General features: G+C 60.6%; 42 protein-coding genes and 2 pseudogenes (2 of these 44 running past the window's edge). 27 read left to right on the top strand and 17 right to left on the bottom strand.

Features of this window, described 5'->3' with window-relative positions:
• Positions 1 to 263 carry the 3' end of a sulfide/dihydroorotate dehydrogenase-like FAD/NAD-binding protein gene (locus ONB25_02220; GenBank protein MDZ7391702.1) on the top strand. 583 nt of this gene lie to the left of the window's left edge, so only the last 263 of its 846 coding nucleotides appear in the window; the start codon falls outside the window, past its left edge; it ends in the stop codon at positions 261 to 263.
• 7 nt (positions 264 to 270) lie between these two features.
• Positions 271 to 1701 carry an NADPH-dependent glutamate synthase gene (gltA, locus tag ONB25_02225; GenBank protein ID MDZ7391703.1) on the top strand — a complete coding sequence of 477 codons (1431 nt, stop codon included), beginning with the start codon at positions 271 to 273 and terminating at the stop codon, positions 1699 to 1701.
• Positions 1702 to 1715: 14 nt separating this feature from the next.
• Here gltA and ONB25_02230 read toward each other — a convergent pair whose 3' ends face one another.
• From ONB25_02230 to ONB25_02295, 14 genes are all read right to left on the bottom strand, one after another.
• Positions 1716 to 2129 (bottom strand): RNA-binding S4 domain-containing protein, encoded by a 414-nt coding sequence (locus ONB25_02230; GenBank protein ID MDZ7391704.1) that lies wholly within the window; start codon positions 2127 to 2129, stop codon positions 1716 to 1718.
• A 66-nt stretch (positions 2130 to 2195) separates the two neighbouring features.
• Positions 2196 to 5924, bottom strand: a complete 3729-nt coding sequence (locus ONB25_02235) for a tetratricopeptide repeat protein (protein MDZ7391705.1) — start codon at positions 5922 to 5924, stop codon at positions 2196 to 2198.
• 82 nt (positions 5925 to 6006) lie between these two features.
• Positions 6007 to 6615 carry a TIGR00730 family Rossman fold protein gene (locus tag ONB25_02240; protein ID MDZ7391706.1) on the bottom strand — a complete coding sequence of 203 codons (609 nt, stop codon included), beginning with the start codon at positions 6613 to 6615 and terminating at the stop codon, positions 6007 to 6009.
• A gap of 86 nt (positions 6616 to 6701) precedes the next feature.
• Positions 6702 to 8090 (bottom strand): aminopeptidase P family protein, encoded by a 1389-nt coding sequence (locus ONB25_02245; protein ID MDZ7391707.1) that lies wholly within the window; start codon positions 8088 to 8090, stop codon positions 6702 to 6704.
• A gap of 51 nt (positions 8091 to 8141) precedes the next feature.
• Entirely contained in the window at positions 8142 to 10505 is a 2364-nt protein-coding gene (locus ONB25_02250) for a glycyl radical protein (protein ID MDZ7391708.1), read from the bottom strand.
• 87 nt (positions 10506 to 10592) lie between these two features.
• Complete coding sequence (locus ONB25_02255) at positions 10593 to 11702, bottom strand: alanine racemase (protein MDZ7391709.1); 1110 nt, start codon at positions 11700 to 11702, stop codon at positions 10593 to 10595.
• 53 nt (positions 11703 to 11755) lie between these two features.
• Complete coding sequence (locus ONB25_02260; protein ID MDZ7391710.1) at positions 11756 to 12487, bottom strand: MBL fold metallo-hydrolase; 732 nt, start codon at positions 12485 to 12487, stop codon at positions 11756 to 11758.
• A 162-nt stretch (positions 12488 to 12649) separates the two neighbouring features.
• Positions 12650 to 13996, bottom strand: coding sequence for an MFS transporter (locus tag ONB25_02265; GenBank protein ID MDZ7391711.1), 1347 nt, complete (start codon positions 13994 to 13996; stop codon positions 12650 to 12652).
• On the bottom strand, positions 13993 to 15258 hold the full coding sequence (locus ONB25_02270) for an MFS transporter (protein ID MDZ7391712.1): 1266 nt from the start codon (positions 15256 to 15258) through the stop codon (positions 13993 to 13995). The genes ONB25_02265 and ONB25_02270 overlap by 4 nt, the downstream gene beginning before the upstream one ends.
• 179 nt (positions 15259 to 15437) lie before the next feature.
• Positions 15438 to 16310, bottom strand: coding sequence for a PhzF family phenazine biosynthesis protein (locus ONB25_02275; GenBank protein ID MDZ7391713.1), 873 nt, complete (start codon positions 16308 to 16310; stop codon positions 15438 to 15440).
• Positions 16311 to 16330: 20 nt separating this feature from the next.
• Positions 16331 to 17104 carry an ABC transporter permease gene (locus tag ONB25_02280; GenBank protein ID MDZ7391714.1) on the bottom strand — a complete coding sequence of 258 codons (774 nt, stop codon included), beginning with the start codon at positions 17102 to 17104 and terminating at the stop codon, positions 16331 to 16333.
• A gap of 35 nt (positions 17105 to 17139) precedes the next feature.
• On the bottom strand, positions 17140 to 18108 hold the full coding sequence (locus ONB25_02285) for an ATP-binding cassette domain-containing protein (GenBank protein ID MDZ7391715.1): 969 nt from the start codon (positions 18106 to 18108) through the stop codon (positions 17140 to 17142).
• Positions 18109 to 18157: 49 nt separating this feature from the next.
• Positions 18158 to 19000: a hypothetical protein gene (locus ONB25_02290; protein MDZ7391716.1), complete on the bottom strand. Its 843-nt coding sequence runs from the start codon at positions 18998 to 19000 to the stop codon at positions 18158 to 18160.
• Positions 19001 to 19030: 30 nt separating this feature from the next.
• Positions 19031 to 21244, bottom strand: coding sequence for a S9 family peptidase (locus tag ONB25_02295; GenBank protein MDZ7391717.1), 2214 nt, complete (start codon positions 21242 to 21244; stop codon positions 19031 to 19033).
• Between the two features lie 347 nt (positions 21245 to 21591).
• Here ONB25_02295 and ONB25_02300 point away from each other — a divergent pair, with 347 nt between their 5' ends.
• The 24 genes and pseudogenes from ONB25_02300 to ONB25_02415 all read left to right on the top strand — a co-directional run bounded on the left by ONB25_02300 (position 21592) and on the right by ONB25_02415 (position 50953).
• A complete protein-coding gene (locus ONB25_02300; protein ID MDZ7391718.1) occupies positions 21592 to 22077 on the top strand; it encodes a hypothetical protein in 486 nt (161 codons plus the stop codon).
• Positions 22078 to 22422: 345 nt separating this feature from the next.
• Complete coding sequence (locus ONB25_02305; protein MDZ7391719.1) at positions 22423 to 23694, top strand: T9SS type A sorting domain-containing protein; 1272 nt, start codon at positions 22423 to 22425, stop codon at positions 23692 to 23694.
• 404 nt (positions 23695 to 24098) lie between these two features.
• The gene (locus ONB25_02310; protein ID MDZ7391720.1) at positions 24099 to 25370 is read left to right on the top strand and encodes a hypothetical protein; all 1272 of its coding nucleotides are present in this window, start codon (positions 24099 to 24101) and stop codon (positions 25368 to 25370) included.
• 24 nt (positions 25371 to 25394) lie between these two features.
• The gene (locus tag ONB25_02315; GenBank protein ID MDZ7391721.1) at positions 25395 to 27863 is read left to right on the top strand and encodes a PP2C family protein-serine/threonine phosphatase; all 2469 of its coding nucleotides are present in this window, start codon (positions 25395 to 25397) and stop codon (positions 27861 to 27863) included.
• A 90-nt stretch (positions 27864 to 27953) separates the two neighbouring features.
• The gene (locus tag ONB25_02320; GenBank protein ID MDZ7391722.1) at positions 27954 to 28307 is read left to right on the top strand and encodes an STAS domain-containing protein; all 354 of its coding nucleotides are present in this window, start codon (positions 27954 to 27956) and stop codon (positions 28305 to 28307) included.
• A 48-nt stretch (positions 28308 to 28355) separates the two neighbouring features.
• Complete coding sequence (locus tag ONB25_02325) at positions 28356 to 28844, top strand: ATP-binding protein (GenBank protein ID MDZ7391723.1); 489 nt, start codon at positions 28356 to 28358, stop codon at positions 28842 to 28844.
• A complete protein-coding gene (locus tag ONB25_02330) occupies positions 28834 to 30606 on the top strand; it encodes a SpoIIE family protein phosphatase (GenBank protein ID MDZ7391724.1) in 1773 nt (590 codons plus the stop codon). Before ONB25_02325 ends, ONB25_02330 begins: the two co-directional genes overlap by 11 nt.
• Before the next feature lie 17 nt (positions 30607 to 30623).
• A complete protein-coding gene (locus ONB25_02335) occupies positions 30624 to 32315 on the top strand; it encodes a D-aminoacylase (protein MDZ7391725.1) in 1692 nt (563 codons plus the stop codon).
• A gap of 33 nt (positions 32316 to 32348) precedes the next feature.
• Positions 32349 to 33002, top strand: coding sequence for a SatD family protein (locus ONB25_02340; GenBank protein MDZ7391726.1), 654 nt, complete (start codon positions 32349 to 32351; stop codon positions 33000 to 33002).
• A 22-nt stretch (positions 33003 to 33024) separates the two neighbouring features.
• Entirely contained in the window at positions 33025 to 33408 is a 384-nt protein-coding gene (locus tag ONB25_02345) for a hypothetical protein (GenBank protein MDZ7391727.1), read from the top strand.
• A 176-nt stretch (positions 33409 to 33584) separates the two neighbouring features.
• The gene (hgcA, locus tag ONB25_02350) at positions 33585 to 34583 is read left to right on the top strand and encodes a mercury methylation corrinoid protein HgcA (GenBank protein MDZ7391728.1); all 999 of its coding nucleotides are present in this window, start codon (positions 33585 to 33587) and stop codon (positions 34581 to 34583) included.
• A gap of 40 nt (positions 34584 to 34623) precedes the next feature.
• Positions 34624 to 34926 (top strand): ferredoxin family protein, encoded by a 303-nt coding sequence (locus ONB25_02355; GenBank protein MDZ7391729.1) that lies wholly within the window; start codon positions 34624 to 34626, stop codon positions 34924 to 34926.
• A 34-nt stretch (positions 34927 to 34960) separates the two neighbouring features.
• Positions 34961 to 36313, top strand: a complete 1353-nt coding sequence (locus tag ONB25_02360; protein ID MDZ7391730.1) for an MFS transporter — start codon at positions 34961 to 34963, stop codon at positions 36311 to 36313.
• 144 nt (positions 36314 to 36457) lie between these two features.
• Positions 36458 to 37393, top strand: coding sequence for a radical SAM protein (locus tag ONB25_02365; protein ID MDZ7391731.1), 936 nt, complete (start codon positions 36458 to 36460; stop codon positions 37391 to 37393).
• 81 nt (positions 37394 to 37474) lie between these two features.
• The gene (locus tag ONB25_02370; protein MDZ7391732.1) at positions 37475 to 38455 is read left to right on the top strand and encodes a thiamine pyrophosphate-dependent dehydrogenase E1 component subunit alpha; all 981 of its coding nucleotides are present in this window, start codon (positions 37475 to 37477) and stop codon (positions 38453 to 38455) included.
• A 4-nt stretch (positions 38456 to 38459) separates the two neighbouring features.
• A complete protein-coding gene (locus tag ONB25_02375) occupies positions 38460 to 39485 on the top strand; it encodes a pyruvate dehydrogenase (protein MDZ7391733.1) in 1026 nt (341 codons plus the stop codon).
• A 340-nt stretch (positions 39486 to 39825) separates the two neighbouring features.
• Positions 39826 to 40113: pseudogene (locus ONB25_02380) on the top strand (MGMT family protein).
• 43 nt (positions 40114 to 40156) lie between these two features.
• Complete coding sequence (locus ONB25_02385) at positions 40157 to 41032, top strand: MBL fold metallo-hydrolase (protein ID MDZ7391734.1); 876 nt, start codon at positions 40157 to 40159, stop codon at positions 41030 to 41032.
• 466 nt (positions 41033 to 41498) lie between these two features.
• Positions 41499 to 42329: a carboxymuconolactone decarboxylase family protein gene (locus tag ONB25_02390; GenBank protein MDZ7391735.1), complete on the top strand. Its 831-nt coding sequence runs from the start codon at positions 41499 to 41501 to the stop codon at positions 42327 to 42329.
• A gap of 45 nt (positions 42330 to 42374) precedes the next feature.
• On the top strand, positions 42375 to 44048 hold the full coding sequence (locus ONB25_02395; protein MDZ7391736.1) for a Type 1 glutamine amidotransferase-like domain-containing protein: 1674 nt from the start codon (positions 42375 to 42377) through the stop codon (positions 44046 to 44048).
• A 63-nt stretch (positions 44049 to 44111) separates the two neighbouring features.
• The gene (locus ONB25_02400; protein ID MDZ7391737.1) at positions 44112 to 45641 is read left to right on the top strand and encodes a radical SAM protein; all 1530 of its coding nucleotides are present in this window, start codon (positions 44112 to 44114) and stop codon (positions 45639 to 45641) included.
• A gap of 45 nt (positions 45642 to 45686) precedes the next feature.
• Positions 45687 to 46088: a RidA family protein gene (locus ONB25_02405; GenBank protein ID MDZ7391738.1), complete on the top strand. Its 402-nt coding sequence runs from the start codon at positions 45687 to 45689 to the stop codon at positions 46086 to 46088.
• A 2-nt stretch (positions 46089 to 46090) separates the two neighbouring features.
• Positions 46091 to 48070 carry a SpoIIE family protein phosphatase gene (locus ONB25_02410; GenBank protein MDZ7391739.1) on the top strand — a complete coding sequence of 660 codons (1980 nt, stop codon included), beginning with the start codon at positions 46091 to 46093 and terminating at the stop codon, positions 48068 to 48070.
• Between the two features lie 366 nt (positions 48071 to 48436).
• Positions 48437 to 50953, top strand: coding sequence for a tetratricopeptide repeat protein (locus tag ONB25_02415; protein MDZ7391740.1), 2517 nt, complete (start codon positions 48437 to 48439; stop codon positions 50951 to 50953).
• Between the two features lie 15 nt (positions 50954 to 50968).
• Here ONB25_02415 and ONB25_02420 read toward each other — a convergent pair whose 3' ends face one another.
• From ONB25_02420 to ONB25_02430, 3 genes and pseudogenes are all read right to left on the bottom strand, one after another.
• Positions 50969 to 52792, bottom strand: a complete 1824-nt coding sequence (locus ONB25_02420) for a HEAT repeat domain-containing protein (protein MDZ7391741.1) — start codon at positions 52790 to 52792, stop codon at positions 50969 to 50971.
• Between the two features lie 34 nt (positions 52793 to 52826).
• Entirely contained in the window at positions 52827 to 53324 is a 498-nt protein-coding gene (locus ONB25_02425; GenBank protein MDZ7391742.1) for a hypothetical protein, read from the bottom strand.
• A gap of 257 nt (positions 53325 to 53581) precedes the next feature.
• A pseudogene (locus ONB25_02430) lies at positions 53582 to 54766 on the bottom strand (acetate kinase).
• A 1297-nt stretch (positions 54767 to 56063) separates the two neighbouring features.
• Between ONB25_02430 and ONB25_02435 the strand changes: the two are divergent.
• Positions 56064 to 57671, top strand: partial view of a PAS domain-containing protein gene (locus ONB25_02435; protein MDZ7391743.1) — the 5' portion only. It continues 684 nt past the right edge of the window; the window shows 1608 of its 2292 coding nt (coding positions 1-1608); it begins with the start codon at positions 56064 to 56066; its stop codon lies off the right edge, out of view.

Below are 57671 nucleotides of genomic sequence, written 5' to 3' on the forward strand. Positions count from 1 at the left end.
TGAAGATGGTCAGTAAGCTCACTGCAACTCATGGCATTCCCACCGTTGCCAGTCTTAACACCATCATGATCGACGGCACGGGCATGTGTGGCGGATGCCGGGTGACGGTAGGAGGGAAGACCAAATTCGTCTGTGTGGACGGCCCAGAGTTCGACGCTCACCAAGTCGATTGGGACGAGATGGAGAAACGATTGGGGATGTATAAAGAGCTGGAGTGCAAGGCGCTGGAGAGGTACTGGGCGGCGAAAAAGACCAAGGCATGAGGACGGTATGGAACAGAAACTGACGCCCAAAGAACGACTGCAGATTCCGCCACAGCGCATGCCGGAGCAGGATCCCAAGGAACGGATCAAGAATCAGAGGGAAGTACCGTTAGGCTTTACACCAGAACAGGCGGTTCGCGAGGCGCAGCGATGTCTGCAGTGCAAGACGAGACCCTGTGTGGCAGGGTGTCCGGTGGAGATCGACATCCCGGCGTTCATCCACCTGGTGGAGCAAGGCGAGTTTGTTGCGGCAGCGCGCAAGATCAAGGAGAGGAACGTGCTGCCGGCAGTGTGCGGGCGGGTTTGTCCCCAGGAGGAGCAGTGCCAGAAGGTCTGCACGCTCACCAAGACCTACAAGGACGTGAAGATGTCGGTCGGCATCGGCAAGTTGGAGCGGTTTGTGGCCGACTGGGAGCGAGAGCACGGACAGGTGGAAGTGCCGACGTTGCCGCCCCCCACGGGTAAGCGCGTCGCCGTGGTGGGAAGCGGACCGGCGGGGTTGACCGTTTCCGGTGACTTGGCACTGCGCGGGCACGAAGTGACCATCTTTGAGGCGCTGCACAAGCCCGGCGGGGTTCTCATCTACGGGATACCCGAGTTCCGTCTACCCAAAGCCATCGTGGAAGCAGAAGTCAACTACCTTAGGCGCTTAGGCGTGACGCTCCGCACCAACTTTGTAGTCGGAAAGACGAGGAGCCTGGACGAACTCTTGCAGGAGTTTCATGCGGTGTTTGTGGGTACCGGGGCCGGCCTCCCAAACTTTATGCGCATCCCTGGAGAGAACCTTCTCGGGGTCTACTCAGCCAACGAGTACCTGACTCGTGCCAACCTAATGCAGGCTTACGACTTCCCCGACTCGGATACGCCCATTTTCCCTTTTAAGAGAGTAGCCACTATCGGCGGAGGCAATGTGGCCATGGATGCGGCGCGCACCGCGCTGCGCTTGGGAGCGGAGCGCTCCATCATCGTTTACCGCCGTTCAGAAAAGGAGATGCCGGCCCGGCTGGAGGAGATCGAACACGCCAAAGAGGAGGGCGTGGAGTTCAACCTTCTGATGGCCCCGGTGCGAGTGATTGGTGACGAGCGCGGATGGGTAAAAGGTTTGGAAATAATCAAAATGCAACTGGGCGAGCCGGACGAGTCCGGAAGACGACGGCCGGTTCCCATCCCCGGGTCGGAGTTTGTCATGGAGGTGGACGCCGTGATTGTGGCCATTGGCAATAGCCCGAATCCGCTGATCCCCCAGACCACACCGGACATCGCGGTTACCAAGTGGGGCGGCATCATCATCGATGAAAAGACAGGGAAAACCTCCAAGCGGGGGGTATTTGCTGGTGGGGACATCGTGCTGGGGGCAGCGACGGTTATCTTGGCCATGGGGCAGGGCAGAAAAGCTGCCAACGCCATGCACGAGTTTCTGCTGACCGGCATTTGGTAGAGGAGCGGGCCTTCCTACCGGCCCCGTAAGCGCTCTAGCAGTCGACGCTCCTTCTTGGTCGGGCGACCCTTGAACCGAGGGCGCCCGCTTTTGTTTTGGCCAAGCAGTTGGAGGAGCTCCTGTGCCTCGGGGGAGAGCTCCGGGCGATGCTCGCGATAGAGTTCCTTGGCCTTTTCCGCGGAGAGGCTCTTAGTGGTGACCTGCAGCACGTCGAACGTGCGATAGAGGTGCCTCTGCTTCACCGTGACTGTGTCGCCTGCCCGGATGACCTTCGACGGTTTTGCCGGCTGGCCGTTTACCTTGACCTTGCCCTCCTCGCAGCTCTTTGCTGCCTGGGACCTGGTCTTGAAGATGCGTGCCACCTTCAGCCATTTGTCCAGGCGCAGAGTTGCCTCCTGCTGAGGCGGGAGTTCATGCGTGTCGCTCATGAGCCCTCTGACCAGGTTGACTTACTCACCGTGCGCTGATGGTCCCACCGCGTCTCGCTTGGCTACTTAGGACGAAGGGCGCTCCTGGGTGGTACTTTCCTTCAGACGCTGGTCAATTTCCTTGATGCGCTCGCGTGCGACCCGGCCAAACGTGCTGCCGCTTCCCTGTTCACGCTCGATGCGTTCGAACAAGCGTCGGGCGCTATCCAGCTGGCCGAGACGCATGTAGGCGAGCCCTGACTCGTACATGGCCGTCACATCCCAGGGAAGCTTGGACGGGGGAGAAAGGTACTTCACTTTCATGAGTTCGACGATGGCGTCCTGGTAGCGGCCCATCTCCAGGTAGCACTTGCCGATCCAGTACTGCACTTCCGGCTCGGCCTCTCGACTGGCTAGGCGCTTGAGCTTGCGCAAGTGATCAATTGCCCGTTCATAGTCCTTCAGATTCCTCAGGAAGGTGCCGATCTGCAGCTTTCTGGTGAAGGCGTCGCTGGCGGTGGGGAATTCCTCCAAGTACTGTCGGGCATAGCTTATGGCCCGGTCCCACATTCCCAAGCGATCCGCTGCGTCGATGAGGTAACCCATTACCAAGGCCCGCACCGGCGTCTCGAGGCGCGGCACGGCGCCTGCTTTCTGAAACGCCAGGAAGGCGTTTTCAAACTGCCCGTTCTTGAAGTAAAAGTCACCCAGGTTCAAGTAGGCGGTGGCAACCAGTGGACTGTTGGGATACCTGTTGGGCACATCGGCCAGGACCTTGAGAGCTTCGTCGGGTTGGTTCATTAGCAGGTAGATCTTGCCCAGGCCAATGTCTCCCCATGGTGCGGTCTCAGCATTCTTAACCTCCCGCGCGGCGCGGAACGATTTCTCTGCCTGCTTAAAGTCCTTCTGCCGGACAAAGAACTCTCCCTCCTCGTACGCAAAAAGGGCGCGGCTTGCTGCATCATCGCGGTACGACTTGAAATACTTTTCGGCTTCGCTGGAGGCACGAGCGCGATCGTCCAGGCGATAAAGGCAGATGACCAGCTTGGACCACGCTTCTCTCTGCACGGAGTCCGGAGGGGACATTTTGAGGAGCTCTTGGAATTCTGTCGCGGCAGGGCGATAGTCGCCTTGATGAAAGAGAAGCTGGCCACGGCGCAAGCGCGCAAGGACTGCGCTGTTTTTCGCAACATTTGGCAGCGTGAGGATCTGACCTAGGAAAGCAAGGGCGCGTTCAGTATCGCCCCGATCTCTATTCAGGTCGGCCAGGAGAAAGAGCGCAGAGGGCGTGTGTGGGTGGTCGGGCGCCTGGCGTGCAAACTCTGCGAGCAGGACCTCGGCCTCACGGGTGCGGCCCTGTTTGTGGTAGGCAAGGGCCAGATGCAGTTTCAGCTCCGCCGGCTCGTCGGTGGAAGTGGGGGAGAGGGAGAGGTCGCCAGCCTTTTCGGCGCGCATGCCTTGCAACAGCTCGGCGGCTTGCTGATACCGCCCCTGCCGGATCAGGATATCGGCGTATTTCGCTGCTGCGGTATCTGCCAGCGGTGCGTAGTAGCATTCCCGGAGCACACGTGCGTAGCAGCTTTCGGCGGCCTTGAGGTCGCCCTGCCTTTCTGCAAGTGCGCCGGCCATCATGAGGGCTTGTGGGGTCTGGCGACTGTGGGGAAGCCGGTCGACTATGGTGCGGAGGGCGTGTGCTGTCGCGGCAGTGTCACCCACCGCTAGCGAAAGCTTTGCCAGTAGCCAGTAGGCGCGAGCACGAAGCTGATCATCCGAAGCCAAACGGGCCGCCTCCGCTGCCCATGACGGTGCGAGGAGTGCAAGACTGTCGCTTCGCACCCCACCAGAGGCCAGAATTGTTGCTTTTTCCGCCAAGATTTCAGCCTTGAGCGAGCTGGAGGCGGATACGCCTGCTAACACTTGGTCCAGTCCGGCTAACCGGCGCGACGATTCGGATGCTCCCGTCCCCAGAAAAGCCCCGAGCGAAAGGAGCCCACGCGCGGCACTCTCTTTCTCCGAAAGGGAGGATGAACGACTGAAGACCTGCCTGTAGAGGCCTGCGGCCGTATCAGCCAATGCTCCCACCGACGAGCTGTTGCCCGAAAGGAACGCCTCGGCAGCAAGACCGTGGTAACACGTTGCCAGATTCAGCAGCAAGCCGGTGGCCCTGCTGGTGGTATCTTGTTCGCACAGAAAGCGGTACAGCGCCCGTGCCGTTCGGTAGTCCTTAAGGGATACCAAGTAGAGCGAAGCCACTTCCTGTGGGACAAGGGCTGTTTCCTGTCCGCTTGCAAGCCTGACCACTTGCAGGGCCAAGGAAGAAGCGGCCTTCCGGTAGTCTGTGACAAAGAAGGAGCGCAGCAGAGTAGACAAGAAGGACGCTTCTTCAGCTGGGGGGGCAGCAGGAAACTGGCGGGCGTACTCGTCATAGGCTTCCGCGGCAGCCTGGTACTCACCCAGAGCCTGGTAGCAGCGGGCAACGGCCAGCGCAGCATCGTCGGCATAGTGGCTCTGGGGGTATTGAGTGAGAAAGCCCAGGTAGCTCCGGATTTTGTGGTATGAGCATCCCTCGCCTGTGGTGTAGTGCGCGTCAAGGAAGGCGATGTCGTCCCTAAAAGGGCTGCTGGGAAAACGCGCGAGGAACTGCGTGGCGCGCTCGTGGGCCATGGTGGGTCTTCCCAAGGCGACCAGGGCGCGCATGGCCCCCACTGTGGCCGTGGCAATGGTGCGCTCACTCGCGCCTTGCTCTGCTGCCGGAAGTGTTCGCGCCGCGTCGAAATGTTGCAGGGCTGTTTCGAACTGGGCTGCCTCGAGCGCAGCGTTTCCCGCCTCGCACCACGCCTCGGCGCGCAATGAATCGTTCGGGGCCGAAGAGGCGGCGCTCCGCAGGGCGGCCAATGCCTCGGTGGCAGCCCCGGCGCGCAAGAGATTCCGGCCCTTCAGCAGCATGCACACTGCCTTCACTTTGCGATCCTGAGAGAATTGGGCGGCTCGGTCAAGGAGGCGGGTCGACTGCTCATATTGACCGCGGAGGTGCAAGATCGAGCCCAGCCGGAAGGCCGCCGCGGAGGTGGCGGCCGAATCGGCCGTTGACTCTGCAACCGTGGCCAGAAGGCGTTCCGCTTCGGTGAATTGACCGCCCCTTTCAAGGATCTCTGCTTTCAAAACAAGCGCCCGCGCACCCGTGCTGCTCTTTGGGGTGGCAGTGGCCACCTTGTTCGCCTCCGCCAGCGCTTCCGCATGCTGGCCCTGGGCAAAGAGCACGGAGGCCAGCAACAGCCTCGCCTCGTCGTATAGAGGATTAGTGGGGTACCGGTCCAAAAGCAAGAGAACGGCGCGCTGCGCCGCCTCAAGGTCGCCCGTTTGCTGGTAAAGACGTCCGGCCCGCATGAGGCTCTCAGGCGCCAGGGGGCTGGTTGGTACAAACACTGCCACTCTCTCGAAAGTGATTGCTGCCTCCCGTTTGTGCTCAAGAGCCACATGCGCCTTGCCTTGTTCAAAGAGCAGTTGGTCCAAGAGTGCGGTGTCCGGGTAGCGTAAGAGGGCCTCGCGCACAACCCGCTCGGCCGCCTCGTGCTGGCCAGAGCCCGAGAAGGCGCGGCAGGCTTGCAACAGGGCCAACGGGGCCTTTGGACTGGTGGGGTAGCGCTCCGCGTATCGCTGGTATTGAAGCGCAGCAAGGTCAAAGAGTCTCTCCTGATAGAGCCTGTCTGCGTAAGAGAGCTCTTCGGCCTCGCCTGTCACCTGTCCTGCAACATCGGCCGTGAGCAGTAGGCATAGCCCTAGTGTCACACTGCATGAAAGGTTGTTAACTCTCATGTCTCATCTGTCCTCTCTGCTGGCTCTGCGCAGCTTCCGCTGTGCACTCGACGACTGTGCCTGGAGGTCACCTGCGGTAGGTTCAGAGCGCTGCGAACTGCACTGCGCAAGTTTGCCAGGGCGGCGAGTTACGAATGGCATCGAGCACTTCCTCCGGTTCCTTCACCACAGCCCACATCTGTCGGTGACGAGGGTCCATAAAGCGCTCGGCGATGCACCGCTCCAGCAGTTGAAGCAAATGGTCGAAAAAGCCCTGTGTGTTGAGGAGCACGATGGGGCCGAGGTACATGCCGAGCCGCTTGAGCGAGATGGCCTCGAGTAACTCTTCTAGAGTGCCTGACCCGCCAGGTAGAGCAACTAGTGCCTGGGCAAGGGCGCGCATCCGCTCCTTGCGTTCGTTCATAGTGTGCACCACGATGAGCTCCTGCACGCCTTTGTGAGCCCATTCCCGCTCCACCATGAAGTGCGGGATGACCCCTACGACGCGTCCGCCGCGCGACAATGCCCCATCGGCTACTGCGCCCATCAGGCCCACAGCACCTCCGCCGTAGATGAGGGTGATGCCTTCGCGGGCAAAAATCTGGCCCAGGGCAAAGGCCGGCCGGAGGTAGCACTCATCTATCTTGCTGCTTGAGGCGCAGAAGACACAGACTCGCTGAATCATGGCCTTCACAGGTTGAAAATGGTCCATAACTCCAATCTCATGTGCGCCGCGATCTCTCACGGGCGGTCTATCTTCTGGGGATTGGCCGCCGAGAAACCCGTGCCCATGGTGGGTCAGCGGTGCATGCAGGCCTCGATCTCATTGACCGTCTTGGGGATTGGCTTGCCCAGCACCCGGTGCCCGGTGCGCGTGATAAGGACATCGTCCTCGATGCGGATTCCGCCAAAATTGAGATGGCGTTCCACGCGATCGTAGTTGATAAAGGGCCGGTGCTTGCCGTTGGCCTTCCACTGGGCAACCAGCTCCGGGATGAAATAGATGCCCGGCTCCACCGTGACTACAAAGCCCGGCTGGAGTCGCTTGGCCAGGCGCAGGTAGGCCAGACCGAACTGTTCGCTGCGGGTAAACTCCTCATCATATCCGACGAAGTCTTCGCCCAGGTTTTCCATATCATGCACGTCCAGACCCAGCATGTGGCCGAGGCCATGGGGGAAGAACAAGGCGTGGGCTCCCGCCTCTACGGCCGCCTGCGGGTCACCCTTCATGAAGCCTAATTGGCGCATCCCATCGGCGATGACGCGGGCTGCTGCCAAGTGGGCCTCGCGGTTGGGTACGCCGGGAGCCATCATTGCGATTGCCTTCTGCTGCGCCGCGAGCACTACCTCGTAAATGTCCTTTTGCAACGGGGTGAAGGTCCCGCTCACGGGGTACGTGCGGGTGATATCGCTGGCGTAGTGACACGGGGATTCGGCGCCAGAGTCAAAGACCACTAACTGCCCCTCTTGCATCAGGTTTTCGTGGGAGTGGCCATGGAGTATTTCGCCGTGCACGGTAAAGATGGTGGGAAACGCGGGCGCAGAGCCGCGCGCCCACACCAGCCCATCTATCGTTCCCGCGACCTCTCGTTCGTACAGGCCTGGTGCGATGGTGCGCACGGCGTGTTGGTACATCTCGTAGCTGATGTCAAGGGCTTTTTCGATCTCTGCGACCTCCTGCGCCGACTTGACCGAGCGCTGGGCCACGACCGCGCGCACAAACTCGCGCGAGAAAGAGGTGTTGACCCACGAGGCCCGCACGCCGGTCAGTTGCTCCAGCTTAAGCTGGTTCTCACTCCGGTACTGCGGCAGAAAATGGATCCTCTGCCCCTGCTGGATGGCACGGTGGGTCCACTTTTCTACCTCGCCCAGCGGTCGCACCGTGTCCACACCCACTTGCGCTGCCCGTTCCGCCATGCTGGGTTGGGGGCCCATCCACACAATATCGTCCACCCCATAGTCGTCGCCGAACAGTACTTCTTGGTCCGCGTCTACATCGATTAGCGCTGCCAGACCGGGGAAGTCCAAGCCCCAATAGTAAAGGAACGTGCTATCTTGGCGAAACTGGTAGGTGTTGGCCCGATAGTTCATCGGAGACTCATCGTTTCCGAGGAAGAGAAGTAGACCGGATCCCATTCGCTTCTTGAGTGCTTTCCTACGGTGCACATAGACGTTTGGTTCGAACATCGGCTGCTCCTCTCGACTGAGCGCGCAGTCCTCAGACTGACGAACGCTTGTTCAAAACGCGGTATGCTCTGTGCGACGGATGATCTCGTTTTGGAGTTCGGTACTGAGGTCAACGAAATAGTCGCTGTAGCCAGCCACACGGACGATAAGGTCGCGGTACTTGTGTGGCTCCTTCTGCGCCCGGCGCAAAGTGTCGGCGGTGACCACGTTGAACTGCACGTGGTGACCATCCATGGCAAAGTAGGAGCGAATCAGTGCGGCCAGGGCATCGATGCCACGCTGGTCGGCCAGGAGCTGCGGGGTGAACTTTTGGTTCAAGAGGGTGCCACCGGTGCGGAGATGGTCAATCTTGCCCGCAGAACGGAGCACCGCAGTCGGGCCACGACGGTCGGCCCCCTGCACAGGAGAGATTCCTTCCGACAAGGGCTCGCCCGCCATCCGTCCGTCGGGTGTAGCGCCCACTACGCTGCCGAAGTAGACGTGCACGGTAGTAGGCAGGAGATTGATGCGGTAGTGGCCCCCTTTGGTGTTCGGCCGCCCATCTACGGCCGCAAAAAAGATGTTGAACACTCTCACGGCTAAATCGTCCACATAGTCGTCGTCATTGCCGTATTTGGGCGTATGGTTGAGCAGGCGCTGGCGCAACGTTTCGTGGCCGGCGAAGTTGTCCGTCAGCGCGGCCTGCATCGTACGCATGTCGCAAGTCCGATGGTCAAAAACGTGGTATTTCAGCGCAGCAAGGCAATCGGCAATGGAGCCCAGGCCCACGCCTTGGATGTACGAGCTGTTGTAACGCGCGCCTCCGTCTTGGTAGTCCCGACCTTTGCGAATGCAGTCGTCAATGAGCAAAGAGAGAAACGGGGCCGGCAGATACTGGGCATAGAGTCGCTCGATGACTTGATTGCCCTTGATCTTTACGTCCACAAAGTAGCGCACCTGTTGCTCATAGGCAGCCAGGAGCTGGTCGAATTCGGCGAAGTCCTGTGCCTCGCCGGTGCGCAGGCCGATGACTTTGCCAGTGCGTGGGTCGCGGCCGTTGTGCAAGGTCAGCTCCAAGACCTTCACCAGATTGAAATAGCCGGTGAGGATGTAGCTCTCCTTGCCGAATGCCCCTGCTTCCACGCAGCCGCTGGCGCCACCGTTGCGTGCGTCAACCAGGCTCTTGCCCTGGCGCACCAGCTCCTGCACGATGGCGTCGGTGTTGAAAATGGACGGCTGGCCGAAGCCGGTCTTGACGATCTGTAGGGCTCGCTTGAGAAACTGGTCCGGCGTCTTCTTGCTGATTTGCACCATTGAGCTGGGTTGCAGCAGGCGCATCTCTTCGATGACGTCCAAGAGAAGGTAGGAGAGCTCGTTCACTGCATCGGCGCCATCCTCGTCCACGCCACCAAGATTGATGAGGCAAAAGTCGGTGTAGGTGCTGCTCTCCATCGCGGTGACCCCTACTTTCGGCGGGGCCGGCTGGTTGTTGAACTTGATCCAGAAGGCCTGGAGCAGCTCCCTAGCTTGTTCCTTGGTCAGAAGGCCGGACTCGAGGTCCCGCTTGTAGAATGGGTAGAGGTGCCGGTCGAGGCGCCCCGGATTGAACGAGTCCCAGGTGTTCATCTCGGTGATGACGCCCAGGTGGACGAACCAGTAGTACTGGAGTGCTTCCCACATGGTGCGAGGGGCATGGGCTGGCACGTGTGTGCAGATGGCGGCGATCTGCTCCAATTCCTTGCGGCGAATTGGATCGCTCTCGGCCGCGGCCAATTGTCGCGCCAGCGCCGCATGGCGGCGGGCAAAGGCGATCAAAGCGTCGGCAGCAATGGCCATGGCGCGCAATTCCTCGCGTTTGGCCAGGGCATCCGGGTCGCGGTAGAAATCGAGGGCAGCCATCTGCTGGCGAATGAAGCGCTTGAAGTCCAACATGCCAAGGCGGTAGATCTTGTCGTCAAGCACGGTGTGCCCGGGCGCGCGCTGCTCCATGAACTCGGTGAATACACCCGCCTGGTAGGCGTCATGCCACTCCTGATCCATTTCGGCAAAGAGCCGCTCCCGAAGCGATCGACCTCGCCAGAAGGGGATGATAACCTCTTGGTAGGCCTGGCGAGTCGTCTCATCCACCAGGAATGGGATCTTGGGGCGTGTGTGTAGGACCTCAAGGTCTGCCATGCTGTGAGTGCAGATCTCCGGGTAGGTGGGTGTGGCCTTTGGTGCCGGCCCGCGTTCACCCACGATGAGCTCGCCGTCGTTGATGCAAATGGTCTTATGCCGAAGGATGTAGGCAAAGGCCAGAGCTCTGGCGACGGGGACTGACACGCCCCTCGCAGCCTCAGATTTGTAGAACTCGGTCAAAAGGAGCGCACGCTCGGGTGAAATGCGTGGCACAGCCGCTAAGCTTTGTTCGCGCAACTTGGCGATGCGTTCGGTCATCTGGGCTACCCCAATCTCCCTTCATCACCGCCGCGGGCGGTCATCGATCGATACCTCATCCTCGCTCAAAGATAGGAAAACCGCGCGTCAAATGCCACACGTTTTTATCCTCTTGCCACGAGTGGTGAGGTACTCGCGCAGCTGAGCGACCGTCAGGCAGGCGTGCACAGGGATAACCATCAGGACGTCGCCCGGTTGCACTTTGCGTGCGAAGTGAGCCTCGGCCCTGACGATCCCGTGCTCCTGGGAGATGCGGGCCACATAGGCGTTTGGCACCAAGGGGCCCCATCCGTTGTCCGCAGGCAACGCCACCAAACCGTACACCGTGCGCCCGCCATCGTTCAGCGCATCTTTGGAAAGGTGAACCGCCCCCCCGTAGAGGACCAGTTCATTCCTTTCCTCATGCCGCGCCACCACAGGGCAGGCTACGGCGATGGCGATATCATGCTCGCTGCACGACCCGAGGTGGAGCTGCGTGGCATCGTAGAACACGAAATTGCCTGGGCGGATTTCATTCACCGCACCGAAGTTGTCCACTGCGCTGCAGGTGGGGGTATCGCCCACCGAGAGCTCGAGTTCCGTGAAGCCCACTGCATGCAGCCGTTGGCGCGCGCTATTGAGCCGCGCGACGCTTTCCTGGTAGATGTCCACGATCTCCTTGGGTCCGCTGGCTCCGTACGAGTGACCGGCGTGGGTCAACAAGCCGCGCAGGCGAAGGTTCTTGGAGCGCTCGACCTCTTCCGCCAACGTGGTCAGGCGGCTGGCGTCGTCCCACGCGATGCCGGTACGGCCGTAGCCCACGTCGATCTTTAGCCAGACGTCGACCGTGCCCTTGAGCTGTTCGCGCAGAACCCATACGCTCTTGGTTGACTCCACCAGCAGCCCCAGGTGGACTTTGCGCGCCAGACGGTCGATTTCCCGCAGCTGACGCAGGTTGACCGGAAAGGCGATGGTGATGTCGCGCCAGCCGTCCCGGGCGAAGTACCACGCCATATCCACGGAGGAAACGGTGATGGTCTCCACTCCGTAGTCGCGGAACCATCGGCCTACTTGGCGCGACTGGTGAGTCTTAAAGTGCGGGCGGAAGCGCACACCGCTGCGCTGCGCCTTTGCCGCCATGCGCTCAATGTTTCTCCGAGCCCGTGCTTCATCAAGAAGCAGAGTGGGACGACTGAAATCCTTGCTGATGATAGGCACCTCCTTGCCGCGCAAGCGGCGGTATGAGTCAAAGCCAACTTCCCAACGTGCTTCTACCGCATTTGTCGAATGCGCACCTGGATGTCCTTTTCTTCGCGCAAAAGCTCGACGAGGCGCTCGACCTCCGTGTTGCCATAATGGTACGGATAGAGGACCTTCGGACGTATGACACAGGCTGCATGCGCAGTCATTTCCGGAGTCATGGTATAGGGCAGGTTCATGGGCAAGAAAGCTACCTCGATGTCTTTCAACTCCTTCATCTCCGGGATGTCCTCGGTGTCGCCTGCTACGTAGACGCGCGTGTTGCCAAAAGTGAGCACATAGCCGTTGCCACGACCCCGCGGATGGAAGGGTTCTCCAGTGCTGCGCTTGTGGTGAATATTGTAAGCTGGCACGGCCTCCACGCGGATCCCGGCTAAGGTGTCGACTTGGCCGTTGCGGAGGACCACACCGTCTGGCACTTCTTTCTGGCACGCCTCGGGGATGCCCACCACCGTCGAGCCTTTTCGCACTTGGCGCAAAGCCAGCGTGTCTAGATGGTCGCGGTGCTCATGGGTGATGAGGACGAGGTCGGCTTTTGGTAGTTGCGCGTAGTCCGCCTCGCGCGAGACCGGATCCACATGCACGATCGTGTCGTGCCAGGTGAACATCACCGATGCGTGACCGATGAAGGTGATCAGCAGCGGCCCTTGAGGTGTGGTTATGGTATCCCGTTCGAAGGCGCGCTGGCCGCTTGCAAGCGAGGCCGCGGCGATGAGAAATGTCGCGCAGACTGTGATGCGCATGACTTCCTCCAAGTAGTTCTTTGCTCAGCTGACTGTGGCGCTTCCGCAATTCCAGGAACACACGCACGTGGCCGCCCCTGGTCCGGGTGTCGGGACGCTAATGACCGTTGTCCCCCGGTCAGCGTTTTGGTCTTGGTTTCTTTGCCGCGCCTGCATTGACCTTCAATCCTGAGTGCGCGCGCGCCAGAGCGTCGCAGCTAACAGCAGCGACAACGTTGACGAGGCCAGCCAGAAGAGTATCGCCGGGGTAAAATGGTACGTCCTCACTCCCTCACTCACCACCATCGCTTTTTGGATGAGGTGTCCGCTGACCCTTTCTTGCACCGCGGCGGCTATGTAGCTGAACACGCCCACAAATCCCAAGGCGGCGCCTGCTGCCTGTTTTGGCGCAATGTCAACTGCGAACAGGCCTCCCAAAGAGGTGACCAACCCGTTGAGGCCGAAGCCGTACACGGCGAGGGCGGCCACAATCAGCGCGGGTTTACCCGGGGGCGCCAAAAACAGAAGGCCGAGTGCTGCCAGTTCCAGTAGGCCGAACAGGAGGTTGGCTGGGGGTCGCCGTGCGTGGAAGAGGTGGTCGGAGATGAAGCCAAACGCCACACATCCTGCTACCCCAGCCAGAGTGTTGATAGCCAGCAAACTGCCCGCGGTAAGAAACGAGTACCCCTTTGCCTCTTGCAGATAGAGGAAGCCCCAGCTATTGATAGCATAGCGCGTGATGTACATGCCGGCGCTGGCCAGACCAACAAGCCAGATGGCCGGCGTCTTGAGCACCAGGAGCTGCGCTTGCCATCGGCCCAGCGGTTGCCCGGGCTGAGGCTCGGCAAAGTCCTGGCGCCAAACGGCCACGGGAGGCAGGCCGAGCGTCTGTGGCCGGTCCTGCAGGGTGAAGTACAGCCCTATGGCCACGCCAACACAGATGGCAGCCGGTCCCCAGAAACCCCACTGCCAGCCCAACCAGCTCACGAGCGCGGCGGAACCTACCCAGGTGATCCCCTCGCCAAATGCGTGCGCAGTGCTCCAGATGCCGTAGAAGCGTCCTCTTTCGCGATTACTGAACCAGCGCGATAACGAGACCACACCGGTCGGGGCGGCAAAGCCTTGGAACCAGCCGTTCAAGCCCCACAGCATAACCCACGGACCTAATCCCCTGCACCAGGCGATGGCGCCGTTGATCAGCGCCGAGCCCAGGACTCCCAATGACCCAAAGCGCTTCAGATTGGCATGATCTGCGAGGAAGCCGTTGACCAGCTTGCCAAAGGCATACGTATAGAAAAAAGCAGAACCGATGGTCCCCAGCTCGGCTGGAGAGAAAGCCCCGCTGTCGATGAGCGGCTTTTTCACCACCGAGAGCCCCAGCCGACAGGTGTACGCTAGCCCGTAGCCCACGGTGATGGCGATCATCACCAGAAGGCGATACCGTCGGTAGAGTCTGTCTACAACCGCCCTGTCGGGAATCGGTGGTTTATCGGCCTGAGTGGCAAAGAAACCGAACAGGTGCCTTATCATGTTGCCTCCGCCCAGTGGGCAGGACGTCGTGCTCGCCACAGGGTTGTGGCCAGCAGCAGTGATACGATGGAGGTGGCAACCCAGAAGAGAATAGGATAACGAAAGTCGTAGCGCCGCGCGCCTTCAACTATTGTGGTACCCCGATGGATTAAGAACCCGCTCACAGACTCCTGCAGTGCGGCGCCCAGGTAGCTAAATATACCCATGAATCCCATCGCCGCACCTGCCGCCTCACGTGGAGCCAGGTCGATGGCAAACAGGCCGCCCAGCGAGGCGAGGATGCCGCTCAGACCGAAGCCATACATGGCAAAGGCAATGGAGAGCCACAGCGGCTGCTCCGGCGGGCAGAGAAAGATGCCGGTGAGCGCCGCTGTCTCGAGCAGACCAAAAAGGAGGTTGGCCGGCGGTCGCCGGGCCTTGAACAACGTGTCGGACACAAAGCCAAAGGCCACACACCCCGCAATGCCAGCCACGGTGTTGATCGCCAGAAGGCTTCCGGCTGTGATCAGAGAAAAGTGCTTGGCTTCCTGTAGATAGAGGATCCCCCAGCTATTCATGGCATAGCGCGTGGCCGACATGGCCATGCAAGCCAGCCCCAGAACCCAGAGGCTGGGCATCTTGAGTAAAAGGAGTTGCGTCTTTAATCGCGCCCGCGGGCTCATGGGGCGTGACTCGTGCGGCGGCTTCTCCCCCCGCCACTGCGTCACTGGCGGCAGGCCCAGGGTCTGCGGCCGATCCTCGAGGGCGGCGTAAAGGGCGGCCGCCACCCCTAAGCACATCAACCCAGGCCCGATGAAGCCGAAACGCCAACCCAATGCCGCAACCATTGCGGCAGTGAGGACAAATGTGAGCCCCTCACCCATGGCGTGGGCGGTGCTCCACAGGCCGTAAAACCTTCCCCGCTCGCTGTCGCCGAACCAGTGGTTCAGCGCCACGACCGATGAGACTGAGCCAAAGCCTTGAAACCATCCATTCAAACCCCACAGCAGAGCAAAGAGCCAGAAAGCCGTAGTTGTGCCCACGGTGAGATTCGCTACTGCGGAAAGAAAAATCCCCAAGGGGAAAAAGCGTTTGATGTTGGCGTGGTCGGCTAAGAACCCATTGGTGAACCGGCTGACAGCATACGTGTAGAAAAAGGCCGCCCCAATAAGGCCCAGCTGTTCGGCGCTCAGGATCCCCCCGTCTATGAGTGGTTTTTTTGCGACCGAAATTCCCAGGCGGCAGAGGTAGGAGAGGGCATAGCCAAAGGTGATGCCCGCCATGACCGACACTCGCGCGCGCCTATATCGTCTGTTGATGGCGTCTCTATCCGCTAACAAGGGTTTGTCCTGTCCTGTGGCGAAAAAGGCGACAAACCTGTGTAGTGCACCACCTGCGGCCATCGTGCCTAACCAGTTTAGTTCTCCCCAACCACTCCGTGTCTACTCCAGCGAATTTCCTGCTACACGAGTTCGCCCTTGGCCACCATGAGCACTCTCCCGCCCACTTCGACCTGGATCGTGTCTGCCAGCTGGGATGCCCGCACCAGGAGCAGAGAGGGGCGCCCTATTTCGTACCCCTGTTCCACTCTCAGGTCGACCTTGTTCTGCCCGAAGTAACGGTGGTGGACGAGATAGGCGCCGAGACAGCCGTTGGCACTCCCCGTAGCGGGGTCCTCGGGCACGCCGTACTCGTGGGCAAAGACGCGAACACTCAGGTGGTTAGCGCAGGAACGCGGCTCCTGGCAAAAGAGCAGGAACGCCTTGACAGGCAGGCCCTCGGAACACTCCTGTGAGAAGGTCGGCCCCGCCTTGGCCAAGGCCTCCCGTGACACAACGGGCACGATGATAAACGGTAGTCCCGTAGACACCACCTGCGGCTGAACAGGCCCAAGTTCCTCAGGCGCTAAACCTAGGGCCCCGGCGACACACCCCCGCTCAAGCACGGGGCCGAAGGTCGGCTCTGTCTGGCGCATCCACACCTGCTCCACACCCTGAGGCCCGTACTCGAAACGGACTTGAATCCGCCCCACGGCCAGGTCGAGGAAGAGACGGGGCACTTGCCTTCGGATCACTTCCTGCTGGATGACGAAGGCTGTGCCCAGCGTGGGGTGTCCGGCAAACGGCACCTCGGTTGCCGGCGTAAAAATGCGGACAGGGAACGCCTCCCCTTCTTCTGCCATGATGAAGGTCGTCTCGGAGAAGTTCATTTCCTTGGCCAGGCGCTGCATGATTGCCGGCTGGAGGCGGTGTGCATGGCGGAACACCGCAAGTTGATTGCCGCTGTAGCGTTCTTCGGCAAACACGTCCACGATGTAGAAGAGCACGGATCCCATAGGGCCCTCACTGTTCCGCCTCAGTGGCCCACGTCACTGGTCTCAAACAGAAGCGAGCTCAGCACCAGGACGCCGACACATGCAGCGCCCAGCACGAGGAGGTCCAGGGCAAGCGGCAGGGAAGAGGCTCCCACGAGAGCCCCGCGCAGGCCATCCACGCCATAGGTGAGCGGATCGAGGTAGGAGAGCGGACGTAGCAGGCGCGGCAGGTTTTGCACAGGGAAAAGGGCGCCGGAAAGAAAGAAGATGGGAAAGACCACAAAGTTGAAGATGATCTGAAAGCCATGCACGTCGGTCATCCGCGAGGCGAACGCCAGGCCCATGCCGATAAACGTGAAGGCGATGAGGAGCATGAACAACAGGGCAAGTGCCATTCCTGCTGCAGAGGTGATTCGGAAGCCGAGAGGAAGTGCGCTGAGCATTAGGGCCAGACTCTGGCCCAACGCCAGGGTTGAGGCGCCCGCCAGTCGCCCCAGGACAATGGACAGACGGGATACAGGGGTGACCATGATCTCTTTGAGAAAGCCGAACTCCTTATCCCATAGCACCTGGAGCCCGCCAAAAGTGCTGCTGAAGAGGAGTGTCATGCCCACCACGCCAGGTATGAGAAAGTTAATGTAACTCACGCCAGGAGGAATGCCCGGCAGTTTGGCCTGGCGGAAGCCAGATCCAAGGAAGAGCATAAAGAACAGTGGCATCATCAGCGAGCCGAGGATGCGGCTCTTTGCGCGCCAGGTGCGCTTCATCTCGCGCAGCCACAGCACATAGACAGCTTGCGTATTAATCAGCGCCATACAGTGTTTCCATGAGACGGCCCCGCCGGTGTGCCTTAGGGGCGTCGCCGCCATGGGCGCATGCGCTCCTGGGCATGCCGTTCACTGATGGTGGTGCCGGTAAAGTGCAAGAACACGTCCTCCAGGCTAGGTTTGCGCAACGCCACACTGCGCACCTGGATGCCGTGGCGATGTGCCACCTCCATCAGCAAGGGGATTCGTCGCTCGCCATTGTCCACCGTTAGGGTCAGGTGATCGTCGTGAGTCACGTACGAGTGGACCCAGGGCAGGTCCTTCAGCGGGCGACAATCGCCACACTCTACCTCAAGGGTGACGACGTCAGCGCCTATCAGGTCTTTGAGCTTCTTGGGTCTGTCGAGTGCCACGATCCGCCCGCGGTCGATGATGGCAACTCTGTCGCACAGAGCGTCGGCTTCCTCCATGTAGTGGGTGGTCAGCATGATGGTGGTGCGGTGATTGCGGTTCATGGTGCGGATGTGTTCCCAGATTTTGCGGCGCGTCTGGGCGTCCAGGCCTAGGGTTGGTTCATCCAAAAAGAGCACCTGCGGATGGTTGATGAGGCCGCGGGCGATCTCCAGTCGTCGCTGCATACCGCCGGAATAGTGCTCCACCAGGTCATCGGCCCGGTCGGACAACTCCACCAACTCCAGGACCTCGCCGATACGGGCGCGCCGCTCGGAGGCCTTGAGGCCGTACATCCGCGCGTGGAAGTCCAGGTTTTCCCGCCCGGTGAGCTGGCGGTCAAGAGCCGGCTCTTGGAACACGATGCCGATGCACGCCCGCACGCGATCGCGCGCCTTGGTCACCTCGTGTCCCGCTACCCAGGCGCGCCCGGACGTCGGCTGCAGCAGGGTGGTCAGCATGCGGATTAGCGTCGTCTTGCCGGCGCCGTTTGGCCCCAACAGGCCGAAGAGCTCGCCCCGCTGCACGGAGAAGGTCACCCCGTCCACGGCCGTGATGGCCTTGAACCTACGCGTGAGTTCCTGAACCTGCACTACGTCCATGGAGGTAGCGGGTCTGTCGCCTGAATGCATGCGGGCGGGAATGGATTCTTCACCATGGAATGCGCTGGCCAGCAACGGTGGTGTCCACCGGGGTTGCCGGGTCGAAGGTGAACACCCCCTCTGGCTTGGTCAATCGCACCCCCTTAATGTTCTTGATCCGTTTTAGTGACACAAGCTGGTCGCCATAGCCGTTGGTGGCGCGCTGGCTGGACCAGTACAGCATTTTCTTATCTCCCTTGACCTTCGCCCAGCCGAGGAAGATGACCGAGTGGCCGAGGCCGGACCTCCAGGAAATGTTGACAAAGTCGCCAGGGCGCAGGTCGCATGGGGCCACCTCTTCTCCCATCTTGCCGTACTGCACCAGGGCGTAATGGGAGCCAAAGCCGTCGGCGTTCCAGTGCCCCCAGAACTTGACATGGTCCTCCCGGCGGCCGCCATCGAGTTCCTGCATCCGTAGCGCTTCGTAGCGCTCCTCCGAAAGTTCCCCTGCTCGCTCGCCTAAGAGCAGATTCAATGCCTCGATGAACGCGGTGTAAGTGGCACCACTGCAGTAGCTGGAGTGCCTTGGCACTTCGATCAGCGGCCTGCCGAAGAGGTGCAGGTTGTAGTAGACTGGGGACTCGGTGGGCACCGAATCCTTGCCCGTAAAGTAACCACCACCGTCCATGGCGTGAGCCTGGACGATGTCAATGCCACGCAAAATGGCCAGATTGATGCCGTTGTTAAAGTCCTTCACGTATTTGCCGAACACCTCGGCGTGGCGCGTATGGTGGGCGCCAAGTGATAGGTCGCCACTGCTCAGCACACACCACTTGGCGGATGCCAGCCCAAGGCCAGCAAGGCACAGAAGAAAGAGGGGTATAGTAACCCTGCCGCTTCTCATGACTGTCATAGCGAGTCCTTGTCTCCTAGTGCGTACGAACTACTCGGTTGCCTCTGTCACGTCCAGTTCCTGGCCCAGAAAGTGCCGAAACCAGAATTGCAGGTTCTGCCGGCGAGCGTGTGCCCCCTTCGCCCCTCCAATGCCGTGGCGGGCGTTGGGGTAGAGCATCAGAGAGAACTGTTTATTGAGCTCTTGTAGGCGGTCGATGAACTGAATGGTGTTTTGCATGTGCACGTTGTCGTCCATGGTGCCGTGCGTGATTAGCAGATGTCCTTTGTACTTGTCGGCGTGGGTTAGCACCGAGCCGAACGCGTAGCCCTCGGGATTTTCGGCCGGCGTGTCCATGTAGCGCTCGGTGTACACAGTGTCGTACAGCCGCCAGTCGGTGACCGAGTACTCCGCTATGCCGTGCGTGAAATAGTCGGCACCGTAGGTGAGGGCCATGCAGGTGGTGTAGCCTCCGTAGCTGCCGCCCTCGATACCGATGCGGGTGGAGTCGACGAATGGCTTCTGCCGCAACCACTTGACCGCCGCGATCAGGTCATGCATCTCCCACTTCCCTAGATTGCGGTGCATGGCGGCCACGCCCTTTTTGCCAAAGTGGCCTGAACCACGGTGATCCACGGAAATGACGATGATACCGTGTTGCGCCAAATAGTGCCAATTCAGTCGCCGGAAAGAATTGGATACCGATGGCGAAGCAGGACCTCCATAGACCTCAAAGAGCACTGGGTAGCGCCGGGCGGGGTCAAAGTCGGGGGGCAAGACCCATATCGCCGGCAGATCATACCCGTCGCCTGAGGGGATGGTGAAGAGCTCCACCTTCCCCCACGCATACTCATCCATGATCGGCAGGCGGCTGTCTCCCAGTGTGCGCACCAGCGTGCCATCGGTGCGGCGCAACTCCATCTTGGACGGGTGCGCAATGCTACTGTAGGTGTCGATAAAGTAGCTGCCCTGGGGCGAGACCGTACAGCGATGCGTGCCAGGAGAGGGGGTGAGGCGTTGGAGCCCTTTGCCATCCAGGTCTACGCGGTACAGGTGGCTCTCTACGACCCCCTTCGGCGCGCCTTGGAAGTAGACCATCCTGTTAGTTTCATCGACCACATTGATGGAGGACACCGTGAACTCACCAGCAGTCAGGCGCTTTTTCAGCTTCCCTGCCATGTCGTAATGGTAGAGGTGGTACCAGCCGTCCACGCACGAGCGGAGGAGGAATCCACTGCCGTCCTTGAAGATGTAAAGATCCTCAAAGAACTCGACCCATGAGGGCTGTTTCTCCTCGTAAACCAGTGTGGTCTTTCCAGTCGCAGGGTCGGCCGAGAGCAATTTGAGGTGGTCTTGTCCCCGGTTCATCCACTGGAAGAATAGCTGCTTCGAGTCCGGAGTCCAGAACGGCCAAGCTACATAGTGGTCCGCCTTTTCCTCAAGGTCAACCCAGACCACTTTACCCTGGTCCACGTGGGCGATGCCTAACCTTACGTAAGGATTGGGGTCTCCTGCTTTCGGATAGCGGGTGATCTCCAGCTCGCCGTGTACTCCATCGGCGCGAAACAGAGGGAAGGTGGGAACCGGGTTATCGTCGAAGCGCAGAAAGGCCACCATCTGGCTGTTTGGCGCCCACCAGAAGGCGGCGTAGCGGGAGGCCCGGCCCAGGATCTCCTCGTAATATACCCACGAGGCCCAGCCGTTGTACACGGTCTCGGAGCCGTCGGTGGTAAGCTGGTGCTCCAGCCCGGATTGGATGTCAACCACGTAAAGGTTGTTGTCGCGCGTGAAGGCAACTCGCGAACCATCCGGCGAGAATCGGGCGTTCTTCTCGGCAGCGGGGCTGGCAGTCAGGCGCTTAAAGGTACCCGTAGTGGCAGAAAAATAGTAGAGATCATCCTGTCGCTGCAACAAGAAGGCGGAGTAATCGCTGGTATGATCAATGGCTCCTTGGAGGAAGAACCCTTTGGGGAGCATGCTCTTTAGTGCAGCGTAGTCCAGAAAGACGGTGGATTCACCAGTAGCAGCATTGACTTTCATGAGGCGAGGTGCGGCCTCCTGCCCTTCGCCCTGGGTGAGACGTTCCAAGTAGTGCTCATCGTCGAGCCATCCTTCAATCCGAGGCAGCATCCCAGTCAGACGGGGTTCGGCTCCCTCGTATGCCTGACGGTATGTGAACATCTTTTTCTGGCCATCGGCAGCCTGCCCCAGGGGCTGGAGCGAGACAAGGATGAGCGCTATTAGGAGCGCAGAAGGTCTTCTCATCGGGCACCTCCGTTGTGCGTAATCCGCTCTAGGCGGTTTCCGCCTTGGATAGACGACGACCTAGACCGAGCGAGATAAGGGCCGGCGATAGTTTATGCAAATTTGCCGAAAAAATCAAGCCATTTAGCCTGGTGTTTCCAGGCGAGAACTGGTGCGCATCCTCGTGGCGATGCTCGCGTCCAAGCACAACCGCCGACGGCGTGGTTCAGCTCACGGCCCCAAATTTTCCTCTTGACAGCCGTTTTTTTTGTTATATTACAACAAAGAAAAAGCTAGGTAGAAGGCAGAATCTTCAGGACTACTGTCCTGAGGCCATTATCACTTTTGACAAGCAAGGGGAGGCAGCTATGAGCCGCCACAAGTTCATCCCGACGTGGGGGGTAACCTTGCTTGCGATTCTCCTGCTGACCGAGAAGGCGCTGGCACCCGCACCCTGCAACTCGCATACCTTCGGTGATCACGATGTCTGGGCAGTCGCCTGCGCACGCGATGAGACCCAGGAAAACAAGCCCCCCACTATCTGGTGGATGGCCATGACATCGGCACCGTGGTACGAACAATATATTAAGGTCGTCGGCGTGGTGTGGGCCACTTACGATGGGGAGAGCGACTCGGTGAACATTTGGCTTGGTGAGTCCTGGAAGGCGCCAGGAAAGGAGGTCGACATAGAGGATTCTGCAGTTAGCTACGAACCATGGAGAGCTACAATCGAGTCATATCATAGGTATGTCACCTGGGATAATCGACAGTTTGAGACTACCGAGCGCGCGACTGCTCATGCCTATTGGACGATCGAGGGCCGGCGCCCGGGCAAGGGGTCTCTGGAGCCGTAGTTGGAGGGGTGCAAAATGAGAGCTCGTCTGGTAAAAACGGGGGCCTCGGGGATAGGAATCCTCCTCTTGTGGCCATGGTGTATGGACAGGGCAGGGGCCCAACAGTGGTCTCAGCCCCAGGCGCTTTGGCAGAGGGTAGGGGTCTCAGCTCTTGAAATCTGCGAGGGGCCGGCTGGGCAGCTCCACTTGGTTTGGCGCGAAGTTGCCAGGCCTCCCATCTTCGGATCACGTCTGTGCTATTCCTACTGCTCAGAGGGGAGGTGGTCCCCGCCCTTAATCCTAAGAGAACTGCGGGACGGACAGATCGCCCCGGTAAGAATAGTTGTCAATGAGGAAGGCAAAGCCGTGCTACTTTGGAGCGAGTCCACCGGCTTCTACGTCACCAGCAAGAAGGGCTGGCGAGGATGGCCTCTGCTGGGGGGCTGGCTCGGCGATTCAGGCATAGTGCGGAGCGAGATGCTGATGAAAGAGGGGTTCTATGATGTCGGCGGTTTTGACGTGGTGGCAGCGCCAGGACAGACCCTGTACGCGTGTTGGGAGGATCTTCCCCTTGCGACCTGGCGGCTCCTTATGGTTGACAGGCTCGGCCGGTCCCTATCCACAGTGCCGTTCCCTCGCTTCGCCCTCATCAAGCCCAATCTGGGCTTTGCTCGGCGGCCAGACCTTTGGGTGGGAAAAGAGGGACGGTTGCATGCCAGCTTCGTGGGAGCAACCCGCGAGGAAGGAGGCCTACTGAAACCCCGTAACCTCCTCCGTTACGCCGAGCGTGACCCGGACACGGGCCGTTGGTCAGAGCCCCTTCTGGTATGGTCGGATTCGTCGACCTCGGCCTCGCCCTCGCAGGTGCTGGTAGGAGTAGACGGGCTCCGCCACCTGGTCTGGTTCCGCGCGTCAGAGGATTCATGGCGGGGCACGCTTCTCCATAGCTGGTCCGGCGATGGGCTGGTATGGAGCACGGCGGTAGAAGTGGCGCCCGGCCCAGAGTGGCTCTGCGATGGCAACTTTTCAGTGGTGCCCGACTATGCGGGGCGCCTGCACGCGGTGTGGGCAGGATCGAAAAATCGCGGCACCACGTACTCTTACGCGTGGTGGCAAGATGGGACCTGGCGCCCACCCCTCCGTATCCTGAGCGGCGACAGCACCAGAGGCCCAGGCGTCTACGGTTTTTGCACGGGGCCTGACAGCTGTCTGCACCTGGTATGGGTGGAGGTGACCAGACCTCCCGACCTGTGGCACCCCTTGCCGGGTACAATGCTACACAGTGTCCTGGACCTCCGTACACTGACAAGCAACGTGGAGGCACCTCCCAGTGCCACAGCAAGCGCACACCTTGCGGTGCGAGCCTATCCGAACCCTTTCAACGAGAGCGTCGTCTTCAAAGTGCCCCCCGCCGGCTCGCGGTCACTGACGCTGGCGCTGTTTGACCTGCAAGGTCGGCTGGTGCGCTCCCTCTGTTTGGAAGTCAGCTCCGCCTCGGAGATAGTCTTCCGGTGGGATGGGAAGGACGAGCGCGGCGAGCCGGTTCCGTCGGGCGTGTACTACTACCAGGTCTCCGGTTCTCATGGAGAACAGAAGCGCATGGTCCAGGCTCGGGGCAAAGTTCTGCTGGTGCGTTGATCCCGATCTTAGCCGGCATAGAGGTGGGTCGGGGACGGATCCCACTTGCCCATTTCAGAAGCCGAGCTGAGGTGTCCTCACCGGCAAAGAATCCCTGGAACCGCTCACTTGCCCGCCGGAACGTTCGTCCTTCCTGGCGGCTGTTTTCCTCCTAGCGTGTTCCCAGATTGAAGGTGGTGTGTTCACCCTGACAAGCAAGGACCAGCTGGCCTCGAAGGTCTACGTTCGCCAGATCAACAGTTCCACACTGCTTCCGGTTGCGCCCCAGTAAAGCCCTCGAATTTTCCTTGACTTCCTGCCGATAATTCTTTACCTTTCAAGTCAGACGAAGCGGCTTTGTCTTTGTCCCGAGTGGAAACAAGGACTAAGGTCCTGCGTATGAAGGTGATGTTGCAGTAGCTCCTATGCCAAAACGGGTCGTGCCATGGGTGATTCTGCTGGCAGCGCTTCTGCTGGGTGCCTGTGAGGACCGCAAGCGACTAAATCCACTGGACCCACTCAACCCTTCGACCAAGGGGAGGCCGACAGGGGTTGCCGTGGTATCGGAGGGTCACGAGGTGACTCTACGCTGGGATGAGGTGGACGTAGAAGGTCTGGTTGGTTACCGTGTCTTCAGGAGGGTAGCGCCAGAAAGCATGGTCGCGCCAGTGGCACTTGCGCCTTCCGCCACTTATCGCGATGTGGACCGTCCCTATGGAGTTCGGCATGAATACTGCACCTCTGTGGTGACTGCTGACTATGAGACACCGTGTTCTGAGGCAGTCTCTATTGTCCCGGGGCCTACCTATTGCTGGGTGGCGAGCGCCTATGAGGGCACTGTGGTGCGATTGACCCACGACCGACGCCACGAGCTTCTCCGCTACAGTGGCATGGCTTATCCCTGGATTGTGGAGCCGGACCCGGTGACCGGAAGTGTGTGGGTAGTGGATGCCATTTATGGCACGGTCACGGAAATCAGCACCTCGGGCAGCGAGCGGGTGAGGTTGGGCTGGTTGCGGCAACCCAATGACATAGCCCTTGACCATCGCCGGCGCTTCTTGTGGGTCCTGGAGCAGAGCAAGACAGACAGTGCGGTTGTACACAAGTTTGCCACAGACGGGAACCTGGTGCTGAGCAGCGAAGGGTTTGTGCGCCCCTCGCGTCTGGCCGTGGACATTAACACCGGGGCATGCTTTGTGGCGGATTTGGGTGCGCGCAAGGTTATGCGAGTGAGTGCCAACGGGCGGGTGAGTGAGGCGGCCGTGGAGCTTGTGGCGCCCACTGGGTTAGCCTGCGATTGCTACCATGGGAACCTATGGGTTGCTGACGCAACGCAGGTGCTGGTTATCTCGTTGCGCTCCGGAGCCGTAGCCCATGCCGAAGGACCATTCCTGCGTGCATACACACTCGCGGCGAATGACTCCACGGGCGAATGCTGGGTCGTGGACTTGGGGTCACCCCATGGTCAGGCACAGGTGGTACGCTTGCGCCCGGATGGAACCAGGGTGGCCAGTTATGGTCCCTTTGTGCAGCCGTATGGGGTGGCTGTGAATATCTATGATGCCTCCTGCATCGTGGCGGACACCGGGGCAGACAGGCTGGTGGAGATTAGTGCTGATGGCTTGACCACGGAGCTTCCAGTTCGCGTGGTCCGACCGTGGGACGTCGTAATAGAGAATCACTTCCCGCTCCACTAGGGAGCAGCTTGCCAAGAGCATTCCATGGACAGACGCCAGCGAAGTAAGCAGCTTCTGTTTGACATCGGCCTGGCAATTGCCGCTGCCGGCGCGGTGGCCGTCTTGTTGGTGTGGGCAGCCGAGATTTTCCCGTGGGGCGGTTGGGTGGCCCGACTTTCGCCGGGCGAGGTGGAGCAGGTGGCTCGCCAAGCGGTAGCGGAGCTGGAAGTGGACATTACCCGCTATCGCCATCGTCTCACTTATCGCACGGACCCCATCCAGATCCGTTACCTTGCGGAGCGATTCGGCACTGCGCGTGCCAACCGTTTCGCAAGGGGCTGGATTCCCGTTCATTACTGGCAAGTGGAGTGGTCACCACCGGGTCGTATTGAACAGATGGTGTTCGGTCTCGGTCAGAGACCTTCGTCCTTAGCGGAGGCCAGGGACTGGCCGGTCCGCGCCGTGCAGGTGCGCGTGACCGACGATGGCCGTGTGCTTGCTTGCCGCGCCAGTTATGCCCCAGCAACCCCGGGGGGAAGCATGGAACAGGGGGAGGCAGAGCGCCTTGCAGTCTCCGTGGCTAGCGCGAAACTTGGCGCCCAGTGGGGGAGCTTCGGGGACCAGGAAGTCAGCACCCGCCATGCCGAGCGCCGCTTGGATTACACGTTTCGCTGGCGTGAGCGCGAAAGGCCGGCCGGGGAGCAGGTGGAGTTCTTTGTCGAACTCGCGGGCGAAAAGCTGGCCGGCTACGGGTGGGAGTACAAGGTCCCACCTGCTTATGCGGAGACCCCCACCTTGGCACGCGCAACATGGGTGCCGGCGCTCTTGCTCTACCTGGGCATGACGGTCCTCGTTCTCTTCGTATTGATCAAGAAGCTGCGTGCCGACGAGATAACATTCCGGGCGGGTCTGCCTTTCGCCTTACTGGGCGCATCCGCCCTGTCCCTCCGCTTCGTCCTGGCTCAGCACGAGCAGTGGCTGGTTGAGGTGGGGGTGGCGTTGGTGCTCTTGGTCCCCCTGGATATGTTGCTACTATTGGTGCTGGTTTCCACCGCGGATTCCACCGCCCGGGAGGTGTGGCCGGATAAACTCTTGTCCCTTGATGCACTGCGCGCCGGGCGCATTGCCCACCGCCGGTTTGGGCTGGCGATGGCCCGGGGTGTGGCGGTCGGCCTAACCGCAGCCGGGTTGGCCACTGCGCTTTTCAAGCTCGCCAGCCTGGTCACACGCTTTTACTTCCATGAGCTTCCCTTGACAAACAACGAGATCACGGCGCGCCTGCCCGCCCTGTACTCCTTCGCAGTCCTGCTATCCAACGTGCTGTTTGTGGCATTCGCTTTGGTGCTGTTTCTTCCTTCGTTCTTGGCCAGATACAGTTCAGACCGGTGGCGCATCGGCCTGCTAGGAACAGTGCTGTGGGCGGTAGGAGCGCTGGGCGATGGCCCGTTTGCTGTGTGGCCGCTGTGGCTGGCACTGGTGGTGAAGGTGGCTGTGGCAGGTGTCATTCTTGCCGCCTTTTTCTGCTCTGATTTCCTCACCGCTGCCATTGGTTTCCTGAGCTGCGGCGTGGCGCTCAAAGGGTTATCTCTTGCCACGGCCGGTAACATGGCCGTGCGCGAGAATGGAATTGCGCTGTTGCTTCTGCTGCCGCTCATGGCCGTGATAGGACTGGTGGCGAGCCGCCGCAAGGCCGCGGAGGGGGAACCGTCGCTCCTGGCCCCTGCTTATGTGCGGCGCCTCAACGAACGTTTGCGTCTGCAGCGCGAGTTGGATGTGGCTCGGCGCGTGCAGCTCAGCTTCTTGCCGCGCGCGCTGCCGCAGGTGCCAGGTTTGGAGATCGCCTCATCGTGCGTCCCGGCCAATGAGGTGGGAGGCGACTACTACGACTTTGTCGTGTTGGGTCCGGAACAGTTGGGCGTGGCGGTGGGCGATGTCTCTGGAAAAGGGATCTCGGCTGCTTTCTACATGACCCTCACCAAGGGTTTTTTCCGTTCTCAAGCCCGGGCGGCGAGGAGGCCGAGGGAAGTGCTCATCCGCGTCAATGAGCTCTTTTGCGAGAATGCCGAGCGGGGCCATTTTGTCAGCATGGTCTATGCGGTTTTTGATACTGGGCGCGGTCTGCTGCGCCTTGCCCGCGCCGGGCATAATCCTGTAGTGGTAGGGAGCCCCAGACGAAACCAAGCGGAGGTGCTGTGTCCACCAGGCATAGCTTTGGGTTTGACCAGTGGCCCCCTCTTCGCCCAGGTGATCGAGGAGGTGGAACTTGTCCTTCACCCCGGTGACTGTTTTGTCTTTTACACCGACGGCTACACTGAGGCGATGGATAGGCGCAATGAGGAGTTCGGCGAGGAGCGACTGTGGGCGCTTGTGGCTGAACAGGCGCGGGCCTCGGCACACGAGGCGGTGCAGGTTATCGAGCGACGCGTGCGCTCCTTCATGGGCGGTATGCCCCGCCACGACGACATGACCATCGTGGTGGTCAAAGTGCGCGAACAAAGGTTCCACCCCCGGTAATCCCGGACAGCCCGATGGGGGAGCTCAGTGCAGGTGTTTACCACCCAGGGGTGAGCTGGCACGGTCGTTTCACGCAGGGAGGTATTTCGCATGGAAGGTTTTCAGGTGCGACGTAAAGATGATGGTCCCATTTCCACCCTCTATCTGCAAGGATACCTGGATGCTCACACTGCCCCCAGATTGGAAGAAGCACTCCAGCAATTGGTAGACCAGGGGCGCTACAAGATCATCGTCAATTTCACCGACCTGGCCTACATCAGCAGCGCAGGCTTGGGGGTGTTCATGGGCTTCATCGAGATGATTCGCGCCCACCAGGGGGACATCAAGTTGACCAACATGAGCGACAAGATCTTTCGCGTATTCGACCTGCTCGGCTTTCCCACCCTGTATGACATATTCAAGGATGAGACGGAGGCTCAGCGCAAGTTCAGTGAGCAGTCGTAGCGTCCAGGCGCAGACGACCGCAGGTCCAACAAACCAATGGTGAACACCGTGCAACGAGCAGTGAAACGATATCGCCTTCGCCTCCTGAGCCAGACCGAGAACCTGGAGATCATCCGCAATTTCGTCGGGCACATCGCCAGGCGCGTCGGCTTCGATGATGAGGACGCCACCAAGATCGAGATGGCAGTGGACGAGGCATGCTCCAACGTGATCAAGCACGCCTACGAGCGCGACGCGCACAAGCCCATGGACATCGTTGTCAAAATCGATTATGACAAACTCACGGTTGTGGTGACAGATCACGGCAAGGGCTTTGACCCTTCTTCCATCAAGATGCCAGACATGAAAGAGTACCTGGCTGAGCTGCGCGTGGGAGGATTGGGAATCTACCTCATGCGTACCCTGATGGACGAGGTGAGCTTTGACATCAAGCCGGGAGTGCGCAATCAGGTGCGCATGGTGAAGTATTTCATAAAGCGCAATTCCCCCGGAGCGCACGGCGGTGCTCTCAAGAAGGCAAGAAAAAGTGGACGCTAAGCGCAAAACTCCTGCCGACACGGACGAGAGCATCGCGCGGCAGCTAGACGCCCGCCTGGTGGAGCTGCAGGCACTGTTTGAGATGAGCCAGGTGCTCAACTCCTCCCTGAATCTCAAGACCATCCTGGATAACCTGCTCCTGACGCCCATGGGAAGGCTGATGATCAGCAAGGGGATGGCCCTGATCGCTGACGGCCATGGACGATGCACAGTGCAGACCGTCAAGGGGATGCCACGCGAGCTGATGGGCAAAATGGTGGAAATGGAGATCCCGGCGGCCGGTCCCACACTCCTCGACGAAGGTTACGCCTCGCAACTCCCGGCCTATGACTTTTTTCGGCAGCACGGGATTCAATTGCTGGTGCCGCTGGTCAGTAGTACCCGCACCGCGGGCATGGTCTGCTTCGGCCCGAAAATCACCAACGCGCCCTACACGGCTGCAGAGTTAGAGTTCCTGGGGTCGCTGTCCAATATTGCGGCCACGGCAGTCGAAAACGGCCTCATTGTGGAAGAGCTGCGGCAAGTGAACCGCGCGCTGGACAAGAAGATTCAGGAGCTGAACACACTTTTTGACATTGGCAAAGAGCTCACCGCCACCCTGGACAGAGACAAGATCGTGGCGCTGCTCAGTTATGCGGTGATGGGTGAACTCATGGTGAACCGCTGCGCGGTGTTCGTGCGCCAGAGGGATCGCATGGAGATGGTAGCAGACCGCGGCGGGGGGGCGTCAGAGCTGTCCATCCACTGCCAGGAAGGGAGCCCCGTATTGCGCCGACTGTGCGCGGCCGAAAAGCCATTCCTTGTGGAGGAGTGTCAGGAACCTGAGGTTCGCGATGCTTTGGAAAAGCTTGGGTTAGCGCTGGTTGCGCCGATGCGCGTGAACGATGAGACGAAGGGCCTGCTCGTCGTGGGGAAGAAGCTCAACGACGTGCCCTTCTCAACTCATGACATCGAGTTCGTCAGTACCTTGGGCAACTATGCGATGATCTGTCTGGAGAACGCACGGCTCTTCCAGGAGGCTCTGGAAAAGCAGCGCATGGAAGAGGAGCTGGCAATCGCCAAGCAGATTCAACAGCGGCTCCTACCGGCCCATACACCGGTTCTCCCCGGCTTTGACCTGGCGGGCATGAACGTCTCTTCGCGCGAGGTAGGGGGCGATTACTACGACTGGATTCTGTTTGACCAACGCCATTGCGGGCTTGCCATCGCCGACGTGTCGGGCAAGGGCGCCCCAGCAGCGCTCCTGATGGCCAATTTGCAGGCGACTCTTAGGGCCCTGGCCGTTGCGCATGGTAATGTGGCCGAAATGGTCGGAAAGATGAACCACCTGGTTCACGCCAGCACTGACTTGAGTAAGTTCATCACCTTTTTCTACGGCGAATTGGACCTGGAGGAGAAGCGCCTGACCTACTGCAACGCGGGGCACAATCCGCCATTGCTGCTTCGCGCTAACGGGCAGTTGCAGACGCTCGAGGAGGGCGGCCTGATTCTTGGGATGATGCGCGATGTGTCCTATGAGGCGGGCACAGTATCGCTGTACCCCGGCGATGTCTTGCTTATGTACACTGACGGCGTCAGTGAGGCACTTAACGGGGCAGAGGAGGAATATGGCGAGGAGCGCCTTGTCTCGGTTCTTCGTGAATGTCGGGCCTTGCCAGCGGCGGGGATCATGGCTTGCATCCATGAACACGTCACCGCTTTCTGCGGAGATGCGCCTCAGAGCGACGATTTGACCATGGTGGTATTAAAGGTCCTGGGATAGCGAATGGAGAGAGCGTGATGGAGGACTTTTCTCGGCGCGAATTCCTCCGTGCGGCTGCATGGACGGTGGGGCTCGTCGGGGCCACGGGCGCCGCAGGAACGTGGCTGCCCAGCTGCACTCGCAAGCAGTACGACCTAATCATCAGAGGCGGTCGGGTCTATGACGGGCGTGGCGGGCCGCCTGTTGTGGGCGACGTCGGGATCCGTGGCGAACGGATTGCTGCGGTTGGTGACCTCTCCCATGCCTCGGCCGGCATGGTGCTTGAGGCGCGTGGCCTCGCGGTGACTCCCGGCTTCATCGACGTCCACAGCCACACCGACGTGGGGCTGCTGGTCAATCCCAAGGCGGAGAGCAAGATCCGCCAAGGGGTCACTACCGAGATAGCTGGCAATTGCGGCGCCAGTCCGTTCCCGTTGTACGGGAAGGGGGCCGAGCGCAACAGGGAGGAGCTGCGTCAGGAGTTCGAGGTTGAGGCTGAATGGGAGGACGCCGAGGGTTTTCTGCGCAGGCTGGAGCAGAAAAAGATCGCGCTGAACTACGCGACGCTTGTAGGCCACAGCAGCATCCGCGAAGCGGTGATGGGGGTGGACAACCGTCCCCCCACGACCGGCGAGCTGGAGGCGATGAAGAGGGAAGTGGCAAGGGCAATGGAGCAGGGAGCCCTTGGCTTGAGCACAGGGCTGGAGTACACCCCGGGCTGTTTCGCCAGCACCGCCGAGATTGTGGAGCTGTGTAAAGTGGTGAGGAAGTACGGTGGGCTCTACGCTACGCACATGCGCAACGAGGATGTGCGGGTGGAGGAAGCCCTCGAGGAGGCCATCCAAATTGCGCAGCAGGCGGACGTGCCCCTCCAAGTGTCGCACCTCAAGGCCTGCCAGCAGCGAAACTGGCACAAAACACCCCGTCTTTTGGAGCGCTTGGAGCAGATGAGCCGGCAGGGCTTGCGGGTTCATTGTGACCGGTACCCTTACACCGCCTACGGTACCACCTTGAAGCTGATGTTTCCCATGTGGGCGCGGGAAGGGAGCGACGAGGATTTCGTGGCCCGATTGCACAACGATGCCCAGTGGGAGGAGATGCACAGGCACCTGGAAGAGCGGGTGGCAGCCCTGGGCTCCTGGGACCGTGTGCTCATCACCAAGGTAGGAGGCGAGGGAAACCCTGCGGCGCAAGGGAAAACGGTCCAGCAGCTTGCAGAGGAGAGCGGTGCGGACCCGTGCCAGGTGGTGCGCCAGCTCTTGATCGAGGCGCAAGGGAAGGTGGCCATGTGCGGGTTCGCGATGAGCGAAGAAAACACCGAGCGAGTCCTCGCTTTCCCTTTGACCATGGTGGGCTCTGACGGGGAAGCGGTCGCCCCATACGGCATTCTGGGCAAAGGAAATCCGCATCCGCGTTTCTATGGTACGTTTCCCAGGTACTTTGGCTACTACGTGCGCGAGCGCGGCATACTCCCATTGGAAGAGGCTGTGCGCAGGGTGACGTCGCTTCCTGCTCAGGTGTTCGGCCTCCAAGACCGAGGTGTGCTGGCCAAAGGGGCTTATGCGGATATTGTCGTCTTTGATCCGCGTCAGATTAGAGATCGGGCGACTTTCACCGAGCCGCACCAGTACCCGGTGGGCGTTGTCCACGTGGTGGTGAACGGGCGCCTGGTCATCTACAACGAGGAACACACAGGTTGCTTACCCGGGCGGGTCCTGCGCCGGGCATGAGTGGGGTCATGTCAACGGAGTCCGGAGGAAGCAATGGAGCACTGTGTCATTATTGGCGACGTGCAGCGGTCGCGGCAACTGGAAAACTGGCCTGAGGTTTTCCAAGCACTCAACGGAGCGCTGGAAGGGGTGAACACGCGCTTTGCCAGCGATCTGTTGCTGCCATTTCGCCCCACGGTGGGCGATGAGTTCCAGGGAGCGCTGCAGGATGCGACCAATGCCTATGCGGTGTGCCTCTACCTCCGCGTTACCACACCAGCGTCTTTGTACTGCGGGGTGGGAGTGGGGGAGGTGGAAAGGCTGGCCCATGAGGAAGGGGGGATGCGCGGTACCGCGTTCTATCGCGCCCGCGAAGCCCTGAACGCATGCAAGCGGCAGCAGCGGACCATCCTCCTCCGGGCGGACGAGAGCCGCACACAGGGAGTGGAGGTCGTCAATGCCCTGCTCGGTCTCATCCAAGCGCTGGAGGAGCGATGGACCATCCGGCAGCGGGAGATGGCTCGCTTCTACCGCATGCACCCGGAGTTGACGTACGAAGAAGTAGGCCGGCACTTTGGTGTGTCCAAACAGGCAGTCTCGCAGGTCCTCCGCGGGGCAAAATGGGACGCTTTGTTAGAGGGCGAACGGACGGTGAACGCCTTGCTGGCGCGCCTGACCGTTCGTCAAGCACCAGGCCTTGATATTTGAAAGTAAAGGACTCATGCTTGACATGTGGCTCGCGCGCGTTCTTGCTCAGGGGGTAGTCTGTGTGCTCGGCTACTGCCTTGCCGTCTACGTGGGGCATTACGTTGTGCTGGCGGTTCTCCGTCGGCTCCGGGTGTGGGCGCGGGGTGGCGTGCCGGGAGCCGGAGCGCTGATCGGCGCGCTGGAGCGGGCCATGACCATCACCTTTGTCCTTCTCGGTCAATACACAGCCCTTGGTCTGATACTGACGGCAAAGTCCATAACGAGGTTCGAGAAGCTCAAGGATCGCCGTTTCGCCGAGTACTACCTGGTGGGAACACTGGCGAGTATGCTCTGGGCTATTCTCGTTGGTCTGGCTACCCGCTGGGCGTGCTATGAAGGGGTGAGCCTCCTCCCGTGGTTTCAATGAGCCCGGGTGGCGTGGCTTCGGGTGGCTGGGAATTACTTTCACAGGGTGAGGTCACGAGGGCGGAAAAGCAACCTCGGTGGCCCAAGGTGACAGCTCACTGATATGCGACGGGGCTCGGCGGTAGATGCCGGGGCCAATGAGACGTGTTAGGCAGACTTCTCGCACGATAGACGCGGATGAAAAGAGAGCATTCAGAGCAGACCTCGATACACACGACTACTAGCACCATCTCCTGGGCCAATCGTCTGGACCACGTTGTGGCTCGATTAGGTGTGCGTCGGCGCGCGCATCGGGTGGAACCAGGTCTTTATGCGCTGGGTTCACCAACTGCGCAGTCGCCCGTGCTGGTGACAGCTAACTACACCCTGAGCTTCGACGCCTTGCGCTCCGCACTGCGGGGAAGAGACGCCTACATTCTGGTGCTGGATACCGAAGGCATCAACGTGTGGTGCGCGGCGGGCAAGGGAACCTTTGGCACGGAGGAGCTGGTGAGGCGCATTCTCGCCACCAATTTGGCCCGGGTGGTGAGCCATCGCCGGGTAATCGTGCCCCAGCTTGGCGCCAGTGGTGTCGCCGCCCATCTCGTGGCAGAAGTGGCTGGCTTTACTGTGGAGTTCGGCCCGGTGCGCGCCGCAGATTTGCCGACGTATCTCGACACAGGGCGGGCCACACCCGAAATGCGGCGCGTGCGGTTTGCGCTGCGCGACCGCCTGGTGCTTATCCCTGTGGAATTCGTCCACTCCCTTGTGCCCATGATAGTGGCCGCGGTCATTTTGTGGTTTGCGGGAGGATGGCTTCCAGCGCTTGCGGCCCCGATAGCAGTCGTGGCGGGCACGGTGCTCTTCCCCACCTTGTTGCCGTGGCTGCCGACGCCCAATTTCAGCACCAAGGGCTTCGTGTTAGGCCTGCTGGCCTGGCTGCCATTGGCCTTGGCCCTTGTTTTGGCAAAGAGCGGCGTGAGTTCTCCAGCAGGGAGATGGGCCTGGGTGGGCATCACCGCCTTGGGCGTCCCCGCCGTCGTTGCCTTCTTGGGCTTGAACTTCACCGGGGCCACCCCAGTCACGTCACGAAGTGGGGTGGAACGGGAGATCCTTCGTTACGTACCCTTGATGGCCGGCATGGGGGTTATCTCCCTCGTCGGAATCGTGACTATGGCTATTTTGCGAGTGGCATGAAGGCAAATTTACAAAGGACACACGTCAAGTCGGAGATCGGATGTTAGACAGCGTTCACACTTCAACGACGTTGCGGTATGACCCCTCTTTGTGCACCGGGTGCGGGATGTGCTCTTTGGTCTGTCCGCACGCGGTGTTTGTGCAGAGGGATGGCCTTGCTGAACTCGCGCACCCTGAACGCTGCATCGAATGCGGCGCCTGCCAGCTCAACTGTGTGGCCGGTGCCATTGAGGTACGAGCTGGGGTCGGGTGTGCTGTGGCGCTGATGTGGGAGGCCCTCTTCGGCAAGAAACATGGCTCGTGTGGCTGTGGTCAACAGCCGATGTGTTGCTGCCCCTCTTAGGGAGGCGGAGAAACGCGGCTCTGAGGGACGGTGAGTGGTGCAGCGTTTTGGCGAGACAGGCCGAGTGGTGCGCAAACCAGGTACCGGGGCAGGTTTTGTGTTGCGGGCCTTGCGCCATCGCAACTTCCGGCTGTATTTTGCCGGGCAAGGGGTCTCTTTGATCGGCACCTGGCTGCAACAAACGGCAATGGGATGGCTGGTTTATAGGCTCACTAATTCTGCCTTTCTGCTGGGGGTGGTGGGCTTCACCGGACTCGTACCGGCGTTTGTGTTCACCCCTCTGGCCGGGGTGTTGGCCGATCGCTTCGACCGGCGCAAGCTCTTGATTCTCACGCAGCTGTTGGCGATGGTCCAGGCGCTGACCCTGGGAGCACTCGCGCTGACTGGAGTGGTGGCATTCTGGCAGATCGTACCCTTGAGCGTCTTTCTCGGCGTCGTGAATGCGTTGGATGCCCCCGTTCGCCAGGCCTTTGTGCTGGACATGGTGGAGCGCCGGGAGGATTTGGGCAATGCCATTGCGCTCAACTCCTCCATGTTCAATGGGGCCAGGCTGGTTGGACCGTCGCTTGCCGGGATGTTGATTGCCGCAACTGGCGAGGGGCTCTGTTTCGTCATCAACGGTTTGAGCTATCTGGCCGTGGTCGGGGCGTTGCTGCTGATGCGGACTCAAAGACAACGAGGCACAGAGCGTGCTTTGCCTGTGCTGCGCGAAATGCGCGAGGGGATACACTATGCGGCGCACAGTGAGCCTATCAGGGCGCTTTTGCTCTACATCAGTGTGGTGAGCCTGGTGGGGATGCCGTACCTGGTGCTCATGCCCGTGTTCGCGCGCGATATCCTGCATGGCGGGCCGCACACGTTGGGGTTTCTGATGGCCTCCGCCGGACTAGGGGCTCTTGCCGGAGCGCTCACCTTGGCTGCCCGCTCCACGGTGGTGGGCCTTGGGCGCTGGATTGTTCGTGCCACCTGTGCCTTTGGCCTCGGACTGATGAGCTTCGGCCTGTCCCGCGCGGTCTGGCTTTCCTACGCGCTCCTGGCCCTCACCGGCTTCGGCATGATGGTGAGCATGGCCTCGTGCAACACCATGTTGCAGACCATCGCCGAAGACGATAAGCGGGGGAGAGTCATGAGCCTTTACACAATGGCGTTCATGGGGATGATGCCCTTTGGCAACCTGCTGTCTGGAGCGCTGGCAAGCAAGGTGGGAGCCCCTGCCACACTGGTGCTCTGCGGAGGCGTCTGCATGGCGCTAGCGGCTGTGTCGCTGCGGCAGTTGCCCCGTCTGCGCAAGGGTATCCAGCCAATCTATGCTCGGCTTGGTCTTGCCGCAGAGGGTGCTCCATTGCCGCACCAGCCGGTGACCTCGTCTGGTCCACGGGGACAATAGGAGGTGACGTCTGTGCTGTCCCGTCGTGAATTTCTCGCCGCCTGTACGGGGCTTTGCTTCGCTCATCTGGGGAAAGCGAGCGCGTCCGTCTTCTCACTGGTGGGGCCGAAGGCCTGGAAGGAAAGCTCCTCCAGCGAAGAGCGCATACAGACGTGGGAGCCCGCTTACCTCAAGCTCCACCGCAGCGGCGAACTACGGGAGCGGGGCGAAAAACTGTGGGAGGTCATGCGAAGCTGCCAGCTGTGTCCCCGACAGTGCCGCGTCAATCGGCTGGAGGGTAGCAGGGGCTTCTGCCGTGCCTCTGCGCAGTTGGAGATCGCCTCCTTTCATCCGCACTTTGGCGAGGAGCGGCCGCTGGTGGGAAAAGGTGGCTCGGGGACGATCTTCTTCACCAATTGTGGTTTGCGCTGTGTTTTTTGCATCAACTGGCAGATAAGCCAGGAGGGCGAGGGAGAGGTCAAAGAGATTGCCGAGTTGGCGCAAATGATGTTGCGGCTGCAGAAGATGGGGTGCCACAACATTAACTTGGTGACACCCACCCACTATACGCCGCACATCGTCCGCGCCGTGGATCTTGCTGCGGCCAAAGGCTTGCGTGTGCCTCTGGTGTACAACACATGCGGCTGGGAGCGTGTGGAGATTCTGCAGCAATTGGATGGCATCGTGGATATCTACCTGCCTGACTTTAAGTACGCCAGCGGGGCGATGGCAGCAAAGTACTCCTCTGGCGCGGCGAGTTACCCGGAGGTGACCAAGGCGGCACTTTTGGAGATGCACCGCCAGGTGGGGGTGGCTCATCCCGGCCCTGATGGCCTGATGCGCAGGGGGCTCATGATCCGCCACCTGGTGATGCCCAATCGCGTGGCAGGGACCAAAGAGGTAGTGGAGTGGATCGCTACGCATTTGCCCAAGGATACATACGTTAACATCATGTCCCAGTACCGGCCGATGTACAAGGCCTTTTCCTATCCGGAGATCGCGCGGCGGCTCACCGTTGATGAATACCGAGAGGCGGTGACCTGGGCACGCGAGGCTGGTCTCACCAATCTGGACATTCAGGGCTTCGCGGGTGTGGAGTAAGCCTCCGTCGATGCCAGGTGCGAGGTCGCCGAGAAGGAGTGAGCGGTGATTGGTCCTGACCTTTGGTGGCTCTATAGGCAGATGCTTCGCAGCAGGCGTTTTGAGGAAGCGGTCAAGCGCCTGTGGGAGCAGGGCCGCATCTCGGGCGAGATGCACCTGGGTGTGGGGGAGGAAGGTGTGGCCGCAGGCGTGGTTGCCCACCTGAGTGAGGGCGATGCGCTGCTGCTGGACCACCGTGGTACGCCGCCCTTGGTAATGCGCGGCGTGGATTTGGTGAGTTTGTTGCGCGAGATGCTGGGCGACCCCCGCGGACTGTGTGGTGGCAGAGGTGGACATATGCACCTCTTCTCCAAAGAACGCCTGATTGCCAGTACGGGCATCGTGGGCGCCACGGCTCCCTTGGCCTTGGGCTTTGCACTCGCTGCCCTGTTCTTACGCCCCGGGGCCATTGCCGTAGCCTTTTTCGGCGACGGCGCTATGAACCAGGGGATGCTGCTGGAGTCTTTCAACTTGGCTGTGGCGTGGAAGCTGCCGGTTCTTTTTGTGTGCAAGCGAAATGAGTGGGCCATTACCACCCGCACCGCGGCTGTGACCGGTGGAGAGCTGGCACAGAGGGCCCAGGGATTCGGGATGCCGGTGTCGGAGGTGGATGGGAGCGACGTGGAGGCGGTTTGGCAGGCGGCCGACCACGCCATCGGCCACTGCCGGCATGGCCGGGGCCCCTACTTCCTTCTGGCCACCTGCCCGCGCCTGGAGGGTCATTTCTTAGGTGATGCGCTTGTGCGGGTGGTGCGTGAACCGGGTACAGCTTTGCGTGAGGTGCTGCCGCCTACCCTTCGCGCCGTCTCTGGCAGGAAAGGTGCGGGCGTTGGGGAGCGGGCCGACGCGCTGCGCGCGCTCCTCGGCATCATTGGCAAGACCGCTGCGCCTGGCCTCCGGCATCCGCGCGACCCGCTGCGCAAGGCTCGGGCAAAACTCGCCGGGGACCAGGAGCGTCTGCGCAGGACGGAGGCAGAAGTAGAAGAAGAAATCCGAACCGTCCTCAGGGCGGCGGAGGTGTAGGCAGATGGCGAGGTCGCCAAATAGACAGATCGGCTTCTCGGAGGCCGTGGATGCAGCCTTGGCTCAGGCCATGGCCGATGACGAGCGCATCATCCTTATCGGCGAGGATGTGCACACCCTGCATCTGGAGCTGTTTGTCCGCTTCGGCGAGCGGCGGGTGCGGGCTGCGCCCATCAGCGAAGCCGCCTTTGTGGGCGCGGCAGTGGGAGCCGCGATGGCGGGATTGCGCCCAGTGGTGGAGGTGATGCTCATTGATTTCGTGGCCGTGGCGGCCGACGCCTTGGTCAATCATGCCGCCAAGGTGGAGGCCATGTCAGGCGGGGCCTGGCAAGTGCCACTGGTGGTGCGCGCCACTTGCGGGGGCGGGTATGGTGACGGTGGGCAGCACGAACAGAGCCTCTGGGGGTGGTTGGCCCACATTCCAGGGCTGGCCGTGGTGGTCCCCGCTACTGCGGAAGATGCAGGAGGCCTGCTGTTGGGGGCGCTGGACTACGGCAGACCTGTGGTATTCCTGGAACATAAGATGCTATCGGAAAAGTGGCTGGAGTTCTTAGGGACGGGGGGCCGCTCCACCGTGCACTTTGACCTGCCAGCAGCAGGGGTGCGCGGCAAGGCGCCGCGACGGTGGAAAGCAATCCCCTTGGGACAGGCACTAGTTCGCCGCCAGGGCAGTGACCTCACTATCGCCACGCTGGCGCTGGGTGTGCACCAGGCCTTGCAGGCGGCGGAGGTTTTGGCTGCGCAGGGCATCTCAGCGGGTGTCATTGATCTCAGGTGCGTCAACCCGCTTGACCGCCACACGGTTTGCCAAGAAGTGCGGCGCTCCGGGAGGCTGCTGGTGGTTGACGAAGACTACCGAGACTGTGGGCTCTCCGGCGAACTTGCGGCCACAGTCCTCGAGGCGGGGTTGGATGTTCGTTTCGCCCGCGTCTGTACCGCCCAGACCATCCCGTATGCGCGGGCCATGGAGGCCGAGACGCTGCCCAACGTGGAGAAGATTGTCGCAGCGGCCCAGGCCCTCCTGGCGTGAGGCGGAGGCCAGGGCTTGAGTGCTATCCTGGCAGCAGTGCCCGCTGCGCGCCCGGGTGACGGAAAAACCGAAGAGGAGGCTCATGAACAACGTCCATCGCATCGACGTGCCGACTGTCCTGGGCGAGGTGAAATTGGTATGGCAGGAGGAAGATGGGTCACATCGCGTGCTGAGGATCTTTCTCCCCGGGATGGAGCAGGAGGTGCAAAACCTTTATCCCACTGCCCTGCCCGCGCACTGTGCAGAGGTGGACGATTTGGCGGAGGGCATCCAGCGGTTCTTAAGCGGGGAAGCGCTGCAATTGCCACTGGAGGCGCTGGCGCTCGACCGTTGCCCTGTATTTCAGCAAAAAGTGTTGCGTGCGGATTGGTGTATCCCGCGTGGCTGGGTAAGCACTTATGGGCGGGTAGCAAAGCATCTGGGTCAGCCAGGTGGCGCGCGCGCAGTGGGCAGGGCCTTGGCTACAAACCCCTTTCCCATCGTCATCCCTTGCCATCGCGTCGTTGGGGCTGACGGCCGCCTGTGCGGATTCGGCGGCGGGATGGCCATGAAACGCGTCCTGTTGGAGCTTGAAGGCGTCAGCTTCGATCACGACGGCAGAGTGGTGATGGAGCGAGTTTACTACTGAGTCCGAACAGCTTTGCATGTATGTCGCTGAGGAGAGTCCGAGAATGGTCATCCGCTGTTGGGGCGCACGGGGGTCTATCCCTGTATCCGGGAGCGAATACCTGCGCTTCGGCGGGAGCACCACGTGCTTAGAGCTCCGCAGTGCCGAAGGCCACACGCTCATTGTAGACGCTGGTTCCGGCATTCGGCGCCTGGGCCACCAACTCCTGACGCGGGGCGAGAAGCGCTATCACCTGTTCCTTACCCACACGCACCTTGACCACGTGATGGGCCTCCCCTTCTTCCGGCCTGTCTATGACAGTGAGGTCACCCTGGACATCTATGGCTGCCCCTTTACCCATAACTCGATGCAAGATCTCCTGTCCGAGACACTCCGAGCCCCAACGTTTCCCGTGGACTTACGTGCATTCAAGGCGCACATTTCTTACCATAGCCTGGATGCCACACCCCTTGCCATTGGTGGCGTGACAATCCGCACCATCTACCTCAGCCATCCGAACCGAGGCGTGGGGTACAGGTTTGAGGAAGGGGGACATGTACTGATCTTTCTTACGGACAATGAGCTGGCCTTTCGGCACCCCGGCGGGCTGAGCTTCGACGACTACGCAGAAGCATGCGCTCGTGCGGACTTGCTCATTCACGACGCGGAGTTCACTCCGGAAGAATACGTGGTGACACGTCGGTGGGGGCACTCTACCTACACCGACGCGCTCCGTCTGGCAATGGCGGCCAAGGTAAAAGCATTTGGCCTCTTCCACCACAATCAGGACCGCACCGACCACGCACTGGAGCAGATCGTGGAAGAGTGTCGGCGAGCCGTCCGCGATGAAGAACCGCACCTGTCCTGCTTTGCGGTGTATGAGGGGATGGAGCTGACGCTGGGCGCCCCAGCCACGGCCCTCCCTGAAGTCGGGGGATGACCCATACAGGGCGCGACAAGGCACTCCTCGTCACGGAGGCGCTTCTTGCTAAAGCAAGGAGCTTCTTCACGAGGCGCAGTCCCATGTTCGGCAGCTAGAGTGGGTTCCCGGAGGAAAACTGCTTCGCCAGTTGGGGTGCTCGAGGCGGCAAGTGTTGTTTTCCCCCCTTCAAACTGACAGGCGGGGAGCCCCCTCGCGGGACACCGTGGCGGGTGCGGAACCTGGCGGCGTGCATTGGGACACGGGGACGCAACGAGGTGTAGCGGGTCGTGCTCGGCCGGCCGTCGATGCGCCCCGGGCGGGTGGAGATGAAGCTTTGGCAGCCTCGACTATCGTCAATATGCGAAGTCTTCACGCGATTCTTGGGGCGCTGGACCCTCCACGATGACTACGCCAGTCTGTAGTCTCTGCGCGGCCCTTGACTGTTCAGGGCATGCCAAGATACAGAGGCAGCTGAGGAGTGTTTATGGGCGAAGATCGGATCGGGCAGTTCAAGAGAGAAAGAGATCACCTGAACCGCATTGTGATGAAGTACGCTGGGCTGGCAACCAAGCGCTTCTACAGCCTGGACGCGCAGGTATATCGCCCGGGAGTGCTGCCGGCGCGGACAAAGGAGCTGCTGGGGCTGGTCGCCTCGCTAGTGCTGCGCTGCGATGACTGCGTCACCTATCATCTGATTCGATGTCACGAGGAGAAGGTGACCAGCGAGGAGGTAGAAGAAGCCCTGGCCATCGGCCTGGTGGTGGGCGGGTCCATCACCATACCCCATCTGCGGCGGGCGTTCCGCACCTGGGACGAGCTGCACCAATCATCGACCAGCCGGAGTTCGGTCGCTCTGCCCGCGCACTATGCGGCCCTGCTCCGGACCATAGCCAGCATCGTGCAGTGGCCCTCCGGGCGTGAGCAGAAGCTCCAGGCGATCTGCACCATGCTCAAGGAGCAGGTGCGCCATTTTGACTGGGTGGGGTTCTACTTGGTGGAAGGCAGCAGTGACTGGCTTGTGCTTGGCCCGTTTGCCGGCGCGCCCACCGAACACGTGCGCATTCCGTTTGGGAAGGGGGTCTGTGGTCAAGCGGCAGCACAACGGAGGACTGTGGTCGTCCAGGACGTGAGCAAGGAGGAGAACTACCTGGCGTGCAGTCTTGAGGTCAAGTCGGAAATCGTTGTGCCTTTGATGAAGGGTGAACAGGTGTTGGGGGAGCTGGACATCGATTCCCACACGTTGGCGGCCTTCACTGAGGAGGATAGACGTTTTTTGGAAGAGGTGTGTCAGGTGCTCGTTCCGTTGTGGGACTGAACCGGCGAGGGCAGTGAGCTAAGCAGTGGACTTGGATCATTCGGCATGAATTCCTTTTCGAATAGAGCGGTGCAAGGCCTCTTTTTAGGCCTGTCCGCGTGGCTAGGGCTTGTGTTTCGCGTGGGGCCGGCTGCGGGACAGGGGGCTCTCCTGCTTATGGGTGGCGGCGACGATCGAGGTTCCTGGGCATACCCTGTGTTCCGCTGGTTTGTGCAGCAGGCCGATTCGGGCAAAATCATCAATATCGATGTGGACGAAACGGCGGCCAGCTACGCAGCAACGTTCAGGTCGTGGGGGGCTGCAGCCACCAGTCACCCGCTCCAGATCGCCACGCGCGCCCAGGCTAACGACTCGGCAGTCTATCGTGAGCTTGCCTCGGCCTCGGGCATTTTCATAGAAGGCGGTGACCAATGGGACTACGTGTCCACCTGGAAGGGCACTCTGGTGGAACGCGCCATCGAAGAGGTCTTTGCCCGTGGCGGGGTCATCGGAGGGACCAGCGCCGGACTCGCGGTGCTGGGCGAGGTAGTCTTCGACGCTGCTTACGGCACGGCATACCCCGAATACGCGGCTTATGACCCCTACTACTCTCGTCTGCACTTTACCGATGACTTTCTGGACATTCTTCCGAACGTGCTGACCGATTCCCACTTCCAGACTCGTGCGCGCCTTGGGAGGCTGGTGCCCATGTTGGCCCGGCGCATTCAGGACCATGGGCAGACGGATCTGCTGGCCATCGGTGTCGATGAGAAGACCGCCTTGTGCGTCAATCCTGACATGACGGCGATTGTTTACGGCCTCGGTTCGGTGACCTTTCTTCATGCGGGACATGATTCGCGCATCGTGTGCCGGCCAGGCCGCCCGGTGACGTTCACCGACATCCGCTTTGACCAACTGGTGGATGGCGCCGTCTACGACCTGGCCACACGCACCCTGCGTGAACCTGGTCCCTACCTGCGCGCACTGTCCGAGCCTTACACGAGGGGGACCTTTGTGCCCCTGGTCCTTTACGGGGCGGCCGATAGCACCGCGGAGCTGGGCCAAGTGGTAATCAGCAACCTGACCACCGGCGAGAATAATGCTTTCTATGGCCGACTTCTTCAGGTGCCAGGCCGTGGACTTGTACCCCAGACGGTGATCATGCCGCACCTGTGGACTAGCCGCGCCTATGCGCCAAATCGTCTCGTAGGTGGCGAGTGGGGCGTTGCCACGAACCCTCGGTGCACAGGGCTTTTTCTTGCCGACAACAGCGTGTGTACCCTGTCCGCTGAGGGTATCATGACGGTCGAAGGCCTGGCGTACGTGTTGGATATTTCAATCGCTACGCATGCAGGCGTGTCCCCAGGCACCAATGTGCCGGGCATTGTGGGCGCCAGGCTCCACTTCCTGGCAAGCGGTGACCAATACGACTTGGCTAACCAGCGGGCGGTGAGTCCTGTTGAGCCAGGGAGGCACATTCCGCGGACTCATCTGATAGCGCATAGCTTCCCCAATCCCTTCGCAGGTACTGCCACTTTTGAGTACTTCGTGCCGATGCCAGGCCACGTGCGATTGGACATTTTCAACCTCTGCGGGCAAACGGTGGAAGTACTGGTCGACGAGCTCGTTACGTCCGGCTGGCACCGGGTGCAGTGGCGGTCCTCTCTCCCTGCTGGCCTATACCTGTACCGTCTCACGACCCAGACCGGCTGTGTGCAGGGCAAATGTGTGTCCAAGTGAGTGGGCACGGTGTGGAACACCCACGCCAAGATCAATCGTATGCCCAGAATGGATTGAGCGAAGATGGGGCGGCCTCCTCGCATTTTGCTGGTCAACCCCTGGGTGCACGACTTTGCGGCCTATGACTTGTGGGCGAGGCCACTGGGCTTGCTCTACGTAGGTGCAGTCCTCCGGGCCGCAGGGTGTCAGGTTCACCTGATCGACTGTCTTGATCGCCTCCATCCCGACGTGGTGGCGAAGGTTGGCTTGCTGGGGGCTCGTGAGGATGGTACGGGCAAGTTTTTCCGCCAGGCGATCCCTAAACCGTCAGCGCTCCGGCACGTGCCGCGCCGGTTCAGCCGATACGGGATGCCGGTAGAGGTCTTCGACCGCTTGCTCCGCGCCTGTGCTCGTCCTGATGCCATTCTTGTCACCACCGGCATGACGTATTGGTACACCGGGGCCATGGAGACGGTAGGCAGACTGCGAGAGGCTTTCCCTGGTGTCCCAGTCGTGGTGGGCGGTATCTACGCCACGTTGTGCCCGGATCACGCCCGTCAGACCTTGGCGCCCGATGCGTTGGTGGAGGGCCCGGCGGAAAACCAGGTGGTCAGGGTAGTCAATCGGGTGTGTGGCTGGTCTCTGCCGGAGCCGCGCTATGAAACGCTTGATGAGATACCTTTCCCCGCCTACGAGCTTTACCCGCGTTTGGAGGCGGTGGCCTTGTTGACCTCGCGCGGCTGTCCCTACCGGTGCACCTTTTGTGCGTCCAGTCTGCTCACCGGCGGGCCGGCACAGCGGGCTCCGGGGGCGGTAGTAGAGGAGATTGCTTATTGGGTCAAGCGGGGCGTCCGCCACGTGGCTTTCTACGACGATGCGCTGCTTTTCCGCGCTGATGAGCACATCAAGCCTATCCTTGAACTCATCGTGTGCCGTGGGTTGAAAGTGCAGTTTCACACGCCCAATGGCGTGCCGCCGCGGGCCATTGACGCAGATCTTGCAGTCCTGCTCCACCGTGCTGGTTTCTCTACGCTGCGTCTCAGCTTCGAGACCATCAGCCGAGAACGACAGCATGACATGGGGTCCAAGGTCACCGCGGAGGACCTAGCACGCGCCCTGCATTATTTGGAGCATGCAGGTTTCCAGCGGCAGCGTGTGGGTGTCTATCTGCTCATGGGATTGCCTGGCCAGGATGTGCGGGAGGTGGTGGAAAGCATCCTTTTTGTAGCAGGTCTTGGGGCGAGTGTGCACCTGGCCTGCTTTTCTCCCATTGCCGGAACCCGCGAATACCAGCGCGCAGTGGAGTGGGGCCTGCTACCGCCAGAGGTGGACCCGCTGCTGTGCAATGAGTCGGTGTATCCGTTGAGCGACAGCCGGATTGGCTTTTGGCACTACGTCCGGCTGCGCAACTTTGCCACGAGCCTTAACAGGAGGATTAGAGCTGGGCACCGATTGGCTCCGTTATTGCATGCGGGTGAGGTCGTCGATGAGATCGTGCATCCCCGGTTTTCCAGCGTGGAGGAGTTTTTGCGTCGGTTTGAAAGGGTGAGGGCTAAGACTCGCACCGAGGCGAGTGCCCCTCGCACAGCGCATTTGAACTCAGAGGAGGAGTAGGCCGTGCGTGCGTATGTCATCGCTACTGTGATCACGGGGTGTCTGATTGCGGGGTGTGAACAGCAGGGACGCCAGGTGATTGCCACCTCAGGCGCGCCGGCGGCAATTGGGCCGTATAGTCAGGCGATCAAGGTGGGCAAGATGCTCTTCACCGCCGGGCAGATTCCCATTGACCCTGCTACCGGCGAGTTGGTGGCCGGCACGATCGAGGAGCAGACCCGGCGAGTGCTCGATAATCTCGGCGCGGTGCTCAAAGCGGCAGGCATGGACTTTGGCGACGTGGTGAGCGCCACTGTGTACATGGATGACATCGCCAATTACCCCCGCATCAATCAGGTGTATGCCGAATACTTTCCCCATGACCCGCCGGCGCGGTGCGCCATGCAGGTGGCGCGCCTGCCCAAGGGGGCAGCCCTGGAAATCGCCCTCGTCGCCGTGAAGGACTAGGGATGAAGCGTCTGCAGAGCCTCTGGGTGAAAATGACCCTGGCGGTGGTGGTGCTAGTGGTGGCCATCATGGCCTCGGTGAGCTATTTTTTCAGCTATCGCGAGCTGAAGGCGGAGCGGCGGGAAGTGGAAGGGCGCATCGAGCGCTTGGCCAAGCAGATTGCCTCCATTCGCTTGGCAGAGACTGAAGGGTGGTACGTCTATCAGAACTACATCGACAATCTCATTCGCGCCGATTTCAGCCGCGACCTCGTGTACATCGCCATCTTTGACGAGCGCGACTCGCTCACGGCCTACGCACTGAACCGGGAGTGGCTGGACTTGGGTAGGCGCGAGCTGTTGACCAGCGATGAGGAGCGCCAGGTGGTGCGGCTCCTGTCCCAAGGGGCGGTGGCCGAGGAGAGTCGCGCGGATTTGGGCAGCGTGCCGGTGCAGATTCGCGACGCCGAGCGCTCCTATGGCACAGTGGAGGTCGGCTTTTCCCTCGTGGAGCTGAACGACGCCTTCCGTCGCAAGCGGCTGACCAACTTTCTCCTGTTGGCAGTGTTCACCGCACTGGGCGTGGTGACCTCGGCGATCATGAGCTATCGGATAGTTACCCCCCTGCACCGGCTTGCCAGGGCGATGCAGCGCATCTCTGCAGGCGACCTCACCAGCGATGTGCGCGTGCGCTCATCTGACGAAATCGGTGAGCTGGCGCGCACATTCAATGCCATGGTCGTGGGTCTTCGGGAAAAGGCTGCCATTGAGGGGTTGACCCGGGAGCTGGGCTTCACGTTTGAACTGCGACGAGTAGCCCAGTTGGCAATCGAGAGCATTCAGCGAGGCATAGCTGCGCGACGGGCCGTGCTCTTTGTGCAAGAGGGTGAGGAGGGTGGGCGATTTCGGGCGGTTTGGGACTCGGCCCGCGGGGAGGTGGGGCGTTCCAGTCCTTGCCTGGACCTCACCTCTGCAGCTCCATTGCTTGCACGGAAAGAACCACTTCCGTACCCTTTCCGCGGTGAAGGTCAGACCGCACGACTCCTTCGGGCTGTGGCTCGCTCCTTGCGGCCGGAGCCGTGCGCGCTGGTGGTGCCACTGTGGGCACGCGATGAGCTGGTGGGGGTGTTGGCCTTGTCCGCACCGAGTGACCGCCAGAGTTACTCTGACCGCGACCAGACATTTCTGGTCACCCTCGGTACGCAAGCGGCCCTGGCCATCGATAACGCCTTGCTCCACGTGCGCCTAACCGAACAGGAGAAGTTGCGGCGCGAGTTAGAGATTGCGCGGGACGTCCAACGGAAGCTCCTGCCCCAGGGTAACCCGCACCTGCCCGGCTGGGATATCGATGGTATCTGCCTGCCAGCAGCTGCCGTGGGAGGGGACTACTTCGACTATCTTGAAGTGGGTCCGGAGAAGCTGGGGGTCGTCATCGCTGATGTGACCGGCAAGGGGACCTCTGCCGCTTTCTACATGGCCGAAATCAAGGGGATCATGGTAGCTCTCAGCACCGACTACCAGTCCCCGGCGGAACTCCTTTGCCAGCTCAACCGCAAGCTTCGGCAGCGCCTGGACCCGCGGGTGTTTGCTACCGTGGCCTATGGGGTGATTGACCTGGGCAGCGGCAGACTGCGCCTGGCTCGTGCCGGCCATTCAAGCGTGTTGCTCCGTCGTGCGGCGGGCGTTGTGGAGGCCCTCCTGCCGCCGGGCATCGCCGTGGGGTTGGCGGATTCCGCCCTTTTTGACGCGCACATTCACGAGTGCGTGAGCACCATCGCCCCAGGCGACACGCTCGTTTTTTACACCGATGGCATCACCGAGGCAATGAACCAGCGCAGAGAAGAGTTTGGCGAGCAAGCGCTCATCTCAATGGTTTCAGAGAGAACGGTGGTGAGTGCGGAGAGCCTCCGCAAGCAGATACTGCGGCGGCTGCGCATGTTCACCGGGCGAACACCCCTCCACGACGACGTAACCCTCGTCGTTGTGCGGCGGCAGATTGCATAGACAATGGCAAGGGAACCTCGCCCAGGGCCAGCTGAAAAACAAACGGTTGAGGACTCACCGGAAAGGCTACCCGCCGATGTTCTCAGGGCAAGCATCGGCAGTCCCGACCCTTGCCAAACTGCCCTCTGGGCTGGACGGAACGCCCACGGAGAGCGTCGACCTTCGAGGTTCATGGGGCGGTCGTGCGGCAACTCGCTTCCAGAGCGCGGCACAATGCATTCTTTTGTCGCAAGGCTCATTACCCTCATTGAACCTCTACGAAATTGGGCCGGCTGCTCTGGCGCCGTGTGAGGTGGCAACAAATGCTTGACGGCCGTGTGGCTATCGAGATGCGCGGAAATAGTACTCGGAAGAAGGAGGAAAAAGGTGCGACGACTGTGGTTAGCGAATGCGGCATTGCTGGCGGTAGGTGTTTGCATACTGGCAGGGTGTAGCAAGGAGCCGCGGCAACGCAAGATCAAGTTGGCCGAGCCCTCTGGGACCGCACAGCCAGAGGTGCGACGCCGCACCGAGGCGACCTTGCAGCTGGCTACGGGCGAGCGCAAGACCATCGTCGTCACCTACTTTGACAACCTCACTGGTGACCGCGACCTGGAATGGCTGCGCACCGGCATCACCGACATGCTCATTGCCGACCTATCGCAGTCCCACCAGCTCACGGTTGTGAGCCACGAAGGGTTAGTCAATATCTTGCGGCGTCTCGGTAAGGAGACCTATGCCACTGCCGACGTGCGGGTAGCCGCCATGGTTGCACGAGAAGCAAAGGCCGAGGCTTGGCTCACCGGTACCCTGCAGAAACGCGGTGATTCGCTGCGCATCGAGGCCAAGCTCTACGATGCACAACGTGGTGAGCTTCTCAGGAGCGATTCGGTTTCCGGTGCGGGTCTGGAACGCGTCTTCACCATGGTGGACGAGCTCACTCGCAAGGTCAAAGACGGCTTGCAGCTTTCACTCCGCGACGCGAGGGAGCGCGCCCTGGCCGTCACCGAGGTGACGACGAGTTCTGTTGCCGCCTACCGCCACTACATCGCTGGATTCGAGCAGCAGAACAAACTCTACTTCCAGGAAGCGGTGGCGGAATACCAGAAGGCGGTGGCTCTGGATTCGGCCTTCACCTCTGCATATCTCCAGCTCGCGTACTCGTTCGGTGCACTGGGGCAGCATCAAGCCGCGCTGCAGGCCTTGGCAACGGGGGTGCGGCATGCCGACAGGGCCTCGGAAAAGGAGCGCACCACTCTCCTTGCCCTTTATCACATGCTCAGCGGCAATGTTGCCGAGGCGTTCAACCTCCTGGAACGCGCCGTGCCGGAAGACCCTTACGACAAAATGTTACATTTTCAGCTCGGATCGTGGAGCTATGGGATGGGGTGGTACGACCGCGCAATCGATGAACTGAAGAGAGTCATCGAGATCGACCCCCAGTTCAAGCTCGCCTACAACACGCTGGCATACGCGTATGCCGCCCGTGGGAGGTATGAGGAGGCGGCCTCGGCGCTGAAGCGATACGCCGAGCTTGCACCGGACGAGCCCAATCCTTTAGACAGCATAGGTGAGATTTACTTGATGATGGGCAAGAACAAGAAAGCTCTGCAGATGTTCCGCAAGGCCCTCCAGGTTAACCCAAAATTCTACCACAGCACCAGGCATATTGCAATAGCCAATCTGGAGATGGGCTACTATGACCGGGTCTTGGCAGCTGTAGAAGAATTGAAGTCTCAGGCTCCCGTCCCAGAGACACGAGCCGACGTCTACGTGCTCAGCGCTGCCGTTTGCGCCCTCCAGGGGAGGAAGGCGGAGGCCTTGGCCCACTTGGACTCGGTGCGGGCTTGGGACTCGCTTTCGGTTGCGTACCCCTACATGGTACGCGTGCTGGAGGTGGATAGCACCTCCATGCGGGAGTATGATGACGAATGGTTTGGCAGAATAGCGGCGAATTTCCCAATGGTCATGGCTAACCCCAACCTTTTCTTGTCGTCCCTGGTATTCGCCCTGCGTTTTGATGTCCATGCTCGTGAGTTCGCCCAGTTACTGGCCCAGCACGCGCTGATGTCTCCGGAAAGCGGGCCGTCCGTATCGCTAGCGGCAGTGCAGCCTGCCATGATCTACCTCGGCTATGTGCGGGAAATGATAGCGCGGAGTAGCCAATTTGACCCGCGGATGATGGCCTACGCGCCGGACCTCGGCGCACTTTACTGGACCGCCTACGGGCGAGCGCTCCTGCGGTCTCCTGCGCCCCACGACGACCTTTTGCAGTGGACCCAGGGCTATGCGGAGTTTGCGGCGCGGAGCGACAATCGGAGCTACGAGCTGGCGGCATGGTTGAGTGCAGCGCTGGTCCACCGCCGCGCAGGCGAGGAGCAAAAGGCAGAGGCGATTCTGCGTGCGTTGGGATTTCCAGGCGAGGAGCATTACCTGGTGCTCGGTCCGTTTGACAATCTGGATGGCTTCAATCGCGGATTCATCCGTGAGCGGGCAACCTCTTTTCCCGCTACCGTGCGCCACAAGGGTCAGATCATGCGTTGGCGTTCGGCGGGTGATGACCTGGCGGACGGCTTTGTGGACTTGTGGTCGCTCTTGGGGCGAGGCCTCATGGGGGTCGCCTATCTGCGCCTGGAATTCCGCGTGCCTACGAGGCGCCAGGCTCAGCTCCGATTTGGCTACCGCACCGGCCTGCGGGTGTGGCTCAATGGTGAGCAGGTGTGGTATCACAACGGTTCGGAACGGGCAAGCCTGGACGGGCGGGTGGTACCGGTCCAGCTGCGCGCAGGCCGCAATGTGCTCCTGCTGAAAAGCACACAGCGCGTGGGCGAGTGGGGTTTCTATCTCCGCATTACGGATGAACAAGGGCACGGGTTCGAGGATATTGAGTATCTCACTCCCTGAACCCGCACCCTTGAGTTACGAGCGAGCGGCGCTCAGCTTGTTCAACGCTTCTTGTTGGATGGCTTTGGCGCGAGGATGTTCGTCTTTGCGGTTCACCGCCTTGGAGAGTGCCGGGACGGCCTGCTGGTCACCGATTTCACCCAGCGCCCGTGCGGCACGCAGGCGCACCACCCAGTCGTCGCTTTCCAGCGCATCAATGAGCGCCGGCACAGCCTTGGTGCCAAAGTTCCGCAGGGCGTCCTCGGCACTTTGGCGCACGGTCCAGTTTGGATGCCGCAGGGCGTTAATCAGCGGGGCAATGGCGCGTTCTTCGCGCATGTTCCCCAGCAGGCGGGCTGCCTGGGTACAGACAAGCCAGTCTGGGTCGCCAAGAGCAGCCAGGGCCGCGTCCACCGCCGCGCTAGACTGGATGCTTGTCCACCGGATGGTGCGGAGAGCCTCGGCGCGGATGTAGGGATCGTGGTCTTCCCGGGCGGTCTGAGCCAGAAGCGCCACCACCTCCTGGTTGGCGAATTTGCCCAGCGCCCGCACCGCCTCGAGGCGGACATTAGCCGAATCGTCCTTCAGGCTCTTTTCCATGTGGGGGATCAGGGAGCTATCGCCCACCTCACCCAGCAAGGTGAGTGCCCCACATCGGCCCCAGGCGGCGCAACCGATCTTGACCAGCGCCTCCTGGGCCGCCTCAGCCACCTCCTGGTTGTCTCCGGCCACGAGCTGCTTCAGCAAAGGCACGGCCCTGTGCTCTTCCAAACTGCCCAGGGCGTTGATGGCGCGTACCTGCGCTGTCGGATTGGTGCCATCTGCGGCAGCAGCCAGCAGATCCGTGACATCGCTCTCGTTGACGGCGAGGATCTTGAGCAGATGGGGTACCACGGCCGCCCCATATGGTTTGAGTGCCGCGATGGCTGCGCCCCGTACGGCAAAGTAGCTGCTGGACAAGTGTTTGACGAGGTACGGCAGCGCGGCCTGGTCCCGGATCTTGCCCAACGTGAGAATGAGGAAGCGCAGCGGGGTCTTGTTCCGCTCATAGTCCAGGGCGCGCAGCAGAGCGTGGGTCGCTAGCGAGCCGAAGCGCACCAAGGCCTCGCTGGCAGCCCGCTGGACATTCTCGTCGGTATCGCGCACGGCGGCCACTAGTGGATCGATCGCCCGCGGGTCGCCGATCTCCGCCAGGGCGCGCACGGCGGCAGCGCGGACAGTAGCCTCCTCATCGCCCAGCGCCTGAACCAAAGCCCCCACCGCCTCCGGAGTGCGCATCTCCCCCAAGACGCGTGCCACGTGCTGGCGCACGCGCACATTCGGGTTGCCCATGCTCTCGATCACCATCTGGAGGCTCTGCGGTGCCATCTGCACCAGTCCGGAGATCGCCAGGTCCACTACCGGCTGTTCCTCCAGCGCCAGCATGCGCAGCAGAATGCGCCCCAATTGCTCGTCGCCCGAGGCAACAATGTCCGCGACCTTTCTTTGCAAGCCGGTCAGGGCTTCGTTGCGCACGAGCCACTCTTCGTCGTCGGCTGCTGCAATGAGCGTCTCGATCACGCGGTGGTCGCCCAGCGCGCTGAGCACCGACACCGCCGCCCAGCGCACGCGCATGTCCAGCGAATTGACGATCCGCGGCTTGCTCAACTCCTCGATCGCCTCGCTGGCGCCCAGTCGACCAAGGGAAATCACTGCGGCCTGCTGAATCTCAGGCAGAGGGTCGCGCAACTGGGCGATGAGGCTTTTCACTACAGCTGGCTGTTCCACCGAAGGGGCCTTGCAGTACCCAAGGGCGATGATTGCCTCGCGCCGTTCGCGCCAATCCCCTCCAGAGGTCGCCTGGTGGATCAAAGCAGACACCGACATTTCAGCCGTGGTGCCTTGAGGATCGTGGCTACTTCCGTTCGATGACACCATGGCATGTGTCCTCAACGTCAAAGGCGGTCACACTGTAGCTGCAGTCGATATTTGCCAGGTACTTGACCGCGGCGCGAAACGCCCCGATCCTGGCACAGGTCAAATCGCGCAGCGTAGCTCCACTGGCGAGCAGCTCCTTGCAGCTTTTCACATACGGGCAGAGGTGCACGGTGACCTCCACCCGATTGGGATTCACCTCTTTGAGCTCCAGCTGACTGGCGTCCCGAAAGAGCTTGGCCCGCACGCCGATCTGGATGTAATTGTCAAGAGCCGACTTGATGGAGTCGCTCTTGGGCACGACAAAGCCATAGTCGTTCTCTAAGGTGGAAAGGTAATTGTCTACTGCATGCTCATAGGCACGTTCGCAGAAGGTGCGGGGGCGCGTGCCGTGGAAATCCCGTGCCGTCTCTTCCAGGGCGGTCAGCCAGCTCAAAGCGACCACCCACCCGGCTTTCTCATTGTCCAGCTCTCGCATCACTTGCTCCTCGAAGCCAACGCTTCCAATTTCTGTTCGGACACGCGGTCGAGTCCGAGTCGTTGCAGTTCGTGCTTCACCACGTGCATGCTGATATGTTTGCCGATGCGCTTGTTTAATTTGGCCGTAAGCTCGTACAACGGCAGCCGTGGATTCTCTGACCACAGCAGCACCAGCTCGGCGCGGTCGTCCGGCGTGAAGGCAGCCAGTTCCTTCTGCAGAACCTCCTCCGCAACAGGCCTTTCTACCTCCGCAGCCAGGGACTCGAGAATGCGCTTGGTGTCACGGGCAATGGCCAACTCCTCGTTCGTCTTGATCACCAGAACCTTCACCTTACCCTTGCTGATCTCCACGGCATTCTGCGCGTTTTTGTCCTCGTCGATGTCAATGCCCAGGGCATGGAGATTGGCGAGGGCCGTGCGCCGCACATAGGAAGAATTCTCCCCGATGCCTCCGGTAAAGACGATGGCATCTACGCCGCCCAATACCGCGATGTAGGCGCCAATGTACTTGCGCACGCGATAGCAAAAGATTTCCAGAGCCAATCGGTGACGCTCGCTGCCGCGCGCAGCCTCAGCCTCTATCTCGCGCATGTCATTGGTGGTCTCGGTCAGACCCAACATGCCGCTGCTCTTGTTCATGAGGTTGTCAATTTGGCGAGTGTCCAGCTTCTCGCGCTCCATGATGTACGAGACCAGCGCGGGGTCGATGTCGCCGCAGCGAGTACCCATGACCAACCCCTCTAGCGGGGTAAAGCCCATGCTGGTATCGACTGACTTGCCATGCAACACAGCCGTAATGCTGCTGCCGTTGCCCAGGTGGCAGGTGATGAGCTTCAGCTTTTCGATTGGCTTGCCCAGCACCTGTGCCGCCTGATGTGCCACGTACATGTGGGAAGTGCCATGGAACCCATAGCGACGGATCCCCAGCTTCTTGTATAGCGCATAGGGCAGACCATACATGTACGCGACCTGGGGGATGGTATGGTGGAACGCGGTGTCGAACACCCCCACTTGGGGGATACCCTTCAGGAGTTGCTCACACGCCTCAACGCCTTTGAGATTGGCGGGGTTGTGCAAAGGGGCAAATTGGATGCAGCGGCGCACGCCAGCCTTTACCTCTTCCGTGATCAGCACCGACCCGGTGAACTCCTCGCCGCCGTGGACCAGCCGGTGACCAATGCCTGCGATTTCTGACTTGTCCTTGATCACCCCGTGCTGCGGGTGCATGAGTGTCGCCAACACCAAGCTGATAGCAGCGTCGTGGTTAAGGACCTCGCGGGTCTCCACGATCTTATGAGAGCCCTTCGGTTGGTAAGTGAGGCTGGCCTCGCTGGAACCTATGCGCTCCACGATCCCTTTAGCCAGCACATCTTCCTTCACCATGTCGAAAAGTTGAAACTTGATCGACGAACTGCCACTGTTTATCACCAGCACCTTCATCGTCTCTCTCCTTGTGTCCCGTCACAATTGGCCCGTCCCGCTGGGGCCCACCGCATCTACACCTAACGTGCCAATAAAGTTATAGAGAAAATGGAAATAAGCAAGGGGAAAAAATGAGTGGCGTTCAGCCTCGTGTGGTCGTGCCAAGAGTTCGGCACATGTCTGAGCGTCTGTTCGCCTTTGGTGCCCAACTGGCAATCAGTACCCCTCCTCGAGGTATGACCTATTCGTCAGACGGAGCCTAGATGGTGTACCGGGGATTGCGTAGAGGGCTACGATCCATGAGCGAAGAATTGGTGGAAGATGTAGGGTCAATTAGTGTGGAGGTTTTCAAAAGTTTGTAGCATAGCCTCTGCAAGAATGGAGGGAAAGGCGATCTGGTTACGACGTGATGAGAGGCATCCGGAGCATACTTGACCTGCGGTTGGCAATGGTCGAGCGTGCCGCAGAGGAAGCAATATCCCATGGGCCTCGCCAGTATGGTGCTTTACCAGGAATACGGTGCCGAAATAGTTGAGGCGGCTCAGAGAGCAATGGATTCGGGGGCTTGAGGGCCGGAGCAAAACCCCCAAGGCATATTCCTCATAAGACCTCAAAAAGGATGGAAGAAAAGGTCATAGAGCTACGGAAGAGCCATCCGGCGTGGGGGCCGGGAGATTGAGGAGGCATTGCGAGCGTCGCATCTGTACGGAGTGGTGTATGCTGGTATGCATACGTGAGGACGGCGGACGGTGCCCGTGCGACTCTGCTTGCCCGGCACTTGGTTTCTTCATGCGAGCACTATGGGGTCGACATGAGAGAGGTAATAATGCAGACAGACAATGGGTTAGAGTTCATAGGGTGTGTGCGAAAGGCAGGTGAGCGTGCGTCTAAGCAGGTTGCCAATGGCTTTGGTGTCAGGGACCGGCGGATAGCGCCGGGGGCCTTTACGTGGCGAAGTAATCGGGAGGCTTTTGATAGGCTGATGGAGGACGAATTCTGCGACACAAAAGATTACAGGGACGTGGAAGGTCCGCCGCGTATGCGTTCTATTTTAACTTTAAGAGAAAGAAAAGACATAGGGGGCTCGAGACACGGGCGAAAATACACGAGGACAGTGGGAGTAGAATTTCTCTTAAGTACTCGACTCACCACTTGTGATTCTAGATGATCATCTTGAGGATTTCATAAAAGGGACAATGGGGGTCATCCCGCATTTTCTTGTAAGGCGATTTATCGCTTGACTTTTAGATAATTTTTTATTAATTAAGACCAGTAGGCCATAGCTGGTGAACGCGGGTGACGTGGTTGAGGGCTCATGGAGCGTATACAGATTCTCCTGGCAGACCAGGACCAGTCCTACCTCGGTGACGCGCAGCGCATTCTGCGGCTGTACAATGAGCAGTATGTGCTTGAGGGCGTGACCTCGGTTTCCGCGATTCTCGACAAGATCACTTCCGATAGCGTCGACCTGCTCCTCTTGGACTCCCACCTGGACAATGGTGACTACCTCTCAGTCCTCGACCAAGTGGTGGGACTTCGTCCGGACCTGCCCGTGGTGGTATTGGTAGATGACGGGCGGGACGACCTGGCGATTGCTGCACTACGCAGGGGGGCGTACGACTATGTCATGAAGTCGAAGGGCTATCTCACGACCTTGCCATTTACTGTACGCAAGGCATTGGGGCATAGAGCCCTCAAGCGAAAGGCGACCCCTGTCGTGGAACGAGTGGAAAAAGCTGGGGTAAGGCGACCTACCCCTCAGAGGAAAGAACCGACGTTTGTTCCTTCGCGCCCTGAGCCGGAGCCAGCCACGGTCAGCACGCCAACAGCTGCTGCGGCGAAGGAGCCCCTTTTTGCTCCTCCAGAGGGGGAAACGCCGCCCTCGGTGCCTCCGAGGCATACCACACCTGAACCTGTCTTGTCATTCGCAGCACCGGCCGATGAGCTCTTCGCAAGAGAAGAGGCGCCTTCCTCTCAGGTTCCCCCTTCTTCACCGGCCCCGGAGCCTACTCAAGCCACGCGCGCAACCCAGACTATCCCCCCAAAGGAACAGCCCGAGGAACCCACCGGCCTCTGTGTGGTGGATCAGAAGCTGCGTGTCCTTTCCGCCAATAGGGTTTTGGAGAGCCTAACCGGCTACCGTGAGGAGGAGCTACTCGAGTTGACCCTGGCGGACCTTCTGCCGGAGCAAGAACAGGACCGCCTGTATCGCTGGCTCGAGACTGTTGTGGCTGGCGAAGCTGCGCCATTGCCGGTCACCTTGGTGGGCAAAAAGGGAGTGCGCGTGGACGCCGAGGTGACGGCCACCCCTTTCCGTGAGGGGGACGGTCAGGTGGCTGGCTACAGGGTGCGCGTCCGCCAGGCGCTGCAGCCTGCTCCCGCACCCGAGGAGGCGCCCAGAATCGACCAGCTCAAGATGGTCGATGAGCTGGCGGCCCTTATTTCCACTTCTTATGGACGACCGTTGTCGCTGTTGCTGGACTTGATGGCCAAGTTAGTGTGCCAACTGTTCCGGTTCAAACGATGCACGGTGGCGCTGTTGGACCGTCGGCGCAAGGTATTCATCAAGCAGGCGATGGTGGGCTATCGCAGCACAGGGGACCAACCTCGCGCACTGGAGGTGCCGGCCGAGGTCATCGATCGCGTCTTCGCAAAGAAGTACCGGGTGAAGGTGCTTTACTTCAATCGCGAGCTACGTGATCCCCGAGCTGGGGTGGGCCCGCTGATCGAAGAGCGCCGCACGCAGGAGCGCCGCCCGGCCGGCCAATGGCATCGCCGCGATCTGGTCCTGGTCAATCTCATGGACGCCGAACGCCGCACCTTTGGCTACATCTCGCTTGACGATCCGCTGGAAGGATTTGTTCCTGGGCGTGACACGTTTCATAACCTCGAGATCTTTGGCCGGCTGGCCGCGCTGATAATC

It is taken from the genome of candidate division KSB1 bacterium (genome assembly GCA_034506335.1).
Taxonomy (GTDB): domain Bacteria; phylum Zhuqueibacterota; class Zhuqueibacteria; order JANLFK01; family Oleimicrobiaceae; genus Oleimicrobium.

Bases quoted from the DNA above. Each gene is read 5' to 3' on its own strand.
- gltA (MDZ7391703.1), top strand. From the start codon at position 271: ATGGAACAGAAACTGACGCCCAAAGAACGACTGCAGATTCCGCCACAG.
- ONB25_02230 (MDZ7391704.1), bottom strand. From the start codon at position 2,129: ATGAGCGACACGCATGAACTCCCGCCTCAGCAGGAGGCAACTCTGCGC.
- ONB25_02235 (MDZ7391705.1), bottom strand. From the start codon at position 5,924: ATGAGAGTTAACAACCTTTCATGCAGTGTGACACTAGGGCTATGCCTA.
- ONB25_02240 (MDZ7391706.1), bottom strand. From the start codon at position 6,615: ATGGACCATTTTCAACCTGTGAAGGCCATGATTCAGCGAGTCTGTGTC.
- ONB25_02245 (MDZ7391707.1), bottom strand. From the start codon at position 8,090: ATGTTCGAACCAAACGTCTATGTGCACCGTAGGAAAGCACTCAAGAAG.
- ONB25_02250 (MDZ7391708.1), bottom strand. From the start codon at position 10,505: ATGACCGAACGCATCGCCAAGTTGCGCGAACAAAGCTTAGCGGCTGTG.
- ONB25_02260 (MDZ7391710.1), bottom strand. From the start codon at position 12,487: ATGCGCATCACAGTCTGCGCGACATTTCTCATCGCCGCGGCCTCGCTT.
- ONB25_02265 (MDZ7391711.1), bottom strand. From the start codon at position 13,996: ATGATAAGGCACCTGTTCGGTTTCTTTGCCACTCAGGCCGATAAACCA.
- ONB25_02270 (MDZ7391712.1), bottom strand. From the start codon at position 15,258: ATGGCGGGCATCACCTTTGGCTATGCCCTCTCCTACCTCTGCCGCCTG.
- ONB25_02275 (MDZ7391713.1), bottom strand. From the start codon at position 16,310: ATGGGATCCGTGCTCTTCTACATCGTGGACGTGTTTGCCGAAGAACGC.
- ONB25_02280 (MDZ7391714.1), bottom strand. From the start codon at position 17,104: ATGGCGCTGATTAATACGCAAGCTGTCTATGTGCTGTGGCTGCGCGAG.
- ONB25_02285 (MDZ7391715.1), bottom strand. From the start codon at position 18,108: ATGGACGTAGTGCAGGTTCAGGAACTCACGCGTAGGTTCAAGGCCATC.
- ONB25_02290 (MDZ7391716.1), bottom strand. From the start codon at position 19,000: ATGACAGTCATGAGAAGCGGCAGGGTTACTATACCCCTCTTTCTTCTG.
- ONB25_02295 (MDZ7391717.1), bottom strand. From the start codon at position 21,244: ATGAGAAGACCTTCTGCGCTCCTAATAGCGCTCATCCTTGTCTCGCTC.
- ONB25_02300 (MDZ7391718.1), top strand. From the start codon at position 21,592: ATGAGCCGCCACAAGTTCATCCCGACGTGGGGGGTAACCTTGCTTGCG.
- ONB25_02310 (MDZ7391720.1), top strand. From the start codon at position 24,099: ATGCCAAAACGGGTCGTGCCATGGGTGATTCTGCTGGCAGCGCTTCTG.
- ONB25_02315 (MDZ7391721.1), top strand. From the start codon at position 25,395: ATGGACAGACGCCAGCGAAGTAAGCAGCTTCTGTTTGACATCGGCCTG.
- ONB25_02320 (MDZ7391722.1), top strand. From the start codon at position 27,954: ATGGAAGGTTTTCAGGTGCGACGTAAAGATGATGGTCCCATTTCCACC.
- ONB25_02335 (MDZ7391725.1), top strand. From the start codon at position 30,624: ATGGAGGACTTTTCTCGGCGCGAATTCCTCCGTGCGGCTGCATGGACG.
- ONB25_02340 (MDZ7391726.1), top strand. From the start codon at position 32,349: ATGGAGCACTGTGTCATTATTGGCGACGTGCAGCGGTCGCGGCAACTG.
- ONB25_02345 (MDZ7391727.1), top strand. From the start codon at position 33,025: ATGTGGCTCGCGCGCGTTCTTGCTCAGGGGGTAGTCTGTGTGCTCGGC.
- hgcA (MDZ7391728.1), top strand. From the start codon at position 33,585: ATGAAAAGAGAGCATTCAGAGCAGACCTCGATACACACGACTACTAGC.
- ONB25_02355 (MDZ7391729.1), top strand. From the start codon at position 34,624: ATGTTAGACAGCGTTCACACTTCAACGACGTTGCGGTATGACCCCTCT.
- ONB25_02370 (MDZ7391732.1), top strand. From the start codon at position 37,475: ATGCTTCGCAGCAGGCGTTTTGAGGAAGCGGTCAAGCGCCTGTGGGAG.
- ONB25_02375 (MDZ7391733.1), top strand. From the start codon at position 38,460: ATGGCGAGGTCGCCAAATAGACAGATCGGCTTCTCGGAGGCCGTGGAT.
- ONB25_02385 (MDZ7391734.1), top strand. From the start codon at position 40,157: ATGGTCATCCGCTGTTGGGGCGCACGGGGGTCTATCCCTGTATCCGGG.
- ONB25_02390 (MDZ7391735.1), top strand. From the start codon at position 41,499: ATGGGCGAAGATCGGATCGGGCAGTTCAAGAGAGAAAGAGATCACCTG.
- ONB25_02395 (MDZ7391736.1), top strand. From the start codon at position 42,375: ATGAATTCCTTTTCGAATAGAGCGGTGCAAGGCCTCTTTTTAGGCCTG.
- ONB25_02400 (MDZ7391737.1), top strand. From the start codon at position 44,112: ATGGGGCGGCCTCCTCGCATTTTGCTGGTCAACCCCTGGGTGCACGAC.
- ONB25_02410 (MDZ7391739.1), top strand. From the start codon at position 46,091: ATGAAGCGTCTGCAGAGCCTCTGGGTGAAAATGACCCTGGCGGTGGTG.
- ONB25_02425 (MDZ7391742.1), bottom strand. From the start codon at position 53,324: ATGCGAGAGCTGGACAATGAGAAAGCCGGGTGGGTGGTCGCTTTGAGC.